Source organism: Actinomadura sp. GTD37 (assembly GCF_041951365.1).
Taxonomy (GTDB): domain Bacteria; phylum Actinomycetota; class Actinomycetes; order Streptosporangiales; family Streptosporangiaceae; genus Spirillospora.
This window is the reverse complement of sequence record NZ_JBGNUS010000004.1, coordinates 627,945-685,615: the sequence shown is the minus strand read 5'-3', so window position 1 is coordinate 685,615 and position 57,671 is coordinate 627,945. Positions and strand designations below refer to the sequence as shown.

At 75.6% G+C, this 57,671-nt stretch carries 38 protein-coding genes (2 of these 38 cut by a window edge); 16 read left to right on the top strand and 22 right to left on the bottom strand.

Going from position 1 to position 57,671, the window contains the following annotated elements; all coding sequences use genetic code 11:
- The 7 genes in view from ACA511_RS24545 to ACA511_RS24515 are tightly spaced (at most 57 nt apart) and all read right to left on the bottom strand, a layout consistent with a single transcriptional unit that may run on beyond the window.
- Positions 1-559 carry the beginning of an aromatic acid exporter family protein gene (locus ACA511_RS24545; protein WP_375026928.1) on the bottom strand. It extends 695 nt beyond the left edge of the window, so 559 of the gene's 1,254 nt are visible here — the first part of the coding sequence; it begins with the start codon at positions 557-559; its stop codon lies beyond the left edge, outside the window.
- Entirely contained in the window at positions 556-1,992 is a 1,437-nt protein-coding gene (locus ACA511_RS24540) for a sugar porter family MFS transporter (protein ID WP_375026927.1), read from the bottom strand. The genes ACA511_RS24545 and ACA511_RS24540 overlap by 4 nt, the downstream gene beginning before the upstream one ends.
- 57 nt (positions 1,993-2,049) lie before the next feature.
- Complete coding sequence (locus ACA511_RS24535) at positions 2,050-4,014, bottom strand: hypothetical protein (protein ID WP_375026926.1); 1,965 nt, start codon at positions 4,012-4,014, stop codon at positions 2,050-2,052.
- Positions 4,011-5,168: a VWA domain-containing protein gene (locus ACA511_RS24530; RefSeq protein ID WP_375026925.1), complete on the bottom strand. Its 1,158-nt coding sequence runs from the start codon at positions 5,166-5,168 to the stop codon at positions 4,011-4,013. The genes ACA511_RS24535 and ACA511_RS24530 overlap by 4 nt, the downstream gene beginning before the upstream one ends.
- Positions 5,165-7,492, bottom strand: a complete 2,328-nt coding sequence (locus tag ACA511_RS24525) for a DUF5682 family protein (protein ID WP_375026924.1) — start codon at positions 7,490-7,492, stop codon at positions 5,165-5,167. Before ACA511_RS24525 ends, ACA511_RS24530 begins: the two co-directional genes overlap by 4 nt.
- The gene (locus tag ACA511_RS24520; RefSeq protein ID WP_375026923.1) at positions 7,492-8,586 is read right to left on the bottom strand and encodes an AAA family ATPase; all 1,095 of its coding nucleotides are present in this window, start codon (positions 8,584-8,586) and stop codon (positions 7,492-7,494) included. Before ACA511_RS24520 ends, ACA511_RS24525 begins: the two co-directional genes overlap by 1 nt.
- The gene (locus tag ACA511_RS24515; protein WP_375026922.1) at positions 8,583-11,918 is read right to left on the bottom strand and encodes a DUF4132 domain-containing protein; all 3,336 of its coding nucleotides are present in this window, start codon (positions 11,916-11,918) and stop codon (positions 8,583-8,585) included. Before ACA511_RS24515 ends, ACA511_RS24520 begins: the two co-directional genes overlap by 4 nt.
- A gap of 176 nt (positions 11,919-12,094) precedes the next feature.
- Between ACA511_RS24515 and ACA511_RS24510 the strand changes: the two genes are divergently transcribed.
- Positions 12,095-13,198, top strand: coding sequence for a cystathionine gamma-lyase (locus ACA511_RS24510; protein WP_375026921.1), 1,104 nt, complete (start codon positions 12,095-12,097; stop codon positions 13,196-13,198).
- A 34-nt stretch (positions 13,199-13,232) separates the two neighbouring features.
- Positions 13,233-14,483 (top strand): tetratricopeptide repeat protein, encoded by a 1,251-nt coding sequence (locus tag ACA511_RS24505; protein WP_375026920.1) that lies wholly within the window; start codon positions 13,233-13,235, stop codon positions 14,481-14,483.
- Here ACA511_RS24505 and ACA511_RS24500 read toward each other — a convergent pair.
- The 4 genes from ACA511_RS24500 to ACA511_RS24485 form a co-directional block, all read right to left on the bottom strand.
- Complete coding sequence (locus tag ACA511_RS24500) at positions 14,480-16,684, bottom strand: DUF4132 domain-containing protein (protein ID WP_375026919.1); 2,205 nt, start codon at positions 16,682-16,684, stop codon at positions 14,480-14,482. The two genes, ACA511_RS24505 and ACA511_RS24500, sit on opposite strands and share 4 nt — an antisense overlap.
- A 64-nt stretch (positions 16,685-16,748) precedes the next feature.
- The gene (locus ACA511_RS24495; protein WP_375026918.1) at positions 16,749-20,123 is read right to left on the bottom strand and encodes a DUF4132 domain-containing protein; all 3,375 of its coding nucleotides are present in this window, start codon (positions 20,121-20,123) and stop codon (positions 16,749-16,751) included.
- Positions 20,124-20,159: 36 nt separating this feature from the next.
- The gene (locus ACA511_RS24490) at positions 20,160-21,548 is read right to left on the bottom strand and encodes an FAD-dependent oxidoreductase (protein ID WP_375026917.1); all 1,389 of its coding nucleotides are present in this window, start codon (positions 21,546-21,548) and stop codon (positions 20,160-20,162) included.
- Positions 21,549-21,577: 29 nt separating this feature from the next.
- Positions 21,578-22,690: an amidohydrolase family protein gene (locus ACA511_RS24485; protein ID WP_375026916.1), complete on the bottom strand. Its 1,113-nt coding sequence runs from the start codon at positions 22,688-22,690 to the stop codon at positions 21,578-21,580.
- 114 nt (positions 22,691-22,804) lie between these two features.
- On the opposite strand from ACA511_RS24485, the gene ACA511_RS24480 reads away from it, so the two are divergent.
- From ACA511_RS24480 to ACA511_RS24470, 3 genes are all read left to right on the top strand, one after another.
- Positions 22,805-24,250, top strand: a complete 1,446-nt coding sequence (locus tag ACA511_RS24480) for a glutamine synthetase (protein ID WP_375026915.1) — start codon at positions 22,805-22,807, stop codon at positions 24,248-24,250.
- Positions 24,251-24,344: 94 nt separating this feature from the next.
- The gene (locus ACA511_RS24475; RefSeq protein ID WP_375026914.1) at positions 24,345-24,875 is read left to right on the top strand and encodes a CGNR zinc finger domain-containing protein; all 531 of its coding nucleotides are present in this window, start codon (positions 24,345-24,347) and stop codon (positions 24,873-24,875) included.
- A 59-nt stretch (positions 24,876-24,934) separates the two neighbouring features.
- Entirely contained in the window at positions 24,935-26,290 is a 1,356-nt protein-coding gene (locus ACA511_RS24470) for an aromatic acid exporter family protein (RefSeq protein ID WP_375026913.1), read from the top strand.
- Positions 26,291-26,343: 53 nt separating this feature from the next.
- Here ACA511_RS24470 and ACA511_RS24465 read toward each other — a convergent pair whose 3' ends face one another.
- Positions 26,344-27,783, bottom strand: a complete 1,440-nt coding sequence (locus ACA511_RS24465) for an LVIVD repeat-containing protein (protein ID WP_375026912.1) — start codon at positions 27,781-27,783, stop codon at positions 26,344-26,346.
- Between the two features lie 169 nt (positions 27,784-27,952).
- Between ACA511_RS24465 and ACA511_RS24460 the strand changes: the two genes are divergently transcribed.
- The 4 genes from ACA511_RS24460 (at position 27,953) to ACA511_RS24445 (ending at position 32,248) form a co-directional block, all read left to right on the top strand.
- Positions 27,953-29,482, top strand: a complete 1,530-nt coding sequence (locus ACA511_RS24460; protein ID WP_375026911.1) for an ABC transporter substrate-binding protein — start codon at positions 27,953-27,955, stop codon at positions 29,480-29,482.
- Between the two features lie 175 nt (positions 29,483-29,657).
- The gene (locus ACA511_RS24455; RefSeq protein WP_375026910.1) at positions 29,658-30,638 is read left to right on the top strand and encodes a LacI family DNA-binding transcriptional regulator; all 981 of its coding nucleotides are present in this window, start codon (positions 29,658-29,660) and stop codon (positions 30,636-30,638) included.
- A 251-nt stretch (positions 30,639-30,889) separates the two neighbouring features.
- On the top strand, positions 30,890-31,453 hold the full coding sequence (locus tag ACA511_RS24450) for a TetR family transcriptional regulator (RefSeq protein WP_375026909.1): 564 nt from the start codon (positions 30,890-30,892) through the stop codon (positions 31,451-31,453).
- 9 nt (positions 31,454-31,462) lie between these two features.
- Positions 31,463-32,248, top strand: a complete 786-nt coding sequence (locus ACA511_RS24445; protein WP_375026908.1) for an MBL fold metallo-hydrolase — start codon at positions 31,463-31,465, stop codon at positions 32,246-32,248.
- Here ACA511_RS24445 and ACA511_RS24440 read toward each other — a convergent pair.
- Positions 32,239-34,470, bottom strand: coding sequence for an ATP-dependent RecD-like DNA helicase (locus ACA511_RS24440; protein ID WP_375026907.1), 2,232 nt, complete (start codon positions 34,468-34,470; stop codon positions 32,239-32,241). The two genes, ACA511_RS24445 and ACA511_RS24440, sit on opposite strands and share 10 nt — an antisense overlap.
- Positions 34,471-34,593: 123 nt before the next feature.
- On the opposite strand from ACA511_RS24440, the gene ACA511_RS24435 reads away from it, so the two are divergent.
- Positions 34,594-36,714: a M28 family peptidase gene (locus ACA511_RS24435; protein ID WP_375026906.1), complete on the top strand. Its 2,121-nt coding sequence runs from the start codon at positions 34,594-34,596 to the stop codon at positions 36,712-36,714.
- Here the strand turns inward: ACA511_RS24435 and mtnA are convergent.
- Positions 36,704-37,744 (bottom strand): S-methyl-5-thioribose-1-phosphate isomerase, encoded by a 1,041-nt coding sequence (mtnA, locus tag ACA511_RS24430; RefSeq protein WP_375026905.1) that lies wholly within the window; start codon positions 37,742-37,744, stop codon positions 36,704-36,706. The genes ACA511_RS24435 and mtnA overlap by 11 nt on opposite strands.
- A 117-nt stretch (positions 37,745-37,861) precedes the next feature.
- On the opposite strand from mtnA, the gene ACA511_RS24425 reads away from it, so the two are divergent.
- From ACA511_RS24425 to ACA511_RS24410, 4 genes are all read left to right on the top strand, one after another.
- A complete protein-coding gene (locus ACA511_RS24425; protein ID WP_375026904.1) occupies positions 37,862-38,671 on the top strand; it encodes a hypothetical protein in 810 nt (269 codons plus the stop codon).
- The gene (locus ACA511_RS24420) at positions 38,668-40,179 is read left to right on the top strand and encodes a DNA polymerase Y family protein (RefSeq protein WP_375026903.1); all 1,512 of its coding nucleotides are present in this window, start codon (positions 38,668-38,670) and stop codon (positions 40,177-40,179) included. The genes ACA511_RS24425 and ACA511_RS24420 overlap by 4 nt, the downstream gene beginning before the upstream one ends.
- A 27-nt stretch (positions 40,180-40,206) precedes the next feature.
- Positions 40,207-43,563: an error-prone DNA polymerase gene (locus ACA511_RS24415; protein ID WP_375026902.1), complete on the top strand. Its 3,357-nt coding sequence runs from the start codon at positions 40,207-40,209 to the stop codon at positions 43,561-43,563.
- Positions 43,564-43,676: 113 nt separating this feature from the next.
- Positions 43,677-45,794, top strand: a complete 2,118-nt coding sequence (locus ACA511_RS24410; RefSeq protein WP_375026901.1) for a protein kinase — start codon at positions 43,677-43,679, stop codon at positions 45,792-45,794.
- 12 nt (positions 45,795-45,806) lie between these two features.
- On the opposite strand, the gene ACA511_RS24405 is transcribed toward ACA511_RS24410, so the two are convergent.
- Positions 45,807-46,736, bottom strand: a complete 930-nt coding sequence (locus ACA511_RS24405; protein WP_375026900.1) for a Ppx/GppA family phosphatase — start codon at positions 46,734-46,736, stop codon at positions 45,807-45,809.
- Between the two features lie 74 nt (positions 46,737-46,810).
- Between ACA511_RS24405 and ACA511_RS24400 the strand changes: the two genes are divergently transcribed.
- Positions 46,811-47,239 (top strand): PH domain-containing protein, encoded by a 429-nt coding sequence (locus ACA511_RS24400; protein WP_375026899.1) that lies wholly within the window; start codon positions 46,811-46,813, stop codon positions 47,237-47,239.
- Here ACA511_RS24400 and ACA511_RS24395 read toward each other — a convergent pair.
- Together ACA511_RS24395 and ACA511_RS24390 are read right to left on the bottom strand one after the other, a co-directional pair.
- On the bottom strand, positions 47,236-48,144 hold the full coding sequence (locus tag ACA511_RS24395) for a ribokinase (RefSeq protein ID WP_375026898.1): 909 nt from the start codon (positions 48,142-48,144) through the stop codon (positions 47,236-47,238). The genes ACA511_RS24400 and ACA511_RS24395 overlap by 4 nt on opposite strands.
- A gap of 63 nt (positions 48,145-48,207) precedes the next feature.
- Positions 48,208-48,426, bottom strand: a complete 219-nt coding sequence (locus ACA511_RS24390) for a hypothetical protein (RefSeq protein WP_375026897.1) — start codon at positions 48,424-48,426, stop codon at positions 48,208-48,210.
- Positions 48,427-48,518: 92 nt separating this feature from the next.
- Here ACA511_RS24390 and ACA511_RS24385 point away from each other — a divergent pair, with 92 nt between their 5' ends.
- Entirely contained in the window at positions 48,519-49,325 is an 807-nt protein-coding gene (locus tag ACA511_RS24385) for an SAM-dependent methyltransferase (RefSeq protein WP_375026896.1), read from the top strand.
- A gap of 10 nt (positions 49,326-49,335) precedes the next feature.
- Here ACA511_RS24385 and ACA511_RS24380 read toward each other — a convergent pair whose 3' ends face one another.
- The 5 genes from ACA511_RS24380 to ACA511_RS24360 form a co-directional block, all read right to left on the bottom strand.
- Positions 49,336-49,851: a MarR family winged helix-turn-helix transcriptional regulator gene (locus ACA511_RS24380; protein WP_375026895.1), complete on the bottom strand. Its 516-nt coding sequence runs from the start codon at positions 49,849-49,851 to the stop codon at positions 49,336-49,338.
- A gap of 77 nt (positions 49,852-49,928) precedes the next feature.
- Positions 49,929-53,123 (bottom strand): family 78 glycoside hydrolase catalytic domain, encoded by a 3,195-nt coding sequence (locus tag ACA511_RS24375; RefSeq protein WP_375026894.1) that lies wholly within the window; start codon positions 53,121-53,123, stop codon positions 49,929-49,931.
- 80 nt (positions 53,124-53,203) lie between these two features.
- Positions 53,204-54,619, bottom strand: coding sequence for an arabinose isomerase (locus ACA511_RS24370; RefSeq protein WP_375026893.1), 1,416 nt, complete (start codon positions 54,617-54,619; stop codon positions 53,204-53,206).
- Positions 54,620-54,637: 18 nt separating this feature from the next.
- Positions 54,638-56,860: an alpha-L-rhamnosidase C-terminal domain-containing protein gene (locus ACA511_RS24365; RefSeq protein ID WP_375026892.1), complete on the bottom strand. Its 2,223-nt coding sequence runs from the start codon at positions 56,858-56,860 to the stop codon at positions 54,638-54,640.
- Positions 56,861-56,871: 11 nt separating this feature from the next.
- Positions 56,872-57,671, bottom strand: partial view of an alpha-L-rhamnosidase C-terminal domain-containing protein gene (locus tag ACA511_RS24360; RefSeq protein WP_375026891.1) — the 3' end only. It continues 1,732 nt past the right edge of the window; 800 of the gene's 2,532 nt are visible here — the last part of the coding sequence; its start codon lies beyond the right edge, outside the window — the gene reads right to left on this strand; its stop codon occupies positions 56,872-56,874.

The following is a 57,671-nucleotide window of genomic DNA, read 5'->3' as shown; positions in this document are numbered from 1 at the left end:
CGAGCCCGTCGGCCATGCCGTCCAGGGCGGCGCCCTCGGCCCGCCGCAGCAGCGCGAGCGGCTCGGGGGTGAACAGCAGCTGGCTGAACACGAGCGCGACGCCCGCGCCGATCAGCGCGTCCGCGATCCGGAACGGGCCCGCCTGCCCGCCCGCGGCGGTCGCGGTGAGGATCGCGGACGCGGCGGACTGCGCGATCACCAGCGCGGACTCGGTGACGGCGCGGACCAGCACCATCGAGCCGAACACGGCGAGGGCCAGGGTGCCGTAGCCGGTGCCGAGCGCGAGCAGGGCCAGCTCGCCGAAGCCGATGCCCGTCACCACGCCGGCCAGCATCTGCACGGCGTTCACCCCGCGCTGGCCGCGCACGGTGTTGAGCGCGATGACCGCGGCGATCGGCGCGAAGAACGGGTCGGTGTGCGGGCCGAACAGCCTCGCGATGAGCCAGGCGAGGGTCGCGGCGGCGGTCTGCTGCGCGATCGGCCACACCCCCGACCGCACCCGCCGCCAGGCGCGCCCGCCCGCCTCGCCCGCCCCCCGCCGCAGCCGGCCCGGTCTCATCCAGGGCCGGTGTCGGGGGCCCGGCGGCCGAAGCGGCGGAGCAGGTCGGCGTCCACCTCGGCGAACTCGCGGCCCCTGGTCTCCGGGACGAAGCGGGCCGTGAACAGCAGCCCGGCCAGCGAGATCGCGGCGAAGATCCAGAACGTCTCCCCCTCGCCGACGGCCTTCGCGACGGGCAGGAACGCCAGGCTCACCACGAAGTTCGAGGCCCAGTTCACCGCGGTGGACGCGCCGGAGCCGGTGGCGCGGGCCGGCCCCGGGAAGATCTCGCCGATGATCGCCCAGAAGACGGGCCCCATCCCGACGGCGAACCCGGCGATGTACAGGACCATGAACACCAGCGACGGCTCGGCCGCCCATCCGGCCACGAACGCCAGCCCGAGCAGCACCATCGTGACGGTCATCGCGCCGAGCGAGAACAGCAGCAGGGCGCGGCGGCCCGCCCGCTCGATGAGCCGGACCGCCACCAGCGTCATCAGCAGGTTGATGACGCCGATGGCGATGGAGTAGTAGATGGAGTCGGCGGTGCTCAGCCCGGTCCGCTCGATGATCGTCGGCGCGTAGTAGATGATCGTGTTGATCCCGCCGAACTGCTGCACGGCGGCCAGCACGACGCCGACGGTCAGCGCGGGCCGGATCCGCGGCGCCAGCAGGGCGTGCCAGCCCGGCCGGCCGCCGTCCTCGGCGGCCCGCTCCCGCGCCGCGGCGAGACGCAGTTCGACGAGCCGGTCGGCCGTCGCCTCGTTGGTGACCGAGGCGATCAGCCGGCGGGCCCGCTCCCGGCCGGCGCGGCCGCCGGCGGCGAGCAGCCACGCCGGGGACTCCGGCAGCCACCAGAGCGCGCCCGCGACCAGCACCACGGCGGGCACCGCGCCGCAGGCGATCATCGCGCGCCAGTCGCCGGGACCGGCGAACGCGACGTTGACCATGTAGGCGACGAGGATGCCGACCGTGATGAGCAGCTGGTTGAGGGTCAGCACGCTGCCCCGGATCTGCGGCGGGGAGATCTCGGACAGGTAGACCGGGACGGTCGCGGACGCCGCGCCCACGGCCAGCCCCAGGATCAGCCGGCCGCCCAGCAGCATCGGCAGGCCGGTCGACAGCGCGGCGACCGCCGTCCCGGCGAGGAAGACGAGCCCTTCGAGGCCGAGGGCCCCGCGCCGGCCGATCCGGTCGGCCAGGCGGCCGGACAGCAGCGCGCCCGCCATGGCGCCGAGCACGAGGACGCTGACGACGCTGCCCTGCTCGAAGGAGTTCAGCGAGAAGTCGGCCCGGATGAACAGCAGCGCCCCGGAGATCACGCCGGTGTCGAAGCCGAACAGGAAGCCGCCGACGGCGATCACGGCCGCCCATCCCCAGATCTTGCGCAGCCCTTCGGGCGGGACCTCGTCGAGCGGTCCCTCATGGATCGTGGCCCGGGAAAAACCCTGCATGTGCGCCCCCCATTGCGCATTACCCAGAGTTTTCGAGCGGATACCCGGAGTTCCGGCTCAGCGGAGTTCGGCGGTCGTCAGCAGGCGGATGTGGGCGGCGGCCCAGGCGCGGGCGGTGCGGTGCGGATCGTCGGCGGCGAGGGCGGCGGCGAGGGCCGCGACGGCCCCGGCGGCGGTGCGCAGCCCGGCGCGGTCCAGGTCGGCTCCGGCGCGGGCGATGCGCTCCCGCAGTCCGGGCGGGGTGTGCAGGAGCCCGCGGTGGGCCGCTTCGGCGCAGCCGGCGAGGGCCTCGGTGAGGACGTGGGCGAGCGGGTCGCCGACGGCCGGGGCCGGTGCGTCCAGCGCGGCGGTGCCTTCGCCCGGGGCCAGGTCCGGGACGACGACCCCGTCGCCGGTCAGGACGGCGAACGGGTCGATGACGAGGCCGCCGCGGTCCTTGCGGACGCCGCCGGTGAGCACGCGGGGGGCGGCGGCGAGCGCCTCGGCGAGGGCGTCGAGCGCGGCGGGACGGTGCGGGCTGTAGTCGGCGGAGACGGCGGCCGTGGTGCCCGCCGCGTCGGCGACCACGGCCTCCAGCCGCTGGGAGCCGGGGTGGTAGCCGATGTCGCGGACCTCGGCGATCTCGACGGCGCGGACGAGTTCCGCTTCGACGCGGGGGCGGACGAGGCGGGGCGGCAGGGCGTCCAGTGCGCGCGCCTCCGCCGCGAGGTCGCGGACGAGGAGCCCGCCGGGCAGCGTCTCCCAGGCGTTGCCGAGCGGCGTGACGGTGGTCTTCGCGACCCGTCCCGCGGCGACGCGGACGACCCGCCCGGCGCTGCGCGCGGCGCTCTCCGACACGATGTTCGCGGCGGCGAGCGATCGCAGCGGCGCGCCGAGGACCCTGCGTCCGGCCAGGTCGGCGCCGGTGAGGCGGGTCCCGTCCGGGACGTCCCAGCGGCGTCTCAGGACGAGCGCGATGCCGGCGTGCGCGAGGAAGACGTCGGCCGTGCGGTGCTCGGCGGTCCCGGCGACGCGGCAGCCGAGGGCGGTGAGGCGGACGCGGGCCAGCGGCGTCTCCGCCCGCTCGTCGGTGCCGAGCACCTGGGAGCGGTCCGGCCCGCGGGCGGCGCGGTGCCGGGCGTGGACCTCGGCGAGGAGTTCCGCGACGCGCGCGGGGTCGTGGCCGGCGCCGCGCTCGTGGTAGGCGGCGAGCTGGGCGGCCAGGTCGCCGAGCGCGGCGGCGGGCCAGTGCATGCCGCGTCCGGCCAGGTCGGCGGCGGTGCGCCCGAGAGCGGTGGCGAGGACGGGCCCCGCGTGGACGGCGCCCTCCAGGAGGACCTGGCCGGCGAGGTCGGCGGCGGCGTCGAGGGCGGCGTCCGGGGCGGCCGCGCGGGACTCCCCCGGCGCGCCGCCCACGTCGAGGCGGACCTCGCCGCCGGTGAGGCCGCGTTCGTCGGCGGCGCGGAACGCCCAGACGGCGAGCACGGTGACCTCGCCGCGCACCGCCGCGACGGCGTCGGTGTGGACGTAGCCGAGTTCGTCCGGCACCAGGAACCGGACGGTGCAGGTCGCCAGCTCGGCGTGGGCCACCGGGTCGTCCGCGGTGGGCCGGCGCAGCGCGGCGGAGTAGCCGGCGCGGAGCGTGCGGCGGGCGGCGGTGAGGGCGCGCTGCCCGAGGACGCGGGCGAGGGCGTCGTCGTCGAACGCCCCCGGCGACCAGGCCGCCGCGTCGGGCGCCGGCGCCTCCGGTCCGGTCGGGGCCGTCCGCTGGTAGGCGAGGACGAGGCAGACGCGGTGGCGGCACGTCCCGGTCGCGGCGCAGGAGCAGGCCGCGGCCTCCAGCCCGGCGCCGGCGGGCAGCGACGTCTCGGCGCCGTCCGGGAACGCGCCGCCGATGCCGCCGTCCGCGGCGACGGTGATCTCCGGGCCGCGGCCCGCGTCGAGGTCCTTCGCCGCGCGCTTGACGAGCCCGCGGTTGGCGAGGGCCGCGAGGGCGTCCGGGGTGAGGGAGAGCAGGTCCGCGCGGACCGGGGGGCCGGTCATCGGCCGATCCGTTCGGCGACGAACTCGGCGAGTCTCCCCGGCGTCATGGCGCCGACGTGGGCACCCTCCGCGGCGAGGCGGCCCGCCATCACGCGGTCGTAGTCGGGGTTCGCGTCCTCGTCGAGCGCGGCCAGCCCGAGCACGTGCGTCCCCTGCTGGACGAGCCGGCGCACCTCCCGGACGAGCCGGCCCGGGTCGCCGCCCTCGTAGAAGTCGGTGACGAGCGCGACGATCGTCCGGCGCGGGTTCTGCACGAGCCCGGCGCCGTAGGCGACGGCCCGCGCGATGTCGGTGCCGCCGCCGAGCTGGACCTTCATCAGCAGCTCGACCGGGTCGGTGACGTCCGCGGTGAGGTCGGCCACGGCGGTGTCGAACGCGACCAGGTGCGTCTTGAGGCCGGGCAGCCCCCACAGGCACGCCGCGGTGACCGCGGAGTGGATCACGGACCCGGCCATGGACCCGGACTGGTCCACGAGCAGGATCAGCTGCCACTGCTCGATGTGCCGCCTCGTCCGGGACACGAACCGGGGCCTCTCGATGTAGAGGCGGCGCTCGTCCGGCCGGTAGTGCGCGAGGTTCGCGCGGATCGTCCCGTGGAAGTCGAAGTTGCGGGAGTTCCGGACGCGGCTGGGCCGCCGCGACCGGGTGCCGTGGAACGCCTGCCGGACCTCGGTGGCGAGCCGCTCCACCAGCTCCCGGACGACGGCCTCCACGATCCGCCGGGCGAGCGCGAGGACCTCGGGGTTCATCAGGTGCTTGGTGCGCAGGACGGCGCGCAGCAGCGCCGCGTCGGGCTCGATGCGCTCCAGCACGGCCGGGTCGGTGACGATCTCGTGGATCTCGTACCGCTCGACGGCGTCGCGTTCGAGCCGCTCGATCGTCTCCTTGGGGAAGAGCCGGTGCACGGAGTCCAGCCAGTCGACGGTGGTGAGCTGGGAGGGCCCGTCGCCGCCGGTGCGGTCGCCGCCGGGCCGGGCCCGCCCGCTCCCGCCCGCGCCGCGCCGGACGCCGCGCCGGGCGAGGTCCGGGTCGCGGCCGTAGAGCCAGTCGAGGGCGGCGTCCCGCTCGGCGCCCTCGCCGCCGAGCGCCCCGGTGCACGGCTCCGCGGGGGCGCCGAGGACGAGCCGCCAGCGTTCCAGATCGGGCGGGATCACGATTCCCCCTCCTCTCCCGGCGGGGGGACGTCCCCCCGCGCGTCGCGGTTCGGCCCGCCCGGTTCCGCGAGGCCGGCCGCCGCCAGCGCCCGGTCGACGCGGGCCTCCAGAGCGCGGGCCTCGGCGACCAGCAGCGGGTCGTCGGGGGCGCGGAGCAGCGCGCGGGCCGGGCCGCGCAGGCCGCGGCGCTCCAGCAGGCCCTGCGCGATCGCCTCCCGCTCGCGCGGCGGGAAGAACTCGAACGCCTGCCGCAGCGCGGGCAGCGCCACGAGGAAGCCGCCGTCGTCGAGGCCGCCGATCAGCTCGTCGAGGACGCCGAGGACGGACGCGTCCGGGTCGAGCACCTCCTGCCGGGCCAGCGCGAACAGCCCGGCGAGCCAGTCCCCGAGCGTCGCCGGGCCGGCCGCCCCGCGCACGGCGCGGGCCGGGTCGGCGGTGTCGCCGAGCGCCCGGCCGAGCCCGAACGCGGCGCCGCGCAGGTCGGGCGGGACGTCGGGCCGGGCGGCGACGCGGCGGGCGACGCCGAGCGCCGCGTCCCGGTCCAGGCGGAGCCTCCCGGCGGCGTGCAGGAGCGCGTCGCGGGTGGCGGCCAGCGCGCGCAGCCGGTCGAGGTCGGCGGGGGCGGGTCCGCCGCGGATCCCCTCTGCCAGCCACAGGATCCGGGCGGCGCACTCCTCGATGACCGTCCCGAACAGCGCGCTCCGGGCCGTCCCGAGGACGCGGTCGTGCCGCCACAGGCCGAGGACGGCGCCGAGCGCGGCGCCGAGCGCCGCGATGTCGGACGACCCCGCGATGCCCGCGGCGATCGCCCCGGCGATGCGGTCGGACCGGTCCGCGGAGCCGCACAGGGCGGCGTCGAACAGCACGTCCGCGAGCCGCCGCATGTCGGCGCCCGCGCCGGTCACGCGCTCGTCGAGGACGGCCGCCGCCGCGTCGGCGAGCGTCGGCCCGTACGCGCCCGCCTCGATGAGCGCGGAGCGGCGGCGCCCGCCGGGGTCGGCGGGGCCGAGGAGCCAGCGCTCCTCCAGCACCGGGTCGGCGCCCGTCGCCGGGCCCGACTCGCGGTCGGCGCCGGGGATCCGCAGGACGCGCAGCCGGTGCAGGACGCGGCTGCGCTCCAGGCCGCGCGGCGTCGTCAGCTTGAGGACGACCGGCCCGTCCCCGTCGAGGCCGAGGCGTTCCAGCTCGGCGGACGCGTCGTGGACGAGCGGCGGCGCGGGCGTCGCGGCGTGCAGGCGGCCGACGCGGCTCCCGCTCAGCGCGGCGACCATCTCCGCGACGGCCGGGTGGGCGCCGGGGGCGAGGGGGCCCCGCGACGTCCACGGCAGCCGCTGGTCGAGGTCGTCCTTCACCAGCGCGGACACGAGGCCGTCCAGCAGGTCGGTGCGGGCGGGGGCGCGGTGGCCGCGCAGCCGGGTGAGGCCCTCGGTGAGGGTGCGGGCGGCGATCAGGTCGGCCGTCGAGACGCCCTGCCGCCGTTTCCGCAGCCGCGCCGCGACCGTCTCGATGAGCGCGCCCGCCGCCGCCTCGGGGCCGCTCTCCCAGAGCCGCTGGTAGTACTCGGGCGACGGCATGCCCGACTGGTAGCCGGTGAAGGCGTCCAGGCGCCGGAACGAGTAGGGGACGAGGAAGCCGCCGCCGGTCGCGCCCTCGGGCGGCCGCGGCACGTCCGGCCAGCCGGTGCCGCCGGACGCGGCGAGCGTTTCGAGGGCGGGCTTGTGGAAGCCGCCGGTGACCACGACGACGGGGCGGCCGCCCGCGTCGGCGTCGGCCGCCCGTATCCACTCCGCCATGTACGCCTCGCGGGCCGTGTCGTCCTCCCCGGCCTCCGCCTCGCCCCGCAGCAGCGCGAAGTACGCGTCGAGGCGCTCGGCGGCGCCGTCCGGGTCGATCTCGAAGAGGTGGTCCCAGAGGATGTCGGTGTTGTCGACCGCGAACTCGCGGCAGAGCCGCTCGGTGACCTCGGCGTAGCGGCGCTCGGCGTCGGCGTACCGGTTGCTGCGGCCCGCGAGCGCCGGATGCCAGGCGGGCAGGTCGATGAACCGCAGCTCGGCGCCCGCCGCGCGCCCCTCGTTGAGGGCGACCCATTCCGGCGAGTACCCGCAGAACGGCGACCAGGAGGCGTGCACGCGGCCGGCGTCCCGGTAGTAGCTGAAGATCGCGACGGGCGGTTCGTGGCCGAGGAGCAGCTCGTCCATCCGCGCGCCGAAGTCGGCGGGCCCCTCCACCAGGACGTACGCGGGCCGCAGCCGCCGGATCGCGTCCCGGACGAGCCGGGCGCACGCCGGGCTGTGGTGCCGGACCCCGAGGAACGCGACGGCCATCAGCCGGGCAGCAGGTGCCGGGCGGCGTGCAGCGCCCTCCACTGCTCGCCGTCGCGCCGGGCCGCCTGCTGCTCCAGGTAGCGGCGCAGCCGGGCCAGGTCGTCGGGGCTGTCCTTGGCGGCGGTGCCGGCGAGGCACTCGACGATGTCGGCGGCTCCGCCCGGCTCGCCGCGCAGGAACCAGCCCCGCACCCCGATCTGGTGCGCGACCGCCACGGCCTCGGCGGTGCTCATCACCGCCGACAGCCGGTCCATCGACCGGCCGTCCTCGGTGGTGGCGTCGCGCAGCTCCCGGAACGTGGTGACCAGCACTTCGAGGACGTCCCGGCGCGGCGGGGCCTGCACGCCGCTGTGCTCCAGCAGCCGCACCGCCTCCTGCTCGACCAGCTCCAGCTCGGTGCCGAAGTCGGCGATCGGGAACACGGTCTCGAAGTTGAACCGGCGCTTGAGCGCCGCGCTCATCTCGTTCACGCCCCGGTCGCGGGTGTTCGCGGTCGCGATGACGTTGAACCCGTCCCGCGCGAACACCATCGCGTCCGCCCCGGTCAGCTCTGGGACCGCGAGCACACGGTCGGAGAGCGGGGACAGCAGCGAGTCCTGCACCTCCAGCGGGCAGCGGGTGATCTCCTCGAACCGGACGGCCTTCCCCTCGGCCATCCCGGTGAGCAGCGGCGCCGGCACCAGCGACCGCGTGGACGGCCCCTCCGCGACCAGCAGCGCGTAGTTCCACGAGTACTTGATCTGGTCCTCGGTGGTGGCCGCGCCGCCCTGGATCGTCAGCGTGGACGTCCCGCTGACGGCCGCCGCGATCAGCTCCGACAGCAGCGACTTGGCGGTGCCGGGCTCGCCGACGAGCATCAGCCCCCGGCTCGTCGCGAGGGTGACGAGCGCCCGGTCGATGAGGGCGGTGTCGCCGACGAACTTGCGGCGGACGCCGAGCGCCTCGTCCCCGACGACGAACCGCCGCGCGGCCGTCAGGCTCAGCGCCCATCCGGGCGGGCGCGGCGCGGTGTCGTCCTCGCGGAGCCGGTCGAGCTCGGCCGCGAACCTGACCTCGGCCGGGGGCCGCTGGTACTCGGTGGTGTCGTCGCTCATGCCTGCGCGGCCTCCGCGAGAGTGGTCAGGTCGGCGAGGACCTCGGACGCGGTGACGTCGTCCAGCTCGCCGAACGTGAGAGGGGTCCCCTTGCTGGGCCAGAAGTCGCCGGGCTCCGTCGCGAGCCACACGTACTCGAGGACCTGGTGGTCGCCGGAGGCGTCCACGGCGCCGACCGAGATGCCGGGGGCGAGGTCGATCACGACGTACCGGTCGCCCGCGACGCGGCGGGAGATCCAGCGTTCGCCGCCCGCGTCCTGCGGCTCGCCGCGCTCCCAGCCGAGCCTGACCAGACCGAGGACCGTCCCGAACGGGACGCTCAGCCCCTCGAACCTGGTCAACCGGCCGCTCTCCCGCTCCGCCTCGGTGAGGACGTGGACGGGCCGGCCGAGCTGCGGGAACGGCTGGAGGATCGCGTAGTCGGCGAACACCTCCCCCCACGCCTCGGCGTCCGCGCGGTGGCGCGCCGGATGCATGACCCCCACCCGCGCCGACTCGGGGAGCTCGAACACGTCGTCGCGGACGTCGGCGAACGTGCCGTCCTCCGCGATCCGGAACCCGGTCGCCGCTCCGCCGCCCGCGCCCTCCACCCCGGCGCTGCCGTCCTCGGCGATCCAGAGCAGGCGGCGGGCGATGTGCCGGACGAGCGGATGCCGGACGATGTACGCGCCGAAGTCGGCCGAGGACCAGCGGCGCTGCGCCGCCATCGCCCGCTCCAGGCGGCGGATCTGGTCGGCGGCGGCGGTCCGCACGTCCTTCTTGAGCGTGGCGAACGCCTTGTAGGCGGCGGGCGCGAGGTCGGGGTCGTCGTTCGCTCCCGGCTTGGGGAGGGCCTTGCGGCGCTTGCCGTCCTCGTCGGTGACGAACGGCTTAAGCTGCTCGTCGAACCCGACCGTGAAGCGGCGCGGGCCGTAGTCGAGGACCATGCTCCCGTCGGCGTCCAGCCCGAATCCGGGGACGAGCCGGTCGCCGAGCTCGTCGGGGCTGAGGCCGAGCCCGGCGGCGACCTGCCGGATCCGCGCCTGCGCCTCCACCCGCAGGCCGGTGAACTTCACCTTCTGCGCGATGCCGTGCAGGTGCATCAGCGCCACGTCCGTACCGATCTCGGCGAGGACGCCGAGACCGGTGACGGCGTTCTTGTGCCCGCCCTCGCCCGGCCAGGCGCGGATGACCGGCGTCAGCCGCCGGACGGTGTCGTCGTCGCCGGTACGGCCGAGCTGCCGCAGCGCCCACCCGTCCTTGGACGGCGCGCCCGCGTCGAGCCACCGCCGGAACAGCGCCCACCCGAACTCGGCCACCGAGCCCGGTTCGCACGCCGCCGCGACGTCGTCCACCGCCTGCGGAGGGTCCAGGGTGAGCAGCTCGACGAGGGCGCGGACCGCGTCCAGCGGCAGGGCCCGGCCGCGCCCGCGCAGCAGGACCTGCGGGAGCGCCTCCGGCTCCAGCCATGTGCCGGCCTTCACCGGCTGGGCGAGGCCGGTCTCGGACGGAGTCAGGGACAGCAGCTCCTCGACCGCCTCCCCGGCCTCGTCGCCGTGGGCCGCGCGGGCGGCGTCCACGATGCCGGGAAGGCCGTGGGCGTCGCGCAGGTACCGCAGGGCGGTCTCGGCGCCGCGCCGGTCCCGGGCCTTCGTGCCGAGCGCCGCCGGGACGAGCAGCGGCACGGCGGCGGGCCCGTGCCGGTCGAACCAGCGGCGGGCGGGCCGGAGATGCTTGCCGCGCTTGACGAGGCCGTCCGCCATCAGCATGGCCACGCCCGCGTCCAGGTACGGCAGCAGCGGTTCGCCGCAGTCCTCCGGGTTCGGCCGGGCCGTGCGGATCGCGGCGGGCAGCGCGTCCAGTTCGTAGCGGGCCACGAGCGGCCGCATCCACACGTAGGCGAACGGGCGGAGCAGCCCCTCGTAGCCGGGCAGCAGCGGTCGGATCAGTTCCTCGGGGCCGTACACCATCAGCTGCAGCGGGGCGACCTTGTGGTCGCCCGCCGCGTAGCCCGCGGCGAGCGCCTCCCAATCGGCGCCGCCGGGCCTCGCGACGTGCTGCTCCAGGTCCGTCTCCAGCCATGCGCGCCGTTCGCCGTCGCGCCACGCGAGCCGCGTCGCGGGCGGGGTCAGCCCGGCCAGGACGGGCCGCCGCGGGTCGTGCCACGGCGGGGCGGCCAGCACGGCGGGCAGCGCGCCGGGCTCGGCGGCGGGAACGCGCGGCGAGGCGGGGGCGACGCGCTCGACGGTGGCGGCGACGTCGCCCGGCAGGCTCGGCAGCACCGCGGCGACCAGCCCGGCGTTGGCCTCGGCATGGGCCGCGAGCAGGTCGTCGGCGCCCGCGCGGGCCAGCAGGCGCAGCGCCCGCACCGGGAACCGCCGGGCGGCCTCGCCGAGCGCCGCCCGCACGTGCTTGCGGTCCAGGCGGTCGATCAGGGCCTGGAACGCCGCGTCGGTCGGCAGGACGGCGATCGCCTCGATGACGTTCTTGCGGCCGTCGGCGTCCAGGCGCCCGCCGTCGGCCGCGGCGAGCAGGTACGGGAGGACGTCCGGGCCGACCCCGTCCACCAGTGTGGCCAGCAGCGCCCGGGTCGTGTGCCACCAGGGCAGCCCGTGCGCCGGCAGCGGCGCGTCGAGCTGGTCGGCCGAGCCGAGGGCCGACAGCGCGAACAGGGTGATGTCGGGGTGCCGCCGCGGCGGAGGCGGCGCGGCGCAGCACTCGTCCACCCAGTCCCGCCGCGTCGGTACCAGGTACGACACGAGCCACCGCGCGCCCCACCCCGACCGGTGCGCGGCCAGCCGGTCGACCGCGCCGGCGTAGTCGGCCTTGGCGGCCGCGGCGAGCAGCCCCCGGACGCGCCGCGCCTCGTCCGGCGACACGGCGACGGTGGTCTCGTCCGGAATGCGGACGGCGCCGACCGAGGTGCCGCGCCACGGGCCGCCGGCCTTGCGGGTCGCCTCCGTGCGGCTCAGCTCGACCAGCGCGCAGGCGGCGAACGCGATGCCGTGCTCGGCGATCCACGCGTCGGCGTAGGCGCGGTGCACCTTTCCCCGCGCGTTCGGGCCGCCTGCGCCCAGCACGGTGACGGCCGCGACCGCCGCCGCCCCCGCCGGGTCGGCCGTCCCGTCCAGGTGCCGCCGCGCGGCCTCGGCGAGCGCCGGGTCGCCGGCCCCGCCCGCGAGCAGCGCCTCGACCGCACCCTGCGTCGCCTCGGCAAGGCCCCGGGCCGCGCTCGGCGCGCCCGGGTCGACCTTGACCTTCGGGCCGGGCGTGCCGCCGCGGCGCGCGTGCAGCGTCCGCCGCCACGCGTCGGGGATGGTCAGGGCGTCCTCGTCGGGGGGCTGATCTTCCATGGCGCCCAACGGTAGAGGAGCGGACCGACAGATCCGCAGGATTCCCCGCATGACCGACGCGACCTGCCCGGACGCCGCGGCCGCCGCGGCCGCCTGGAAGAATCGGAGGCGGTCGGGGACATGGCCGGAGCCCTCCGCGGCGCCCGAGGCGGCCGGCGGGGCGGGAGGAGGCGCGGGTGGAGATCGGGGACGGGACGCTGGCGGTCGGCGCCGGGCGGCCGGAGGCGGAGAACTTCGCGCCGGGGCTGCCGGGGCCGGTGTTCGCGGCGCATTACCACCTGGCCGGGGAGGCGGACGGGCCCTATCTGTACGGGCGCGACTCCAATCCGACGTGGACGCTGCTGGAGCGGGCGATCGGCGAACTCGAAGGCGGGGCCGAGGTCGTCTCCTTCTCGTCGGGAATGGCCGCCGTGGCCGCCGTGATCCTGTCGCAGACGCGGGCGGGCGATGTCGTCGTCCTGCCCGATGACTGCTACATGGCGACCCGCGAGTTGAAGGAGCGGCTGGAGTCGTACGGGGCGGTCGTGCGAATGGCGCCCACCGGCGGGGACGCGCAGATCGCCCTGCTGGACGGGGCGCGGCTGGTGTGGCTGGAGACGCCGTCCAATCCCCGGCTGGACGTGTGCGATATCGCGCGGATCGCCGAGGCGGCGCATGCGGCGGGGGCGCTCGTGGCGGTGGACAATACTTTGTCCACTCCCTTGGGCCAGCGGCCATTGGATCTGGGCGCCGATTTCTCCGTCGCCAGTGACACCAAGGCATTGAGCGGGCACGGGGATCTGCTGCTCGGGCATGTCGCGACGCGGAATCCCGAATTGGCCGCCGGGATCCGGTTGTGGCGGAAGACGGTGGGCGCCGTTCCCGGGCCGATGGAGGCGTGGCTCGCGCATCGGTCGCTCGCCACGCTGGAGTTGCGGCTGGAGCGGCAGGCCGCCAACGCGATGGCGCTGGCGGAGGCGCTGCGGGGCCGGGTCTCCGGGCTCCGGTATCCGGGGCTGCCGGACGATCCGTCGCACGCGGTCGCGGTCCGGCAGATGCGCCGGTTCGGGTGCGTGGTGTCGTTCACGCTGCCCGGCGAGGCCGCGGCCGAACGGTTCCTGGGGGCGTTGCGGCTGGTCATGCAGGCCACCAGTTTCGGCAGCGTGCACAGTTCGGCGGAACGGCGGGGGCGCTGGGGCGGTGACGCGGTGGAGCCGGGGTTCGTCCGTTTCTCGGTCGGCGTCGAGAACACCGGGGATCTCGTCGCGGACGTTCTCCAGGCGCTGGAGAAAACGGTGTGAACGATCGGGGCGGGCGGTTGTAGCGTGGCCCGCCATGAGCGACGCGCGGGCACTTCTGGAAAACGGCGACCTCGCCGGGCTGATCCGGCATCTGCGGTTCAACGCCGACGGCATGGAACTGCGCGAGATCGCGCGGCTGATGGAGGGCGCGGCCGAGCTGTCCGGGTTCGACGACATGCGGGACGCGGCGCGGGCGATGGCCCGCGAGCAGGAGCCGCAGCAGCTCTACGACTTCGGTTACGCGTGCGTCGAGCGCGGCATTGCGTTCCTGGCGATCCCCGCCCTGCGGCGCGCGGTGGAACTGATGCCCGACGAGCCCGTTCTGGTCATGGAACTCGTTTCCGCCCTGGAGCGGGAGAACCGGCACGCCGAGGCGGTCGCCGCACTGGAGCCGCGGATCGATTCGCTCGAACCGTGGCCCGCGCGGTACCTGCTCGCCTACAACGCGCTGTTCTCCGGCGACGTCGACCGGGCGGAGCGGGTGGCGGAGCGGCTGCCCGCGCCCGAGGACCGGCAGTGGCTGCCCGCCCGCGACCGGCTCGCCCGGATGATCGCGCGGGCGGGGGCGGTGCGGGCCGTCGCCCCGCTGGACGCGCGCGACCTGCGCGGCTGGCATTTCACGCTGGCCGGGAGCTTCCTCGCCACCGTCTCGCCGTACGGGTTCGAGGACGGCATGACGGGGCGGTTCGCCTACATGTCCGACGGTTTCGAGATGTGCCGGCGGAGCCTCGACCGGCTGCGGCTCGTCCTGGACGCGGCGGAACGGCGGCCCGCGTCGGTCGGGCTGCTCCCCGACCGGTCGAGCATGATCCTGGGGCTGGTGGCGGCGCGGCTGTTCGGGCTGCCCGCCGAGCCGTTCGCGCCCGGCCGCCCCGATGCGCTCGTCATCGCCTACGACCTGAACGAGACCGAGGTCGAGGGGCTGCGGGAGCGGGCCGAGGGGCAGGTGCTGTTCGAGCACGCGTCCTGCTGGACCGATCCCCCGGTGGTGAGCGCCGACGTCACCGGGTTCCTGCACCAGATCGTGAAGCCGCCGTGGGGTGAGCGGCTGCGGATGTCGCCCGGCGGCGAGGCCGAGACCCTGCCGCCGGACGAGCGCCCCCAGGAGGAGCTCGCCGCCGAGATCGTCCGGGCCGTCCCGGAGGCGGTCGAGGACGACGGCGCGCCGCCGGACCCCGACGAGGTGCTCGCGGCGATGGTCGGCGCGGTCCGCGGCCACTGGCTGACCGGGCCGAGGGACACGCCGTCCTCCCCCGGCCCGGTGCCGAGCAGCCGCTTCGCCTAGGCCGTCAGGGACGTCAGGTCGGCGAGGAGTTCCGAGACGAAGACCGGGTCGAGGTCCGCGAAACCGTTCTCGATGACGCGGGACGGCGCGTAGTCGCCCGCCGACGTCCCGATCCAGACGTGCTCGATCGTCTGCTCGGGGTAGAGATCGGTGTACCCGACGGTGATGCCGGGCTCCAGATCGAGCACGACGGCCACGTTCGGGGCGAGCGTCCAGGACATCCAGTGCTCGGTGCCGTTGTCCTGCGGCGCGCCCCGGCGCCACGCGGTCCGGGTGAGGCCGAGGAGCCTGCCGGTCGGGACGGTCAGGCCCTCGAACCGGGCCAGCCGCCCGTCCGCGCCCTCCCCCGCGGCGAGGGCGTGGACGGGCCGTCCGAGCTGCGGGAACGGCTGCAGGATCGCGTAGTCGCCGAACAGCTCCGACCACGCGTCCAGGGTGTCCCCCAGCTCCACCGGATGGGCGATCCGGACCGCCGACTCCGGCGGCTCGGCCGCGTCGTCGTTCGGGTCGGCGAACGTCAGGTCCTCGGCGACGCGGAACGACCGGTCGCCGCTCAGCCAGACCAGGCGCCGGGCGAGATGCCTCATCAGCGGATGGCCGACGACGTACTCGCCGAACTCGGCGGCCGTCCACTCCCGGCCCGTGACCATGGCCGACTCCAGCCGGGCGACCTGCACGGACGCCACGGCGCGCAGCTCCTTCTTCAGTTCCGCGAACCGCTTGTAGGCGGCGGGCGCCAGGTCGGGGTCGTCCTTGGCGCCCGGCTTGGGCAGCGTCTTGCGGGCCGTTCCGTTCCCGTCCGCGACGGTCGGCTTGAGCTGCTCGTCGAACCCGACGGTGAACCGGCGCGGCCCGTAGTCGAGGACGAGCGCGCCGCCGTCGTCCAGGCCGAAGCCCGGGACGAGGCGGTCGGAGAGCTGGTCGGACGTCAGGCCGCGGCGCTCGGCCGCGAACGCCAGCCTGCGCTGCGCCTCGGCCTTCAGCCCCTTGTACTTCACTTTCCGCGCGATGCCGTCGAGCTGCGTGAGGGCGGTGTCCCCACCGATCTCGACGAGGACGCCGAGCCCGTGCACGGCGCGGCCGTGCCCGCCGGGCAGGCCGGGCCACTTCTCGATGCGCGGGGTGAGACGGCGGGCGGTCTCGTCGTCGCCGAACCGTCCGAGCATGGACAGCACGAACCCGCTGCGGCCGGGAAGGCGGGCCGCCTCCCACGCCTCGAACAGCGCCCATGAGAACGCGGTGAGCGACCCCGGTTCGCACACCTCGGCGGCCCCGTCCACGACCGGGGCGACATCGATGCCGCGGCCGTTCGGCACCGTCATGGCGAGCAGGAGCGTCCGGATCGCTTCGGGCGGCAGTTCCCCGCCGCCCTTCAGCGCGGGGGCGGGGAGCGCGCCCAGGTCCAGCCAGGCGGGGAGGGGCGGCGGCTTGTACGGGGGCTGGGCGGGCGCGGCGGCGGGCGGCGCGGCGGCCAGGAGCGCGGCGACCGCGGCGGCGGCCTCGTCCCCGTGGACGCGGGCGGCCTCGGCGACGTCGCCCTTGATGGTCCGCAGCGCGTTGACCGCGTTGCGGCGGGGGCCGACGCGCTTGCCGAGCGCGTCCGGCACCAGGTGGGGGACGGCGTCCAGGCCGTGGCGGCCGAACCAGTCGGCGGCGAGGCGCTGCGCCGACTTGAGCCGGTACAGCCAGTCCGCCACCAGGCGGGCCACGTCGGCGGACAGGAACGGCATCAGCACCGGGCCCGTCCCGTACGGGTTCTGCTTGGCGAGGCGGAACGACACGTCCCAGGCGTCGGTCTCGAAGCGCGCGACGATCGGCCGGAGCGAATGGGCGAAGTCCCAGGTCACCTTCGGCTGCCATTCGGCCAGCAGCGGGCGGGCCAGGTGCTCGGGGGCCCCGGCGAGGAACCCGGCCCGGCCGGGCTCGTAGGCGCCCCGGCCGTCCCGGAACGTCTCGGCGGCCTCCTCCCACTCGTCGTCCTGCCAGGGCCCGTAGGGCGGTGTCGCCGCCCACTCCTCGCGCTCGCCCGGCGCCCAGCGGATCGCGCGGCCGCCCGGCGGTTCGAGGCCCGCGACGAGCACCGGTTCGTCGCCGGACGGGGTCCCGGCGGGCCCGCGCGCCGCCCACGGCGGTTCCAGCAGCGCGTGCGGCAGTTCCAGCGGCGCCTGCGGCGGTTCCCGCAGGGCCTGCGGCAGTTCCATGGCGTTCTCCCTCGGGTCGGGAAGTCGGCAGGTCGGGAGGTCGGGGTCGGCGGGTGGCGGCAGGTCAGGGGGTCAGGGTCGCGAGGTCGGCGAGGATCTCCGACGCGGTCGCCGGGTCGAGGTCGGCGAACGTCCCGGTCGGGTTCACGGTGCTGCTCCAGAACTGGTCGGGGCGGACGGCCAGGCCGACCGTGGTCAGCGTCTGGTCGGGGAACTCGTCCGGGATCCCGACGGCGATGCCCGGGTCGAGCGCGACCGCGAGGTACCGGCCGCCGGGGAGCCGCCGCGAGATCCAGCACTCGACGCCGGCGTCCTGCGGCTCGCCGCGCTGCCAGCCGCGCGACGTCAGCCCGAGGAGCTTGCCGAACGGGACCGTCCGGCCCTCGAACTCCGCCAGCCTGCCGGACGCGCGCTGCTCGTCCGTCAGCCGGTGGACCTGCCGTCCGAGCTGCGGGAACGGCTGCAGGATCGCATAGTCGGCGAACACCTCGGCCCAGGGCTCGACGTCGAGGTCGACGGGGTGCGCGATGCCCACGGACGCCGAGCCGGCGATGGTGAGGACGTCGTCGTCCACGTCGGCGAACGTGCCGTCCTCCGCGACGCGGAAGGCGGTCGCCTTGCCGCTCTCCCCTTCACCGGCCCCTTCACCGGCCCCATCGCCGTCGAAGGCGAGCCAGACCAGGCGCCGGACGATGTGCCGCACGAGCGGGTGACCGGCCAGCAGCTCCGTGAACTCGCCCACCGGCCAGCGGCGGCGCGTCACCATGCACGCCTCGAGGCGGCGGATCTGGTCGGCGGCGGCCGTCCGCACGTCCTTCTTGAGCGTGCCGAACGCCTTGTAGGCGGCGGGCGCCAGCTCGGGGTCGTCCTTGGCGCCCGGCTTGGGGAGGGCCTTGCGGCGCTTGCCGTCCTCGTCGGCGACGAACGGCTTGAGCTGCTCGTCGAACCCGACCGTGAAGCGGCGCGGACCGTAGTCGAGGACCATGCCGCCGTCGGCGTCGAGCCCGAAGTCGGGGACGAGCCGGTCGGCGAGCTGCTCGGCGGTCAGGCCGAGCCCGGCGGCGACCTCCTCGATCTTCTCCTGCGCCTTGCCCTTCAGCCCCTTGAACTTCACGCGCTGCGCGATGCCGTGCAGGTGCATGAGGGCGACGTCGGTGCCGATCGCGGCGAGCACGTCGAGGCCGGTGACGGCCTTGGCGTGGCCGCCGTCGCCCGGCCAGGCCCGGATCAGCGGGGTCAGGCCGCGGACCGTGCCGTCGTCGCCGGTCAGGCCGAGCTGCGTCAGCGCCCACCCGTCCTTGGACGGCGCGCCCTGCGCCTCCCACGCGCGGAACAGCGCCCAGCCGAACCCGGCGAGCGACTCGGGGTCGCACAGCTCCCGGACGGCGCCCACCCCCGCGTACTCCGCGCCGGGCCTGGACATCGCGAGCATCGTGACAACGTGCTGCGCCGCGGCGGCCGGGAGGGCGTGCGCGCGGTCGCGGAGGAGGAGCTGCGGGAGCAGGCGTGCGTCGGCCCACCCCCCGACGGCCGGCGTCTTCGCGGGCAGGACGTCGAGCGGGTCGGCGGACAGCAGCGCCTCGACCGCCCCGGCGGCCCTGTCGCCGTGGACGCGGGCAGCCGCCACGACGCCCTCGGCCCCGTGCCGTTCGGCGATGACGCGCAGCGCGCCCTCGGCGGCGCGGCGGGCCGCGCCGGCCTTGCCGAGCGCGTCCGGCAGCAGTGCGGGGACGGCCGCGGGGCCGTGCCGGTCGAACCAGGCGCGCGCCGTCTTCCCTGCCTGCTTGAGCCGGGCGAGCCAGTCGGCCGCCAGCCGCGCGACGTCGTCGCTCAGGTAGGGCAGGAGGACGTGGCCGCAGTGCGTGGGGTCCAGCCGCGCCAGGCGGACGGCGCCGTCCAGTGCGTCCAGTTCGAACCGGGCCACGATGACGGAGCCCACCTCGTCCATCCCCCACGTGACGGTCGGACGCCAGTCGGCGAGCACCGGCCGCACCAGCTCCTCGGGCGCCTCCACGAGGAGCGTGATCTCCTGGTGGGCGGACAGCTCCCCTTTCTGGAACTTGGCGGCCTGGACCTCCCAGTCCATGCGCTTCGCCCAGCGCCAGCGGTGGTGCAGGTCGACGTCCCAGGCGTCGCGCTCCCCCGGCTCCCAGGCGATCGAGCGCGTGCCGGGCGACGGCAGGTCCTTGATGACGACGGGCTTGGCCTTCGTCCGGGGACGGGTCCACGGCGGGGCGGTGAGCAGCGGCGGCAGCGCCCCGGGCGCCGCCTCCGGAACCCGGGCGCCGGTGTCGCGGAGCTCCTCGATCGCCGCCCGGGACTCCTCCGGCAGCTCCGGCAGCATCTCCTCCAGCAGCTCCGGGTGGGTGAGGACGTGCCGCCGCAGGACCGGCTCCACTCCCGGCTTCCCGGCCGACGCCGCCAGCAACCGCATCGCCCGTGCGGGGAAGGACCCGGCGGCGGCGAGCATCGCGGGCGGGACGTGGCGGTCGCCGAGCCGGTCGGCCAGGGCCTGGAGCGCGCCGTCGACGGGCAGCGCGGCGAGGACGTCCAGGATGGTCCGCTTGGCGTCGGTCCCGAGGTACTCGCCGTCCAGCGCGCCCGTCAGCAGCGGCAGGGCGCCGGCGGGCCCGGCGCCGTCGACGAGGGTCGCGAGGACGCTGAGGGTGCGGTCGCGGTAGCCGAGCGGGAGGCGGTCGGCGTCGACCTGGCGCGGGTCTCCGAGCGAGCAGAACAGCATCCAGCGCAGGTCGTTGTGGACGGGCATCGCCTCGATCGCGGGGTCCGCGCACACCTCGTCCACCCAGTCGCGCCGGGTCGGCGCCAGGTAGGAGACGATGAGCCGCTGAATGGACGTCCGCCGGCGGGCGGCCAGAGACTCGACCGCCTCGGCGTAGACGCCGTCGCCGGCGGCGGCCAGCAGCGCCCGCAGGTGCCGGGCCTCCCCCTCTTTCGCCCACCAGCCCCCGACGTAGTCGGAGGGCGTCGAGTCGCGGACGCCCGCCCACGTCCGCACCATCCCGGCCTGGACGTAGTCGACCGTGATCGCGGGCTGTTCCGCGTAGGCGCAGGCGGCGAACGGCAGGCCGTGCTCGGCGGTCCACGCGTCCAGGAACGGGGCCGCGCCGCCGAGTCCGGCCAGGCCGCCCTCGGAGACCGCGACGTGGACGGCCACCGCCGCGCCGAGCGGGTCGGGCGCGCCGCCGAGGTAGGCGCGGGCGTGCCCGGCCAGCGCGGGCGTCGTGCCGGGCAGGGCCAGGATCTCCTCGACGCGGCCGCGCGTCGCGTCCAGCAGTGCCCGCGCCCTGCCGAGCGCGGCGTCGTCGGTCCGCACCGGCGGGCGCAGGGGCCGGTCGCGGCGCGGATGGATCAGCCCCCGCCACGCGGCCGGCGTCTCCCAGGTGCTCTCGTCGGCCGTCCCCGGCCCCGTCGTCCTCATGCCGCCACACGTTATGGGAGATCACCGACATAGCGATCAAGAGTGGGCGCGCATGTCCTCCTCGACGGCCTCGGCGGCCTTGCGGGCGGCGACCAGCACCGGGTCCCAGACGGGCGCGAACGGCGGCGCGTAGCCGAGGTCGAGGCCGGTCATCTCCTCGACCGTCATCCGGTTCCACAGCGCGATGGCGAGGCCGTCGATGCGCTTGGCGGCGTTCTCCCGCCCGACGATCTGCGCGCCGAGCAGCCGCCCCGACCGGCGCTCGGCGATCAGCTTCGTCCGCATCGCGGTGGCGCCCGGGTGGTAGCCGGCGCGGGTGGTGGACTCGACGGTCGCGGTCACCGCCGCGAACCCGGCGGCGGCCGCCTCCCGCTCGTTCAGGCCGGTCCGCGCCACCTCCCAGTCGCAGATCTTGGACACGGCGGTGCCGAGGACGCCGGGGAAGGTGGCGTAGCCGCCGCCGAGGTTGATGCCGGCGACCCGTCCCTGCTTGTTGGCGTGCGTGCCGAGCGGGATCGCGGCCGGCGCGCCGGACACCAGGTGGCGGCTCTCGGCGCAGTCGCCCGCCGCCCACACCCGCTCGGTGCGGGTCCGCATCCGCCGGTCGGTGACGACGCCGCCGGTCGGTCCGGTCTCGATCCCCGCCGCGCGGGCGAGCCGCGTCTCGGGCTTCACGCCGAGGCCGAGGACGACCAGGTCCGCCGGGAGCGCGCGGCTCCCGGTGCGGACGGCGGTGACGTGCCCGTCCGGCCCGGTGTCGAAGCCCTCGACCGGCTCGCCGAGGAAAAGCCGCACGCCGAGGCCGCGCATCGCGTCCGCGATGGTCGCGCCCATGTCCGGGTCGAGCGTCCCCATCGGCTGCTCGGCGGCGTCCACCAGGGACACCTCCAGGCCGCGCGTCACCATCGCCTCGGCCATCTCCAGGCCGACGTAGCCGCCGCCGACCACGACGGCGCGGCGGGCCGCGCGCTCTTCGAGGGCGCGGACGATCGCCACCCCGTCGTCCAGGATCTGGACGCCGTGGACGCCCTTCGCGTCCACGCCCGGCAGCGGCGGCCGGACGGGCGCGGCGCCCGTCGCGATCACCAGGTCGTCGTAGGGCTCCCAGCGCTCCCCGCCGCCGTCGGCCTCGCGGAGCCGCACCCGGCCGCCGGCCGGGTCGATCTCCACCGCCTCGGTGCGCATCCGCAGGTCGATGCCGCGGTCGGCGAACTCGGCGGGGGTGCGGGCGATGAGCTCGTCCAGGTCCTCGACGAGGCCGCCGACGAAGTACGGGATGCCGCACGCCGAGTAGGACGCGTAGTGCCCGCGCTCGACGGCGACGATCTCCAGCTCGTCCGGGCCGCGCCGCCTGCGGGCCTGGGACGCGGCGCTCATTCCGGCGGCGTCGCCTCCGATGACGAGCAGGCGTGCACGTGCGGCCATACCGGTTCCTCCCCAGATGTTCCTCTTGCTCACCGACCATAGACGCGGCGCGCGTTGCCGGACGCGATCATCCGCGCGACGCGCTCGGCGTCCCCGGGCGTCCACGCGCCGTCCTCCACCCCGCCTGCGAGGAACCCGGCGAGGCCGTGCCGGAACAGCAGCGCGCCCAGGTGGTACAGCTCGGCGAGCCCGAACGCGTCCGAGGAGTACAGCACCTTCCCGAACGGCGCCAGCTCCAGCAGCTCGGCGATCAGCGCGGGCGAGCGGTGCCCGAGGTTGTGGGTGGCGAGCCCGGCGTCGACGTACACGTTCGGGAGCACCTGCGCGAGGTAGCCGGCGTGCCGGTGGAACGGGTAGTTGTGCAGCAGCATCGCCGGGGCCGGGTCCATCGCGCGCAGCAGCTCGATCAGCAGGAGCGGGTCGCCGCGGCGCAGGTCGGCGTCCACGTCCCCGTACCCGACGTGGAACTGGACGGGCAGCCCGGCGTCCACCGCGCACCAGACGAGGAACCGGTGCAGGACCTCGTCGCAGACGCGCGGCGGCGTCCCGGCCGCCTCCGCCGCGCGCATCAGCCGCCCGGCCGCGCCCGCCACCTGCGCGTCCGACGGCCGCCGCCCGGACAGCTCCAGCCCGGCCCGGTAGGCGGCGATCGACTTGGCGCCCGCCGCGCCGTGCCCGGCGACGCGGGCGCGCACCTCGTCCGCGAACCGCGCCGCGTCGACGCCGCCGGCCGCCGCCCGCTCGGCGACGGTCTCCAGCCGGACGATCTCGCGGGCCTCCGCACCGGCGAGCCGCCCGAGGTCGGCCGGGCCGAGGATCGCCTGCGGGCCGTAGCCGGTGTCCACGTACAGCGCGTCCAGCCCGGCCGCGGCGAGGAAGCGGCGGTTGACCTCGGCCGCGCCCAGCTCGGCGCGCCGCGCGAGGTAGTCGTCCGGCTCCGCGTGGGCGTCCAGGCCGAGGACGGGCGGGCACCAGCGCCGCAGCGCGAACCCCACCTGCGTGTCGAACATGCTCACCCCCGGCGGGCCCGCCGTCTCCGCCTCGGTGAGCATCTCGGCGAACTCCGCCCGGCCGGGGTCGCGGCCGAGGACGCCGTGGCAGTGGTGGTCGACCAGCGGCAGCGACTCCAGGTACTCCAGCACGGCGCACGCCTCTCTGAGCTCCTCTTACCTGAAAACAGGCCGGTGTTCTCCCTACGATGCCCTTAGGGCCCGTGCCCGCGTCCTCCGCCGCCACTCCGACCGGGAGCAAGCACCGTGGAACAGACCCCTGAGACCGCGCTCGGCGGCCCCGGCCTGGACGCGTACGCGCTGGGCGGGCGCGAACGCGCGCGGCTCGGCGGGCGGGCCGCCGAGGCGGCCCGCAGGCTGGCCGGGGAGGGCATCGCCGCCGTCGCGCTCACCTGGGTCGACGTCAGCGGCATCACCCGCACCAAGACCGTCCCCGTGGAGCGGCTGGAGCACGCCGCCGCGTGGGGCGTCGGGATGTCCCCGGTGTTCGACGTGTTCCTGCTGGACGACTCGATCGTGTCCGGGCGCCACGCCGGCGGCCCGATCGGCGACCTGCGGCTCCACCCCGTCCTGGAGCGGCTGGCGCCGATGGCGGCGCTGCCGGGCTGGGCGCACGCGCCCGCGCTCCGGTACGCGCAGGACGGCGCCCCTCACCCGCTGGACGCGCGGGCCCTGCTGCGTCGCGAGAACGACCGGCTCGCCGCGCTGGGCCGGTCGGTGCGGGCGGCGTTCGAGATCGAGTGGGCGGTGTCGAAGGGCGGCGGAGACGGGTTCACGCCCGCCTGCGGGGGCCCCGCGTACGGGATGACGCGGGTCACCGAGCTGGCCGGCTACCTCCGGGACGTCCTCGGGGCGCTGCGGCAGTCGGGCGTCACGGTGGTGCAGCTGCACCCCGAGTACGCGGCGGGGCAGTACGAGGTGTCGGTGGCCGCCGAGGACCCGCTCGGCGCGGCCGACACCGCGGTCCTCGTCCGGGAGACGATCCGGGCGGTGTCGCTGGAGCACGGCCTGGCCGCGTCGTTCTCCCCCAAGGTCGAGGCCGACTCGGTCGGCAACGGCGCGCACGTCCACCTCAGCCTGTGGCGGGAGGACACGGGGGACGGCCCCGCGAACGCGATGGCGGGCGGCTCCGGCCCGTACGGGATGACGGCCGCCGGGGAGGCGTTCGCCGCCGGGATCCTGCGCCGGCTGCCGGCGCTGCTGGCGGTCGGCGCGCCGACGGTCGCGAGCTACCTGCGGCTCGTCCCGTCGCACTGGGCGGGCTCGTTCGCGTGCTGGGGGCTGGAGAACCGGGAGGCGGCGCTCCGCTTCGTCACCGGCGCGGAGGGCGAGCAGGCGACCGCGGCGAACCTGGAGGTCAAGTGCGTGGACGCCGCGGCGAACCCGTACCTGCTGCTCGCCGCGCTGCTCGCGGCGGGACGGGACGGGCTCGGCGCCGAGCTGCGGCTGCCCGAGCCCGTCGACGCCGACCCGGCGGGCCTGCCGGAGGCGGAGCGCGCCGCGCGCGGCATCGCGGCGCTGCCGGCCTCGCTGGCCGAGTCGGTCGCGGCGTTCGAGGCCGACGCCGTCCTGCGGGACGCGCTCGGCGAGGCGGTGACCGACACGGTCGCGACCGTGCGGCGCGGCGAGATCGCGCTGTTCGACGGCGCGACGCCGGAGCGGATCGCGGCCGCCACCCGGTGGCGGCACTGAGGCCCCTCCGCCGCGCCGCGTCTGGGACGATCCCTGTAAGGGGTATGAGCGAGACGACATTTACGGCACGCGAGCGGGACCGGAGGCACGGGCGATGCGCGGCACGGGGTACGGGAGCCACGGCGTGTCGGCGGCGGTGGCGCTGGTCAACGCCGTGACCGGCGGCGGGGACGACTCGGCCGCGGCGCTGCGCGCCCTGCTGCGCGAGCACGCGTTCTTCTGGCGGGAGTTCGAGGACGCCGACGCCGACGACTTCCGCCGCTGGGGCCGGGCCCTGCGCCCCTTCTTCGAGGCCGCCCGCCTCCAGGACGCGACGGCGCTGCTGAACCGGCTCATGCTGGAGGTCCCCATGCACCCGCACCTGTCCGACCACGAGCCGCACGGCCTGCACATGCACTACGCGCCGCCGTCGTCCCGGCTCCCGGACCGGTTCCGCGCGACCACCCTGATGAACCTCGCCGAGCTGGTCGTCGAGCACGGGCTCGGCCGGACGGGCGTGTGCGCCGCCGAGGGCTGCGACCGGGTGTACGCCGACACGTCCCGGGCGGGACGGCGCCGGTTCTGCTCGGAGGCGTGCGCGAACCGGACGAACGTGGCCGCGTTCCGCGCCCGCCGCAGGGCGTGACCTGCCCCGCATTCGCGGCTTTGCCGCAATATTGCCGGAGTCCGGGAAGGACACACGGCATGTCGCTCCCGCTCTTCCGCCGCCGCTCCGGCCGGGGTGACCGTGCCGGCCGAGGTGATCGCGCCGGCCGGGGTGACCGCGCCGGCCGCTCGCCGCTCCGCGTGGCGACGGAGGTGCAGTCCGCGGCCTACCGCATCACCCGGCTGACGGTCACGGCCGTGCTCGCGTTCGTGCTGGCGGTCGCCGTCCTGCCCGCGGGCGGGCCGCAGCCGCTGCTGTCGCCGCTGACCGCGCTGCTCGTCGTGCAGTTCTCCGTCGTCCAGACGATCAAGGCGGGCATCCTGCGGGTCGCGGCGGTCACCTCGGGGGTGCTGGTCGCGGTGATGGCGTCGAGCACCATCGGGTTCTCGTGGTGGACGCTCGGCCTCACCATCCTCGCCGCGCTCGTCATCGGGCACGTCCTGCGGCTCGGCGAGCACGTGCTGGAGGTGCCGATCTCCGCGATGCTGATCTTCGCGCTGGGCGCGGCCAGCGGGGCCGGCGCGACCGAGCGCGTGCTGGAGACGCTGATCGGCGCCGCCACCGGGCTGGCGGCGACGCTGCTCGTCCCGTCGGTGCGGGTCCGGCCGGCGGAGCAGGCCGTGCAGGACATCGCCGAGAAGCTCCGCGAGCTGATCGACAGCATCGCGGACGGGCTGCGCGGCGACCGCGCCGAGGGCGAGGCCGCCCGCTGGCAGGACGCGGCCGAGCGCCTCGCCCGGGAGCTCGGACAGACCGACCGCGAACTCGGCGCCGCCGAGGAGAGCGTCAAGCTCAACCCGCGGGCGCGGCGGCTGATCGACGCGGGCGTCGCGCTGCGCAACGCCATGGAGACGATGGAGCACTTCATGCTCTCGCTGCGCGGGCTGACCCGGTCCCTCGCCGACGACGAGGGGTTCGGCGAGCGGGGCCGGCTGCTGACCGACCCCGCGCTGCGCCGCGAGCTCGGCGACGCGCTCGCCGGGATCGCCGCGAGCATCGCGGCCTACGGGCGGCTGGCCCGCTCCGACCTGGCCCGCGACGCCCGGCCGTTCCTCGCCGAGCACGACCTGGAGATGCGCGTCGACGTGGCCCGCGAGCGCCGCGCCCGGCTCACCCGCGACCTGCACGCCCGCGCCGCCGCCGGGGACCTGTGGCCGCTGTACGGCGAGGTGTCCATGGACATCGACCGCCTCATCGAGAACCTGCGCGTCGAGCACCGGGCCCGCGCCCGCGAGCACTGGCGGCGGCACCGCGGCGCGTCCCGGCACCTGCCCGCGAAGCCGGTCCGGGCCGTCCAGCAGGCCGGGCACCAGCTCCGCAGGGCCGCCGAGTCCGCCGCGCAGGCGGCCGACCGCAGCGCCCGCGACCCGGGCGATCCGGACGACCCGCGCTGACGGGGCGGAAGCCCGCCCCGGGGGATGGGGGCGGGCCTCCGCGCGAGTGAGGGTCAGCGGAAGGTCGGTTCCAGGACGTCGATGCCGCGCGTGTTGTCGGCGACGTACACGTACTTGCCGTGCCAGTACGGCTGCCAGGACGCGGCGTCCGCGGGCCGGTAGTAGGCGAGCTGCTTCGGATCGGTCGGGTCGCGGACGTCGAGGAACCGCGTGCCCTGCGAGTAGAACGACTGGACGACGACGCCGTCGCGGACGTCGAAGTAGTGGGCGGAGCAGTCCGTGCTGGCGGGGTCGCTGCCCTCCTTGCCAGCCACGCCCCACGTCCCGACGGTGTGCAGGCGGAACTTGTGCTCCGGCGTGGACCGCCAGCCCTCGCCCTTGTACGAGCCCTCCAGCGACGCGATGACGAGCAGTCCGTCGTTGGCGCAGCCGTCGTTGAAGGTCTCCTCGGTGACGTACAGCAGCCTGCCGTCGCCCCACCCGCGCGGGTCGGCGGCCTGGTTCCGCGTCCGCCCGACCGCGCGGTAGCTGTTGTGCATGAAGGTGGAGTTGGTCGTGGCCTCGTCCAGGCCGCCGCCCGCGTACGGGACGGGGTCGACCGCGGTGGCCCGGCGCGACTTCTTCGCCACCGGGTCGTAGTGGCGGCCCGCCGTGTAGTAGCCGCGCACGCCGCCCCGTCCGGACGCCCACGCCACGCCGTCGGAGTCGACCTGGATGTCGTGCGTGTAGTCGGTCTTGCCGTCGTTGCGGCCCGTGTCGATGGGGTCCTTGTGCACCTTCGGCTTCGCCGGGTCGCGGACGTCGGTCACCCAGACGGGGCGGCCGCCCCAGTCCTCGGGCATCCAGTCGGCCTTGGCGGGGCCGCCCGTCCACAGGTACCGGCAGTCGTTCACGCACGTCGTGGTGTGCCCGGCCGGGACCTTCACGTAGGTGATCTGGCGCAGGCTCTCCGGCTTGGACGCGTCCACGACGTAGATGCCGGACTCGCCGGTCCGGGTGTCGCCGCCGAACGCGCGCGGGTCCCGGGACAGGTAGATGATCTTGCGTTCGGGGTCGAAGTCGGTGTCCTCGGTCTCCCACATGCCCGGCATGTTCAGCTGCCCGACCAGCTTGGGGACCTTGGGGTCGGCGGTGACGTCGTAGGCCTTCAGGCCGAACTCGCCGGTCGCGTACATGATCGTCCGCTTGTGCCGGCCGTGGCCGTAGTCCAGGAACATCAGCGAGATGGCGCCCTTGGCGTCGGTCACGCCGCCGACGCGCCGCACGCCCTTGATCGCCTCGGACGCCTCGGTCGTCGCGGCGTCCGCGCGGTGGCGGTGCCCGCCGTGGCCGCCGGCGCCCTCGCCCTCGGCCGCGGCGGCCTGCTCGGTCCGGCCGTTCTCGGGCTCGGGCGGGCAGGCCCAGGCGGTGCCGGCCAGCAGCGTCACCGACGCCGCGACCGCCATGCCGCCCTGGATCAGGCGCCCGGATGGGATGGATGTGCGGGGGAGCATCGCGCCTCCACGGAAGAAGATCTTCGCAAGCGCCAGTGTGACCGCGCCCCCCGGCTTGATCAACAGGCGGCTTGGTCACGAAATGGACTCAGCACCGTATGGGCTGGTGGGACCTGTCTTCGTGATCTACGCTCACCGGCGTCGGCCCCGCTCGGCTCCCCGGAGAGGCATGAAGAGCTCCACACGCACCGCCGCCCTGGTCACCGGGGCCGTGGTGGTCCTGCTGGCGCCCGTCGCGGCCCTGCGGGCGTGGAGCGGGCCGGCCGACCCGCGGATCTCGGTGGGCGCGCCGGCCCCGGCGTCGCTGCTGCCCGGCGACGTCCGCGACCCGGCCGGACGGATGATCGCGAACGCGGTCTGGACGGGGCTCGTCTCCTACGCCCCGGAGACCGGGGCGCCCGGCAACGCCGCCGCCGCGTCGATCACCAGCCCGGACCGGCGGGTCTGGACGGTCCGGCTGCGTCCCGGCGCGACGTTCCAGGACGGCTCGCCGGTCACGTCCCGGTCGTTCACCGGCGCCTGGACGGCCGCGCTGCGCGAGGGCTGGGCGGGGGCGCGGCTGTTCACCGACGTCGCGCACGTCGCGGGCGCACGGCGGGGCGCGGACACGGTGCCGGGGCTCAGGGTCGAGGACGAGCTGGCCTTCGAGGTGACGCTCGACCGTCCGCTGAGCGGGTTCCCCGCCCTGCTCGGCGACCCGGCGTTCTTCCCGCTGCCCGAGAGCGTCCTGGAGTCGCGGGACTGGGCCGCCTACGCGCGCCTTCCGGTGGGCAACGGCCCCTTCCGGATGACGTCGCGGAGCGCGCGGGAGATCGTCCTGCGGCCCCGGTCGGGCAAGGGGCGGTCCGTGGTCGTCAAGGCGATGCCGGACGCGAAGGAGCAGTACGGCGCCGCGGCCGCCGGCGACCTGGACGTCGCCACGCGGGTGCCGCCGGACCGGCACGAGTCGATGGCGGCCGACTTCGGCGACCGGCGCCGCACCGTCCCCGGACGGGACGTGACCTACCTGGCGTTCCCCGCCTGGGCGGAGCGGCTGGCGTCCCCGACGATCCGGTCGGCGCTGTCGATGGCGATCGACCGGTCCGCGGTGGCCGAGGGCGCCCTCGGCCACCAGTACTCCCCCGCCGACTCGCTCGTCGCGCCCGGCATCCGCCCCGGCCACCGCGACGGGCAGTGCCGGCTGTGCGTGCACGACTCCAAGGCCGCCGCCGCGGCGCTGGCCGACGCGGGCGGCCTGACCGGGCCGCTGAACATCTGGTACGAGAGCGGCCGGGGCGACGACGCCTGGGTGGCGGCGGTCGCCGGCCGGCTCCGCGCTGAACTCGAACTGGACGCCCGGCCGCATCCGGTCGCCGGCCTGCGCGAGGCCGTGGACGACCACCGGGTGGACGGCCCGTTCGTCGTCCGCACGACCGCCGCCTACCCCGCCCCGGTCGCGTCCCTCACCCCGCTGCTGGACGCCGGCACCGGTTTCGCGGACGCGTACACGACCGGCCTGGTCGCCGACGCGGAACGCGCCGCCGCGCCCGGCGACGGGGTGATCCCCGCGCGCCTCGCCGAGAGCGCCATGCTCCGCGACCTGCCCGCGGCGCCGCTGTGGTCCGCCCACGACCACCTGGTCTGGTCGGAGCGCGTGCGCGGCGTCACCGCAGGGGCCTTCACCGGCCTGCGCCTCGACCGCCTGACCGTCAGGGAGTGAAGGGCCGGGAGCGCGCCGACCGGCGCCGGGGCAGGGGCGGCAAGGAGCATCGGGCGCCGCGCGCCCACGTGATCCCGGTCTCTGCCGGGCCGCCAGCTTTCGGAGTCGCCGCCGAGATCCTTATGCTTCGAGGATGCAGCAGGAGGACGCGTCAAGCCGGGTGACCCTGGCTCAAGTGGCGGATCAGGCCGGTGTCTCCATTTCGACGGTTTCGAAAGTCCTCAACGGACGCGAGGACGTCGCCCGCAAGACGCGCCTCCGGGTCGAGCGCCTGCTGGAGCACCACGGCTACCGGCGCGGCTCCCGCTCGGGGCCCGACGCGCCGCTGATCGAGATCGTCCTCCACGAGATCGAGAGCCTCTGGACCATGGAACTGATCCGGGGCGTGGAGGCCGTCGCCAAGGCCAACAACGCGAGCCTGGTGCTGACCGAGAGCGGCACCCGGCACTCCCCCGGCCCCGAATGGATCAGCGGGGTGCTCCGCCGCCGCCCGCTCGGCGTCGTGCTGCTGTTCTCCAGCCTGCCGCCGGAGTACAAGAAGCGGCTCCGGTCCCGGTCGATCCCGTTCGTCATCATCGACCCGGCCGGGGACCCCGAGCCCGACGTCCCGTCGGTCGGCTCGGCCAACTGGTCCGGCGGGCTCGCGGCGACCCGGCACCTCATCGACCAGGGGCACCGGCGCATCGCGATCATCACCGGCCCGGCGGACATGCTGTGCTCGGTCGCGCGGCTTGACGGGTTCCGCTCCGCGATGAGCATGGCCGGGCTGGACGTCGAGCCGTCCTATGTCGCCTACGGCGACTTCCACGTGGACGGCGGCTTCGAGCGGGCGATGGAGCTGCTCGGACGCCCCGACCGGCCGACCGCGATCTTCGCCGGCAGCGACCTGCAGGCGCTCGGCGTGCTGGAGGCGGCGCGGGTGCACGGGCTGCGGGTCCCGGACGACCTGTCGGTCGTCGGGTACGACGACGTGGCGGTCGCCCCGTGGGCCAGCCCGGCGCTGACGACCGTCCACCAGCCGCTGCGGCAGATGGCGGAGTCCGCCACCCAGATCATCCTCGGCATCCGCAACGGGGAGCCCGTCGCGACGCGGCTGGAGCTGTCCACCAGCCTGGTCGTCCGCAAGAGCACCGCTCCGCCGCCCGCCGAGGACTGACCCGCGGGAGCGCCTCCCCGCGGCCGGGGCGGGGCCGCGGGGAGGCGCTGGGCGGTGTCCGTCAGCCGACGGCGCAGGAGACGTCCGGCCACGCCCAGTCGCCGTTGTGCTGGATCGTGAAAGCGACTTTCGGCTGCATGATTCGCCAACTCCCCAAAGCAAGGCCAGTGAACTGCTTGTTTGGCTTCGAAATATTTCGCAGCCGGTGGAAGCAGGTGGAATTTGTAGACCAGTCTGTCTAGTCTGCTGCCATGGCAGCGCGGGGAGAGACGAGAGAACGGGTCCTGCGGACGGCCGCGGAGCTGTTCCAGCGGCAGGGCTACCACGGCACCGGGCTGAACCAGGTGCTCGCCGAGAGCGGGGCGCCGAAGGGCTCGCTGTACTTCCACTTCCCGGACGGGAAGGAGCAGCTCGCGGCCGAGTCGGTGACGCTGTCCGGCCGCACGGTGGCCGAGGCGCTCGCCGCGGCCGTCCTCGCCGCGCCGGACGGGCGGGCCGGTCTCGCCGCCCTCGGCGACCACTTCGCGCGGAGCCTGCGGGAGTCGGACTTCCGCAAGGGCTGCCCCGTCGCGACCGTGGCTCTGGAGACGGCCGCCGAGAGCGAGACCATCCGGGGCGCCTGCGACACCGCCTACGGGGACTGGCTGGCCGGCCTCCGGGCCGCGCTCCTCGGATGGGGCGTGCCCGAGGACCGCGCCGGCCCCCTGGCGACGCTCGTCCTGTCCTCGTTGCAGGGCGCCGTCATGCTCGCCCGCGTCCAGCGGGACGTGTCCGCCATCCACCAGGCCACCGATCAGCTCGCCGGCCTTCTCTGAGGAGTCTCCATGCGCGTCCACCATCTCGACTGCGCCCCCATGCGGGAGATCGAGCCCGCCGACGGGCCGGAGAGCCCGCTGCGGCCCGCCGGGGCCGCCGGGCACGTGCTGCTGGTCGAGACCGACTCCTGCGGGCTCGTCCTCGTGGACGCCGGGATCGGCCTCGGCGACATCGAACGCCCGTCCGAACGGCTGCTCGACGACTGGGTGGAGATGGCGGGGCCGACGCTGGACCCCGCCGCGACCGCCGTCCGGCAGGTGGAGGCGCTCGGGTACTCCCCCGCCGACGTCCGGCACGTCGTCCCGACGCACCTGCACCGCGACCACGCCGGCGGGCTGAGCGACTTCCCGGACGCGGCGGTGCACGTGTTCGAGGCGGAGCGGGCGGACGGCGGCAAGACCCCGGCGCAGCTCGCACACGGCCCGGAATGGGTCGTCTACGAGGACGGGGAGGGCGACACCTGGCACGGGTTCGGCGGCGTCCGGGAACTGGACGGCGCGGCAGGGGACATCCTGCTCGTCCCGCTCGGCGGGCACACGCCGGGGCACGCGGGCGTCGCCGTGCGGGACGGCGACCGCTGGCTGCTGCACGCCGGCGACGCGTACATGTACCACGGGGAGGTCGACCGTCCCGAGCCCGTCACGCATCCGCTGATGGAGCTCGTCCAGGCGGGCGGCGAGGTGGACCGCGAATTGCGCCTCGCGAACGTCGCGCGGCTGCGCGGCCTCGCGGCGACCGGCGAGGTCGAGGTGTTCTGCGCCCACGACCCGTGGGAGCTGGCCCGCTACCGCTGAGCGAGGCGGTGGGCGAGGGCGGTGTGGCGGCGGCCCGCGCCGGCGGTGCGGACGGCGGCGGCGAGGGCGCGGCGTGAGCCGACGAGGACGACGAGCCGCTTCGCGCGGGTGATGCCCGTGTAGAGGAGGTTGCGGCGCAGCATCATCCACGCGCCGGTGGTGAGGGGGACGACGACGGCCGGGTACTCGCTGCCCTGCGACCGGTGGATCGTGATCGCGTAGGCGTGGGCGAGCTCGTCCAGCTCGTCGAAGGCGTAGTCGATGCTCTCGTCCTCGTCGGTCACGACGGTGAGCGACTGCTCCTCCAGGCCGACCCTGGTGACGACGCCGACCGTGCCGTTGAAGACGCCCGCCTCGCCCTTGTCGTAGTTGTTGCGCAGCTGGGTGACCTTGTCGCCGACGCGGAAGACGCGCCCGCCGTAGCGGCGTTCGGGGCGGGCGTCGTCGTGCGGGGTCAGGGCCTCCTGGAGCAGCGTGTTCAGGGAGCCCGCCCCGGCCGGGCCCCGGTGCATGGGCGCGAGGACCTGGACGTCGCGGCGCGGGTCGAGGCCGAACTTGCGGGGGATGCGGTTGGCGACGACGTCCACGGTCAGCTCGGCGGCCTCGTCCTGCTCCTCGCATGGGAAGAGGAAGAAGTCGTCGTAGCCGTGCGTGCGGGGGTGGTCGCCGGCGTTGACGCGGTGCGCGTTGACGACGATGCCGGACTCCCGCGCCTGCCGGAAGATCTTCGTGAGCCGGACGCGCGGGATCGCCTCGGCGGCGAGCAGGTCGGCGAGGACCTCTCCCGCGCCGACGGACGGGAGTTGGTCGACGTCCCCGACGAGCAGCAGGTGCGCGCCGCGCGGGATCGCCTTCACCAGCTTGTTCGCGAGGACCAGGTCGACCATGGAGCTCTCGTCGACGACGACCAGGTCGGCGTCGAGGGGGTTGTCCTGGTCGTACTTGGGGTCGCCGCCGGGCTGGAGCTGGAGCAGCCGGTGGACGGTCGCGGCCTCGTGCCCGGTCAGCTCGGCGAGGCGCTTGGCGGCGCGCCCGGTCGGCGCCACCAGGACGATCTTCGCCTTCTTCGCGGCGGCCAGCTCCACCACGGAGCGGACGGTGAAGCTCTTGCCGCAGCCGGGGCCGCCGGTCAGCACCGCGACCTTGGACGTCAGCGCGAGCTTGACGGCCTCCTCCTGCTCGGCCGCGAGGTCCTGGCCGGTGCGCCTCCTCAGCCACGGCAGGGCCCTGCCCCAGTCGGCGTCGGCGAACGCCTTGAGCCGGTCGGTCGGCGCGTCCAGCAGTTCGCGGAGGCCGCGGGCGAGGGAGCGCTCGGCCCGGTGGAAGGGGACCAGGTAGACGGCGGGGATCGTCGCGGCGTCCTCCCCCTCGCCCGGGATCGGCTCGCGGACGACGCCCTCGTCGCGGGCCAGCTCGTCCAGCGCGGGGACGATCAGCTCCCGCGGCACGCCGAGGATCTTCTCCGCCGCCGTGACCAGGTTCGGCTCGGGCAGGAAGCAGTGCCCGCCGTCGGCGGCCTCCGACAGCGTGTACTGGAGGCCGGCCTTGATCCGCTCCGGGCTGTCGTGCGGGATTCCGACGGCCTGCGCGATCGTGTCGGCGGTCTTGAACCCGATGCCCCACACGTCCGACGCCAGCCGGTAGGGCCGCGTGCGGACGGTGTCGACCGACTGGTCGCCGTACTGCTTGTAGATGCGGACGGCGAGGGACGTGGACACGCCGACGCCCTGCAGGAAGACCATCACCTCCTTGATGGCCTTCTGCTCCTCCCAGGCGTCCGCGATCCGCTTGGTGCGCTTCGGGCCGAGCCCCGGGACCTCGATGAGCCGCTCCGGCTCCTCCTCGATGACGCGCAGGACGTCGGCGCCGAAGTGCCCGACCATCCGGTCGGCCGTCACCGGCCCGACGCCCTTGATCATGCCGGAGCCGAGGTAGCGGCGGATGCCCTGGATCGTCGCCGGCAGGACGGTCGTGTACGACTCGACCTCGAACTGCCTGCCGTACTTCGGATGCGAGCGCCACCGCCCGGTCAGCCACAGGCTCTCCCCCACCTGCGCGCCGAGCAGCGCGCCGACGACGGTCAGCAGGTCGCTCCCGCTCTTGGCGGTCGCCACCCGCGCGACCGTGTAGCCGGTGTCCTCGTTGGCGTAGGTGATCCGTTCCAAGACCGCGTCAAGCTCCGCCGGACGCGGCGTGGCGTGGGGGTTCGGGGAGGTCGGCACGATCACCATGATGGACGATCCCGCCGGCGGGATGGCCGGATCCGGCAGGCGGCCTGGATCGGCGGCCGACCGGGACGTACGTTCCGGGCGCACCCGCACCGAGAGCATTGAGAGGTAACGCTGGTGTTCCGCTCCCGAACCCGGGCGTCGGCGCTCACGGCCTCGGCCGTGGCCCTCGTCCTCTGCACGGCCGCGGCCCCCGCCGCGGCGTCGCCCCCCGCCGGAGCCGGGGACGGTCCGATCGCGGGCTTCACCGGCGCGCACGCGACGTGGCAGCGGCAGTACGAGAGGCTGCTCGGCGCCGTCCCGTCCGCGGAGGCCGCCCGCGCCCTGGACGCCGAACTGTCGGGCGAGCCGGGGCTGGCCACGACGACCGGCGACCGGAACCGCGTCCGGCGCATCGTCCGGCACTTCCGGTCGTACGGGCTTAAGCCCGAGGTCCGGACGTACTACGCCTACCTGTCCATGCCGAGGCGCGTGAAGGTCGAGATGACCGCGCCCGCGCACCGGACGCTGCCGGTCAAGGAGAAGAAGAGGCCCTGGCAGAAGCACTACGACGAGGTCATTCCGGGGCACAACGGCATGTCGCCGTCCGGGGACGTCCGGGGCGAGGTCGTCTACGCCAACTACGGGCGACCGGAGGACTTCGCGCTGCTCGCGAAGAACGGCGTCTCGGTCGAGGGCAAGATCGTCCTCGTCCGGTACGGGGCGGTGTTCCGCGGGATCAAGCCGCGCGAGGCCGCCGAGCACGGCGCGAAGGGCGTGCTCGTCTACTCCGATCCCGCCGACGACGGGTCCGCGAAGGGCGCGGTGTACCCGGACGGGCCGTGGCGGGCTCCGGACGGCATCCAGCGCGGCAGCATCGCGCAGATCCAGCTCGCGGCCGGCGACCCGCAGACGCCCGGCTGGCCGTCGGTGGCGGGCGCGCACCGCGTCCCGCCGTCGCGGGCCCCGATGCTGAAGGGCCTCATCCCGACGACGCCGATCTCCTACGGGGCGGCCGAGCCGCTGCTGCGCGCGCTCAAGGGCGGGCGGGTGCCGAAGGAATGGCAGGGCGGCCTGCCGTTCGCGTACCGGTTCGGGCCGGGCGGGACGAAGGTGCACCTCGACCTGGAGAACGAGTTCCAGGTGCGTCCGCTGTGGGACGTCACCGTGCGCATCCCCGGCAGCGAGCATCCCGAGCAGGAGGTCATCCTCGGCGCGCACCACGACGCGTGGGCGTACGGCAGCAGCGACAACCTGTCCGGCACGGAGAACGTCCTCCAGATAGGGCGCGCTCTGGGGACGCTCCTCAAGAAGGGGTGGCGGCCCAAGCGCTCCGTCGTCCTGGCCACCTGGGACGGCGAGGAGTACGGGCTGTTCGGCTCGACCGAGTACGCCGAGCAGCGCGCGGGCCGGCTCCGCAACGCCGTCGCCTACGTGAACATGGACGGCGCCGGAGGCTCGCATTTCGGCGCCTCGGCGACGCCCGCGCTGGACCGGTCCGTCGTCGACGCGTCCAAGGAGGTGCGCTGGCCCGGCACCGGCGGGACGCTGTACGAGGCGTGGAAGGCGCAGAACGGCGGGCGGACGCCGATCGACCGGATCGGCGGCGGCTCGGACTTCCAGGCGTTCTTCCAGCGGTACGGGGTGCCCGCGATGGACCTGGGCTCGTCCTCGCCGGGCAGCGCGGGGAACTACCACTGCGCGTGCGACGACTTCTACTGGATGTCCCGTTTCGGCGACCCCACCTGGGAGTACCACGCGGCCATGTCCCGGCTCGTCGGCATCGCGACGCTGCGGCTCGCGAACGCCGACGTCGTCGCGCTGGGCTACCGCCCCTACGCGGCGGAGACGGCCCGGTACCTCACCGCCTTCACCGCCGAGCAGCGCGAACGGCTGGGGTCGGTGCTCGTGGACGTCTCGCGCGACATCGGGCAGGCGAAGGCGTGGCAGCGTGCCGCCGAGGCGTTGCAGGCGCGCGCGGACGAGGCGCTCCGCGAGGGCGACACGGCCGCGTTCCGACGCCTCAACGACAAGATCATGCAGACCGAGCGGGACCTGCTGACTCAGGCCGGGCTGCCGGGCCGCCCCTGGTACCGGCACCAGATCTACGCGCCGGGCATCGACACCGGGTACGCCACGCAGCGGCTTCCCGCGCTGAACGACGCCCTGTTCGTCGACCGCGACGTCCGGACGGCGAAGGCGTACGAGGCCCGGCTGTACGCGAGCCTGCGCGCCGCGACCCGCACGCTCACCCCCTGAGGCGTCCCCCGGCGGCGGCGGGCGTCGCGCCCGCCGACACCTCCAGCACGCCCGTCTCGGTGACCAGCGCGGTCACGAGGCGGGCGGGCGTGACGTCGAACGCCGGGTTGAACGCGGTCACGCGCTCGGGCGCGGTCCGCGTGCCGCCCCAGGTCAGCACCTCGCCGGCGGGGCGCTCCTCGATGGGGATGGCGTCCCCGCCGGCGATCGCGAGGTCGACGGTGCTCCACGGCGCGGCGACCACCAGCGGTATCCCGGCGGACTGGCAGGCCAGCGCCACGCCCAGCGATCCGATCTTGTTGGCGGTGTCGCCGTTCGCGGCGATCCGGTCGGCGCCGATGACGGCGACGTCGGCGAGGCCGCGCAGGATCGTGCTCGGCGCGGCGGCGTCCGCCTGGACGACGCACGGGATGCCGGCCCGGTCGAGTTCCCAGGCGGTGAGCCGCGCGCCCTGCAGCAGCGGGCGGGTCTCGTCGGCGTAGACGAGTTCGACGCGGCCGCGCCCGTGGAGTTCGCGGACGACGCCGAGCGCGGTCCCCCAGCCGGCGGTGGCGAGCGCGCCGGCGTTGCAGTGCGTGAGGACGCGCAGGGGCCGGTCGCCCACCCGGTTCAGGATCCAGTCCGCGCCGAGGGCGCCGATCGCCCGGTTGCCGCGCACGTCCTCGTCCAGGAGCGCCTGCGCCTCCGCCGCGACCGCGTCGGCGCCCTTCCCGGCGAACGGGAGGACGCGGTCGACGCCGGCCGCCAGGTTCACGGCCGTCGGGCGGGCCCCGCGGACCCGCGCGATCGCGGCGTCCAGGGCCGCGCCGTCCCATCCCTCGCGCTCGGCCTGCCGGACGGCGACGGCGACGCCGAACGCGCCCGCGACGCCCAGGGCGGGCGCCCCGCGCACGACCAGGCGGCGGATCGCGTCCACGAGCGTGCCGACGTCGCGGGCCACGACGTACTCGACGCGGCCGGGCAGGACGGTCTGGTCCAGCAGGCGCAGCCCGTCGCCGGTCCACTCCAGCGTGCGCACGTCGTTCGTCATATCGCCCAAAATAGCGCGAAGCCCCACGCCATCGGGCCTTCCACCCCCGCGACTCCGCTGCGTGACCTGCGACAACTTGACAGAGGTCGAACCTGTGTTCGAAATTATGCAGGGGGCGTGGAGAGGAGGACGACGGTGCCGGAGGCCGCGCTGCGAGACCTGTCGGCGGTGCCGGCGACGCCGCTGGGCCGTGCCGCGCGCGACGCCGGGACGGTGCCCGTGCTGCCCGTGCTGCCCGCGCTGCGTCCCGTCCTGCCCGGCGGCGGGCTGCGGCCGGGCTCGGTCGTCGGCCTCGGCGGGCCGGGCGCGGCGTCCCTCGGCCTCGCACTCGTCGCGGGCGTCTCCCGGCACGGCGGCGAGGACGGGGCCGGCGGCTGGTGCGGCGTCGTCGGCGTCCCGGACTTCGGCGTCGCCGCCGCCGCCGGGATGGGCGCGGCCCCCGAGCGGCTGCTGCTCGTCGACGACCCGGGCGACCGATGGCCCGACGTGGTGGCGGCGCTGGCGGAGGCCGTCGGCCTGGTCCTGCTGCGCCCGCCGGAACGTCCGGGCTCCGCCGCCGTCCGCCGGCTGTCGGCGCTGGCCCGCAAGCACGGCTGCGTCCTGGCGCTGGCCGGCCCCTTCGCCGGGGACTGGCCGGGCACCCGGCTCCGCCTCCGCCTGGACGACGTGGCCTGGGACGGGCTCGGCGACGGCCACGGGCGGCTGAACGGCCGCCGCGCCCAGGTCACCGCCGAGGGCCGCGACGCGCCCGGCGCCGGCCGCCGCGCCCGCCTCTGGCTCCCCGCCGCCGACGGCACGGTCAGGCCCGACGAGACCGCGCGGCCGCCGCTCGAACTCGTGCCGGGCGCCGTCTCCGCCGGGGCCCCCGTCCATCCGCGGCCGCCCGGCGCACTGCCGCCGGCGCGGGCGGCGGAGGTGATCGCGTGACGCGGGTGCTGGTCGTGTGGTGCCCCGACTGGCCCGTCACCGCGGCCGGGATCGACGCGGCGACGGCCGGGGCCGTGGTGGAGCGCGGCCGGATCGCGGCGTGCTCGGCGGCGGCGCGCGCCGAGGGGGTGCGGCGCGGGCAGCGGCTCCGGGACGCGCAGCGGCGCTGCCCCGGCCTGGCCGTCCGGGAACGCGACACGGGCGCGGAGGGGCGCCGGTTCGAGGAGGTCGTGGCGGCGGTCGCGGAGCTGACACCGCGCGTGGAGGCGGTGCGGCCGGGGCTGTGCGCGATCCCGGCGCGGGGGCCGGCCCGCTTCTACGGCGGCGAGGAGGCGCTGCGCGTCCTGGTGCAGGACACGGTCGTGGAGGCGGGGCACGACTGCGGGACGGGCGTCGCGGACGGGCTGTTCGCCGCCGAGCTGGCGGCGCGGTCCGGGCAGGGCGGCGCCGTGGTGCCGGAGGGCGGCGCGGCGGCGTTCCTCGCGCCCTACCCGCTGTCGGTCCTGGACCGGCCGGAGCTGGCCGACCTGCTGCGGCGGCTCGGGATCAGGACGCTCGGCGACTTCGCGGCGCTGCCGTCCGGGCACGTGGCCGGGCGGTTCGGGACGGACGGGGCGCTCGCGCACCGGCTCGCGCGCGGCGAGCAGCCGCGCCCGCTCGCACCGGTCCCGGGCGCGGCCGACCTGTCGGTGCGCGGCGACTTCGACCCGCCCGCCGAGCAGGCCGAGCGGGTGGTGTTCGCGGCGAAGCGGCTCGCGGGCGAGCTGCACGACGGGCTCGCGGCGGACGGGCTGGCGTGCGTCCGGCTGGAGGCCGCGGTCGGGTTCGCGGACGGGCGCGTGCTGCGGCGGCTGTGGCGGCACGAGGGGCTGTCGGCGCTGGCCGTCGCCGAGCGGGTGCGGTGGCAGCTCGCGGCGTGGCAGGGCGGCGAGGCCGACGACGTCTGGGGCGGCGTCACGTGGGTGGAGCTGGCGCCCGACCAGATCGTCCCGGACGAGGGTCGCCAGGAGGCGCTCTGGGGCCGGACCGCCGTCACCGACCGGATCGACCGGGCGGCCGACCGCATCCAGGCGCTGCTCGGGCACCGGGGCGTCACCCGGCCTGTGCTCGTGGGCGGGCGCGGTCCGGGCGAGCGGGTCGTCCGGGTGCCGGTCGGGGACCTCGCCCCGTCCGGCCTGCCCGAGGGCCCGTGGCCGGGGCGCGTGACGGGCCCCGCGCCGGCGGTCGTCCCCGCGCTGCCGCCCGCGGCCGAGCTGGTCGACGCGTCCGGCGAGGCGGTGGCGGTGTCGGCGCGGTGCGAGGTGTCCGCGCCGCCCGCGACGCTCGTGGTCCGCGGGCGTCCCGCCGCCGTGACCGGCTGGACGGGCCCGTGGCCGGCGGACGAGCGCTGGTGGGATCCGGGCGCGTCCCGCCGCCGGGCGCGGTTCCAGGTCGCCACGGACGACGGCGCCGCGTACCTGCTGGCCGTCGAGGGCGGCCGGTGGCGCGTCGAGGCCGTCTATGACTAGGCGGCCTTCCCCGCACGGGCGCGGCGCATGACCGGGTGGCACAACCCGCCGATCCCGTGGCGGGAGTTCGAGGAGCGGCTGTCGTGGCGCGGGCCCGGACGGGAGGCCGGGCGGGAGGCCGGGCGGGAGGCCGGGCGGGAGGCCGGGCGGGAGGCCGGGCGGGAGGCCGGGCGGGAGGCCGGGCGGGCGCCGCAGGAGCCGCCGCGGCCACCGGAGCCCCCGCGCCGCGCGGACGCGCGGGTGCCGTGGGCGGAGCTGCACGTCCACTCGTCGTTCAGCTTCCTGGACGGCGCCAGCGACCCCGCCTCGCTCGTCGCGGAGGCGGCGCGGCTCGGCGTGGAGGCGATGGCGGTCACCGACCACGACGGCATGTACGGGGCGGTGCAGTTCGCGCAGGCCGCGCACGGCGCCGGGATCGGGACGGTGTTCGGCGCGGAGCTGAGCCTCGGCCTGCCGGGCCCGCAGACCGGGGAGCCCGACCCGGCGGGCCGGCACCTGCTGGTCCTCGCGCGCGGCGCCCCCGGATACGCGCGGCTGTGCTCGGCGATCACGTCGGCGCAGCTCGCGGGCGGGCGCAAGGGCCGCCCCGTCTACGACCTGGACGCGCTGTCCGGCGCGCACGGCGGCCGCTGGGCGGTGCTGACCGGATGCCGGAAGGGCCCCGTCCCGGCGGCGCTGGAGGCGGGCGGCCCGGACGCGGCGGAGCGTGCGCTGCGCGACCTGATCGCCAGGTTCGGCCGCGAGAACGTGTTCGTCGAGCTGGTCGACCACGACCAGCCCGACGACGACCCGCGCAACGACGCCCTGTTCGAGCTGGCGGCGCGCGCCGGCGTGGACGCCGTGGCGTCCAACAACGTGCATTTCGCGGCGCCCGGCGCGGACGCGCGGCTGGCGCAGGCGCTGGCCGCCGTCCGGGCCCGCCGCAGCCTGGACGACATGGCGGGCTGGCTCCCCGCGAGCGGCACCGCGCACATCCGGAGCGGCGCCGAGATGGCGAAGCGGCTGGCGCGGTTCCCCGGCGTCCTGGAGCGGACGGTCGCCCTGGCCCGCGAGTGCCTGTTCGGCTTCGACGTGGTGGCGCCCAGGCTGCCCGACTGGCCCGTCCCGGACGGCCACACCGAGGCGACGTGGCTGCGGCGGCTGGTGGCGGAGGGCGCGCTCAGGCGGTACGGGCCGCCGGAGCGCGAGCGGGTGGCGGGCGCGTACGCGCAGATCGCCAAGGAGCTGGACGTCATCGAGCAGCTCCGCTTCCCCGGCTACTTCCTGATCGTCCACGACATCGTGGAGTTCTGCCGCGGGAGGGGCATCCTGTGCCAGGGCCGCGGGTCGGCGGCGAACTCGGCGGTCTGCTACGCGCTCGGCATCACGGGCGTCGACGCCGTCCGGCACGGGCTGCTGTTCGAGCGGTTCCTGTCGCCCGGACGCGACGGCCCGCCCGACATCGACCTCGACATCGAGCACAAGCGCCGCGAGGAGGCCATCCAGTACGTCTACGGCAAGTACGGGCGGGAGTGCACGGCGCAGGTCGCGAACGTCATCAGCTACCGGCCGCGTATGGCCGTCCGGGACGCCGCCCGCGCGCTCGGCTTCTCCCCCGGCCAGCAGGACGCCTGGTCCAAGGGCATCGACCCGCGCGACCCGGTGGGGTCGGAGTCCGACGTCCCCGCGCCGGTGCTGGAACTGGCGGGCCGGATGCTGGCGCTGCCCCGCCACCTCGGCATCCACTCCGGCGGCATGGTGATCGCGGACCGGCCGGTCGGCGAGATCTGCCCGGTCGAGTGGGCGGCGATGCCCGGCCGCAGCGTCCTGCAGTGGGACAAGGACGACTGCGCGGCGGCCGGCCTGGTGAAGTTCGACCTGCTCGGCCTCGGCATGCTCGCCGCGCTGCACGACTGCTTCGACCTGGTGGCCGAGCACCACGGGCGGCGCTACGACCTGCAGTCCGTCCCGCCGGAGGACGAGCCCGTCTACGACATGCTGTGCGACGCCGACACGGTCGGGGTGTTCCAGGTCGAGTCGCGCGCGCAGATGGCGACGCTGCCGCGCCTGCGGCCCCGGAGGTTCTACGACCTGGTGGTGGAGGTGGCGCTGATCCGGCCGGGGCCGATCCAGGGCGGGTCCGTCCACCCGTACCTGCGGCGGCGGAAGGGGCTGGAGCCCGCCGTCTGCCCGCATCCGCTGATGGAGCCCGCGCTCGGCCGGACGCTCGGCGTGCCGCTGTTCCAGGAGCAGATGATGCAGCTCGCCGTCGACTGCGCCGGGTTCACCCCCGCGGAGTCGGACCGGCTCCGGCAGGCGATGGGCGCCAAGCGCGCCCCCGAGCGGGTCGAGCGGCTGCGGCGCCGGCTGCTGGACGGGATGGCCGAGCGCGGCATCCCGTCCGGCGTCGCGGAGAGCGTCTACGAGAAGATCCTCGGCTTCACCGGGTTCGGGTTCCCCGAGTCGCACGCGCAGAGCTTCGCCCACCTGGTGTACGCGAGCGCCTATCTGAAGCGCCATTATCCGGCCGCTTTCACCGCCGCTCTGGTGCGCAACCAGCCGATGGGGTTCTACAGCCCGCAGAGCCTTCTGGCGGACGCCAAGCACCACGGCGTCGTGGTCAGGGGCGTGGACATCAACGCCAGCGACGTCCATCCGACGCTGGAGGAGCCGATCGAGGTCGACTCCGGCCATCCGCACGCGCCGGCCGAGCCGCAGCCGGCGATCCGGCTCGGCCTGTCCGGCATCCGCAACCTGGGCGACGGGACGGCGGAGGCGATCGCGGCGGGACGCCCCTACACGAGCATGGAGGACCTCGCCCGCCGCGTGCCGGTGCCGGCCGGCGCGCTGGAGGCGCTCGCGACCGCGGGCGCGTTCGACGGGCTCGGGACGACCCGGCGGGAGGCGCTGTGGGCCGCGGGCGCGCTGGCCGGATCCGGACCCGGGCGGCTGGAGGGCGTGACGCCGGGCGCGGCGGCGCCCCCGCTGCCCGCCATGACGCCGGTCGAGGAGACGCTCGCCGACCTGTGGGCCACCGGCGTGTCCAGCGTCCACCCGGTCGCGCACGTCCGGGAGGCCCTCGACGAGCTGGGCGCCCTGTCGTCGGCGCGGCTCGCCGGGACGCCGGGCGAGACCAACGTCGTCGTCGCCGGGCTGGTCACCCACCGGCAGCGCCCGCCGACCGCCGGCGGCATCGTGTTCATGACGCTGGAGGACGAGACCGGCATCGTCAACGTGGTGTGCCCGCCGCAGGTGTTCCAGCGGCACCGGGCCCTCGCCGTCGACTCGCAGGCGCTGCTGGTCAGCGGCCGGCTGGAGCGCGCGGACGGGGTCGCGAACGTCCGCGCGACCCGGCTGCGCCGGCTGCCCGTCCCCGGGCGGGTGCGGGCCCGCGACTTCCATTGATCCGGCGCGGCTAGAACCTTGGGCCGCCCTCTGACATCGTAAGGAGGCGTTGGGGCCGCGTGCCGCCGTGGCGGCGGCCGCCAAGGCGTGGCCGCGGGGAAAAGGTGATCTCCATGGACGGGCCGCGAGCGTCCTCCCTGCGCGAGCTGCGCCCGGACGACCCCACGCGCATCGGCCGGTACCGGATCGAGGCCAAGGTCGGCGAGGGCGGGATGGGCGCCGTCTACCTGGGCCGCGACGACGCGGGACGTCCCGTCGCCGTCAAGGTCGTCCGCGCCGAGCTGGCCGGCGACCGGACGTTCCTCGCCCGGTTCCACGACGAGGCCGCCAACGCGCAGCGGGTCGCGTCGTTCTGCACCGCGCAGGTCCTCGAACACGGCGAGGACCTCGGCCTCGCCTACATCGTGACCGAGTACATCGACGGGCCGTCGCTGCTGGAGCACGTCAGCGAGCAGGGCGCGCTGTCGCCCGGCATGCTGCACGGCGTCGCGGTCGGCGTCGCCGCCGCGCTGGTCGCCATCCACAGCGCGGGGCTGGTGCACCGCGACCTGAAGCCGAGCAACGTGCTGCTGTCCATCTCCGGCCCCCGGGTGATCGACTTCGGGATCGCCCGCGCGCTCGACGTGGCCTCGTCGCACACCCGGACGGGCCAGGTCGTGGGCACGCCCGGCTGGATCGCGCCGGAGCAGATCACTACGCAGCAGGTCACCCCGGCCGTCGACGTGTTCGCGTGGGGCTGCCTGGTCGCGTACGCGGCGAGCGGCCGCAACCCGTTCGGGCAGGGCTCGTTCCAGCTCCTCGCGGCGCGCGCCGTGCACGCCGACCCGGAGATCGGCGACCTGCCGCCGTCGCTGTCCGGGATCGTCCAGGGGGCGCTGCGCAAGGACCCCGGCGCCCGGCCGAGCGCCCGCGATCTGCTGCTCGCCCTCGTCGGCGGCGCCGGCGAGGCCGCGGTGACGACCGAGCTCGGCGAGTCGTGGACCTCGCCGCCGGCCGGGGGCAACCCCAACGCCACCTCGCGGGACGCCCCCTCCTCCGGGCCCGCGCCGGCGCCGCCGATGCCGGCGCCGCCCGTCCCGCAGCAGCCCGTCCCGCAGCAGCCCGTCCCGCAGTGGCAGGTCCCACGGCAGCCGGTTCCGCAGCAGCAGGCCCCGCAGCGGCCCGTCCCCGCGCCGCCCGTGCCGGAGCCGCCCACGCGGCCGGTGCACGAGCTCCACACCGAACCGCCCACCGAACGCGAGTACGCGGTGCCCCCGCCCGTCCTCCCGCCGGCGCCGGGACGGGGCGGACGGCCGTCCAGGCGCACCACGCTCATCGCCTCCGCCGCGGCGGGCGTGCTGGTGGCGGGCCTCGTGGCGGGCGCCGTCTACTACCTGGCCCAGCCGTCCGGCGAGGCCGGGAACACGGGGCGGAAACCGGCGGCGTTCCCGGCGGGGCCGCTGCTGGTGCGGGTCGACACCAAACCCGGCTGGCCCAAGTCGTGCCACGCCGACATCGGGCTCTTCACGCCCGCCGGCAACGCCGTGCGCACGCTCGCCCCCGGGCCGGAGTGCGACGTCCTCCCGGAGTGGTCACCGGACCGCAGGCTCATCGCCTTCACCCGGACGGGCGGGGGCTCCAGCGCGGCGTGGGTGATGAACGCCGACGGCTCCGGCGCGCAGAAGGTCACCGACATCGCGGGCGGACGGGTGACCTGGTCGCCCGACGGCAGGCGCCTCGCGTACATGGGCCTGCGGGGCTCCACCAGGCAGATCTTCGCCATCGCCCTCCAGGACCGCAAGGTCACCCAGCTCACCACCGACGACTCCGCCAAGGACGACCCGATGTGGTCGTCCACCGGCAGGCTCGTCTTCTGGAGCAAGCGCGACGGCGCCGAGCAGATCTACAGCCTCGCCCCGGACGACCCCGGCGGGCGGTGGACGAAACTGACCAGTGACGGCGTCCGGTCGGTGGATCCCGAATGGTCGCCGGACGGGTCGAAGATCGCCTTCACCCGGGGCACGTCCGACGACAGCGCCATCTGGACGATGAACGCCGACGGCTCCGCCCCGGAGGCCCTCACGTCCGGCGGCGAGCACGACATGGACCCGGCGTGGTCCCGCGACGGCCGCTGGATCTGCTACGCGCGGGGCGCGACCAGCGACCCGGTGCTGCACGCGATCCGCGCGGACGGCACCGACGACCGCGAACTCACCCCGGCCGGCCGCCGCCTCGGCCACCCGAGCTGGTAGCCGGCGGCCGGCTCAGCCGGTGATCATGTCGAGGCGGCGCAGGATGACGCCCTCGCGCAACGCCCACGGGCAGATCTCCAGCGCGGTCAGCTCGAACAGGTCCATCGCGGCGTCCGCGACGATCGCGCCCGCGAGCAGCTGCTCGGCGCGGCTCTCCGACACGCCGGGCAGCTCGGCGCGCTCGGCGGCCGGCATCGGCGCGAGCTTCTCCGCCCAGTCCGTCACGTCGGAGTCGGACAGGGCGCGGCGCTGGAACGGTCCTTCGGCGGACGGCGCGGCCCCGGCGATCCGGGCGAGCTGGCGGAACGTCTTGGACGTGGCGACCGCGTGGTCGGCGGGCCCGTACCGGGCGACGTCCCCGACCTGCCGGGCGATCTCCGCCCGGACGTGCCGGCGCAGGTCGCGGATCTCCTCGGGCGGCGGCGGGTCGGCGGTGAACCGGTCGCGGGTGAGCCGGCCCGCGCCGAGCGGCAGCGAGACCGCCACGTCCGGCTCCTCGTCGATGCCGGACGCGATCTCCAGCGAGCCGCCGCCGATGTCCACCACGAGCAGCCGCCCCGACGACCAGCCGAACCAGCGCCGGACGGCGAGGAACGTCAGCCGCGCCTCCTCCTCGCCGGGCAGCGAGCGGATGTCGATCGACCTGCCGGCGCGGATGCGGCCGAGGACCTCCTCGCCGTTGGCGGCGTCGCGGACGGCGGAGGTCGCGAACGCGACCAGGTCCTCGACGCCCTTGTCCTCGGCGATCCGCAGCGCCTCGTCGACGAAGTCGCCCAGCAGCGTCTCGCCCTCCGCGGACAGGCGGTCGGCGTCGTCCAGGTGGGCGGCGAGCCGCAGCTCGGCCTTGTGGGAGTACGCGGGGAGGGGGCGCGCCCCCCGATGCGCGTCGACCACCAGCAGATGCACGGTGTTCGAGCCAACGTCCAGCACGCCGAGTCGCATGCCTGCGACGCTACCGGACGCGCCGGGAGCCGCCGGGGGCCGGGCGGGCGCCGGTTGCGGCTACGGTGGCGGGCATGAACGCGGGAGCACAGCGGCGGTGGCGGGTCCCCCCAGGTCATGTGGCGGTGAAGTGCGCCGCCGCGGCGGCCGTCACGGCGCTCATCGTCCTCTACAGCCACGACCCGCAGTTCCTGTTCCTCGCGGCCGCGGCGGCGATCGGGCTGAACGCCCTCGCGCTGCGCGACCTGGTCGCGCCGGTCCGGCTCGCCGCCGACGGGGACGGGCTCACGGTCGTGACCGGCTACGCGGGGCACCGCCGCATCCGGTGGGACGAGATCAGCACGATCCGGGTCGACGAGCGGCGCCGGCTCCTGCTGCACACGCGGATCCTGGAGATCGAGACCGCCGACGACCTGTACCTGCTCAGCGCCTACGACCTCGGCTCCGACGTCCACGACGTCGCCGACGAGCTGTACCGGCTGCGGGCCCGCACGAGCCGCTAGGGCTCGGGCAGCTCGTCCGGCCCGGGGTAGGAGCTCTGCGCGCCCCGCCTGGTCACCGCCGCGGCGCCCACGCGGGTGGCGTAGCGGGCGGCGTCGCGCAGCGCGTCGCCGCGGGCGAGGCGCAGGCACAGCGCGGCGGTGAAGGCGTCGCCCGCGCCGGTCGTGTCGACGGCGTCCGCCTTCGGGGACGGGATCGCGGTGACGCCGTCGCCGTCGGCGACCACGACGCCGTCGGCGCCGAGCGTGACGACGACCGAGCGGGGCCCCGAGCGGGCGAGCGCGGCCGCCAGCGCGCCGGCGTCGTCGTCGACGGCGCCGTCCAGGAGGAACGCGGCCTCGTGCTCGTTGACGACGAGGGGGTCGCAGAGGGCGAGCAGCCCGTCCGGGACGGGCGCGGGCGGCGACAGGTTGAGGACGACCCGCCCGCCGGCCTCGGCCGCGGCGCGGGCGGCGGCCTCCACGGCGGGCAGCGGCACCTCCAGCTGGAACGACACGACGGACGCGCCGGCGATCATCGCGCGGGCGGCGGCGACGTCCGCCGCGCCGAGCCGGGCGTTGGCGCCGGGCGAGACGATGATGCTGTTGTCGCCGTCCGGCCCGACGGTGATCAGCGCGACGCCGGTCGGCACCCCGGGCGTGGTCGCCAGGTGCGCGAGGTCCACGCCGTCCGCGGCGAGCGCGCCGCGCAGCAGCTCGCCGTACCCGTCGTCGCCGACGCGCCCGACGATCCCGGCCCGTCCGCCGAGCCGCGCCGCCGCGACCGCCTGGTTGGCCCCCTTGCCGCCCGGATGGACGACGAGGTCGGAGCCCAGCACCGTCTCCCCCGGCGCGGGGCGCCGGTCGACCCCGACGACGAGATCCGCGTTGACCGACCCCACCACGACGACTTCCCACTGTTCGATCACGGGGTAACCACTACAGGGGCGGCCGCGGTTCGCGCAAGCGCCGGCCGCACCGGCACGCGCTGGTCACACGGGGTGCAGCTCGGCCAGGTCGACGATCTCGGCGAGGTCCTCGACCGACGGGTAGTAGCCGCGGCCGACCAGTTCCCCGCGCCGCGTCACCAGGAACGCGCTCTCGCCGCGCACGCCCGCGTACTCCGCCAGGACGCGGTGCGCGCCCGCCAGCCGCACCGCCGTCACGCGCAGGCCGCCGGGCCCCGCCCAGCTCCCCCGATCACCCTCCATACACGGAACGCTACGCTGCGTGACATATCGTGACGGGACCGGGTTCCGCGTTCGTGTTGCCGCCCGGTCGGCGATGGGACGATCATGTCCCGGTGACCGACTTCTCGGACGGGACCGCCTCCGGCCTGGACACCGGCTCCCCCAACGTGGCGCGGATGTACGACTACTGGCTCGGCGGCAAGGACAACTTCGCCGCCGACCGGGAGGCCGCCGAGCGGGTCGTGGAGATCTCCGAGGGCCGCGTCGTGCGCGGCGTCCGCCTCAACCGGGCCTTCCTGCGCGCCGCGGTGCGCGCCGCCGCCGACGCCGGCGTCCGCCAGTTCCTCGACCTCGGGTCCGGGCTGCCGACGCGGGAGAACGTGCACGAGGCGGCGGCGGGCGCCGCCCCGGGCACGCGGACCGTCTACGTCGACCACGACCCGGTCGTCTGCGCGCACGGCCGCGCGCTCCTCGCCGGCGCCGGGGGCGTCGGCCTCGCCGAGGCGGACCTGCGCCGCCCGGACGAGGTCCTCGGCCACCCCGCCGTCCGCGACATGATCGACTTCTCCGAGCCGGTGGCGCTGCTGCTGGTGTCGGTGCTGCACTTCGTGGCCGACGCCGACGACCCGCACGCGCTGGTCGCCCGCTACCGGGACGCGCTGGCGCCCGGCAGCCGGCTCATCCTCTCCCACCTCGCCTCGGACGCCTTCCCCGAGCACATGGCGCGGGCCGAACAGGTCTACGAGGGCGCTAGCGCGCGGCTCGGCGCCCGCCCGAGCGAACAGATCGGCCGCTTCTTCGACGGTTTCGACCTGATCCCCCCAGGGCTGACCGGCCCCCGCGAATGGCTGGGCGACGCCGACCAGGACGGCGAGCGCTTCGCCGGCCTGGTCGGCATGGGCGGACTGCCCCGCAGGTGAGCCGGGCGCACTACCGCGCCCGCCGATCCCCGCCGTCCGCGGCATCGGCGGCATCGGCGTCGGCGGCGTTCGCGGCGCGCCAGGCGCTCTGGTCGCGGGCGACGCGCTGGAAGGCGTCCTTGAACGCGGTGAAGGCCCCGTCGCCGAGGGCGCGCCGGTGCCGGTCCTCGATGCCGGCGAGGATCGCGCGGGCCTTCGCGATCTCGTCGAGGCCGTGCTCGGTGGGGACGATCCGCTTGGCGCGCCGGTCGTCCGGATCGGGTTCGCGGCGGACGTAGCCGAGCGCGACCAGCTCGTCCACGATCGTGCCGACGATCTGCTTGTGCTGGCCGGACCGGGCCGACAGCTCGGTGGCGCGCAGCCCCTCCGGGTCGAGGAAGGCGAGGACGGTGCCGTGCCGGGGCCGGACGTCCGGATGGCCCTCCTCGGCCAGGCGCTCGAACAGCTCCTCCTGCAACGCCCGCATCAGCCGGCCCGCCAGCATCCCCAGATCGGGCCCCCGCCCTTCGCTCTCCGTGTTAGTCACGATTGTTGACTATAACCGCACAGGGCCGCGCCGGGCCACGCCGGCGGGCCCCGGCGGCGAACCGGGACCCGTCCGGCTCAGGAGACGCTCCCCTCGAACTTCCAGTCGCCGGAACCGATCTCGAAGACGGCGCGGCCGTTCCGCACGCCGATCCAGCGGGCGTCTCGGGGCGCGGTGGGCCTGGCGGCCCCGTCGGAGACCGGGAACTCCACCCGCGCACCGGCGCCGGGCGGGACGGTGACGTCCAGGCGGAGCTTCCTGCCGGTGCGGCGCCAGGACGCCGCGGCGCGCCCGCGCGGCGTCTCGTAGGTGGCGGCGGCGCGCGTGACGTCGCCGACGACGGCCGGCCGGACGAGGAGCGTCTCGAAGGCGATCGAGTCGTCCGTCTGGCCGAGGCCGGCGAGCCCCGCGTGGAACCACTCGTCGATGGCGCCGAGCATGAAGTGGTTCTGCGAGTTCCCGGAGGTGGGCCCGTCCCAGTTCTCGGTCAGCGAGGTCGCGCCGTGCACGACCTGGTAGCCGTAGCTCGGGTTGCCGGTCTGCGTGGCGAACGCGTGGATGACGTCGTCGCGTCCGGCCGCAGACAGGACGTGGAACACCGACGGCAGCGCGATCTCGCCGACGGTGAGGTGGTAGCCCTTCGCCTCGATGCCGTTCACCAGGTGGGCGAGGACGGCGTCCTTCTTGCCGTCGGGGACGACGCCCATGTCGAGCGCGAGCGCGTCGCAGGCCTGGCTGCCGGAGCCGTAGGTGTCGCCGGTCGCGTACTTGGCGTTGAACGCCGACCCGATCCGCCCCGCCAGGGCCTCGTACTCGGCCGCGTCCGCGTCCTTGCCGATGACCTTCGCGATGCGGGCGAGGGCGGACACGGCGCGGTGGTAGCCGAACGTGGCGGTCACGCCCTTGGGCGTGCTGTTGTCGAACGTGATCCAGTCGCCCAGGCCGTAGTCGAGGAGATGCCCGTCCGCCTTGCCGGACAGGTAGTCGACGTAGCGCACCATGTTCGGGTAGTAGGTGCGGAGCGTGGCCACGTCCCCATAGGCGCGGTACATCTGCCAGGGCGCGAAGACGATGACGTTGCCCCAGTTGGGGTCGTCCCTGAACCCGCCGGAGAACACCGTGAACTCGGGCGCGATGTCGGGGACGAGACCGTCCGCCGTCTGGGCCTCGGCGATGTCGCGGACGATCGCGCCGTAGTAGGCGGCGACGTCGTAGTTGCGGGCGACGGCGGGGAACACCAGGTTGGCCTGCTCCAGCCAGCCGAGCTTCTCCCGGTGCGGGCAGTCGGTGAGGACGGAGTACATGTTGCTCTGCACGGCCCGGTCGATGATCCGGTGGATGTCGTTGAGGAGGCCGTGCGAACTGGTGAACGAGCCCGCGCCGGCATTGCCCGCGCGCAGCACGATCCCGGTGACCGTGCGCTCGTCCGGCGCGGACGGCAGCCCTTCGAGCTGCAGGTAGCGGAAGCCGTGGTAGACGAACCGCGGATGCCACGTCTCGGTGCCCTCGCCGGACAGGGTGTAGGTGTCCCAGATGGGCGAGCCGGTGGTGTGCTGGCTGACGGTCCCGTCGTCGTCGAGCAGCTCGCCGGGGCGCATGGTGACCTTCGTCCCGGCCGGTCCGCTGACGCGCAGCTCCGGCCAGCCCGCGAAGTTGGTGCCGAGGTCGACGACGTAGACGCCGTCCTTCGGCTGCGTGATCTTCTTGGTGCGGAAGGCGCCGACCGGGACGATCGGCGGCGCGGTGCGGGCGGCGAGCCGGGCCGTGGGCGCGGCGACCCGCACCGCGTCCGCCCAGTCCCGCGGGGTGCGGCGCGCGTCGTGGTCCTCGCCGCCGTACCAGTTGGTGAAGGTGGTCGCGCCGAGGGCGGTGCGCCAGGACGTGTCGGACGCGACGACCTCCCGCGACCCGTCGGTGTAGGTGATCTCTAGCTGGCCGAGGAACGCGGGCTTGCCGTCCGACCGGGTGAGCTTCTCGTAGCGGCCGGGCGTGGGCGGGACGTGCGCCATGCCGGTGCCCAGTTCGACCTGCACGCGGTTGCCGCCGCGATGGAGCAGCCCGGTCACGTCGTAGGTGGAGTAGACGAGCCGCTCCTTGTACGCGCTGTAGGGCGGTTCGAGGACGGCGTCGCTGACGGGGCGTCCGTTCACCGTGATGTCCAGGACGCCGAGGGCCGTCGCGTAGAGGCGCGCCGTGCGGACCCGCTTGCCCACCGTGAACTCGCGCCTGAAGACGGGGAGCGCCTCGGGCTGCCGGTGCAGCGGCGGCGGCGCCTCCTGCCCCTCGACCGTGGCGGCGGTGTCGAACGTCTTGCCGTCGCCGGACGTCCGGACGGTGAAGTCCTCCGGGAAGTTGGCCGTCCTCCCGTCGTCGGTCGTCACGTCCGTGCGCGGGTAGAGCAGGACGCGGTCGAACCGCTTCTCCTCGCCGAGGTCGATCTGGATCCAGACGGGGTCGGCGAGGTCCTGGTCCCGCCGCTCCATGCTGGTGTAGCCGAAGGGGGCGGTGTCGCTGGTGAGCGAGCCGTCCGTGAGCGCCTTCGGTTCCCACTGGCCGCCGACCGTGTAGCTCTCGGACGCGGTCACGGCCGCCTTGGCCGCCGCGTTCGCGCCGGACTCCCCGTCCAGCACCTGGATCTCGGCGAGCTGGAGCCGCGACACCTTGTACGGCCAGCCCTCCTTGATCGGAAGGCCGAGCCGCGTCACGTCCAGCCGGACGTAGCGGGCGGACCGGGCCGGGAACGTGATCGTCGCGGCCGCCGGGCTCGGCTCCCCGGACCACGCCTCGTTGCCGATCCACCGGGCCGCCCAGTCCGCGGCGGCGAGCAGGCCCATCTCGAAGTGGGACGGCTCGCTCCACGCGGACGCGCGGCCGTCCCCGTCCCATACCCTGACCTGCCAGGACGCCCGCTCACGGGACTTCAGCGCCCGTCCGGCGTAGACGGCCGACACGGCGGCGCCGCCGACCTTGCCGGAGTCCCACAGGTCGGGACGGGCGAGGCGCGCCTCCGACGTGGCGACCCGCACCTGGTAGGCGGACGGGACGGCGTTGCGCGGCCCCGCCGCGAACCGCCAGCTCAGCGTCGGTTTCGTGGCGTCGATCCCGAGCGGGGCCGGCATGTGGTCGACCTGCGGATCGGCGGGCCGCAGCGTCGGGGCCCTCCCCGGGCCGGGCGCCGCCGACGCGGGCGCGACGACCGCGCCGCCCGCCGTGACCGCCGCCGCGGCGACGCCGCCGGCCTGCACGAACCTTCTTCTGGACAACTCGTTCATCACGCAGGCTCCTCGGCCATGGTTCGCGAACGGCAGGTGAGGGGACCGGATCCCCTGATCACGCCGTCAGAGTCGTTCGGTCAGGGGTTCACTTGGATGAGGTCGACCTCCAGGAGGTCGGCGACGGCCTTCAGGTCGGCGGCCATGTGGCCGGTGCCGAGGGCCCAGTGGTGGGAGATGCCGGTGGCGGACCACGCGTCGGTCCACTCGCCGGGGTCGCAGCCGAAGTCGACGCGGGACGTGGTGTTGCCGATCCGCAGCAGCGGCCCGTCCACGGTCTCGCCCTCGGACGCGACGAACGCGAACCGGCCGTCGCGGCGCTGGACGATCCCGAACGCGGTGACCGGGCCGTGCCTGACGTCGAACTCCACGGACACGCCGTAGCCGCGCTTGCCGTGGTAGACGCCGAGGCCGCGCAGCAGCGGCCGGCGGGCGCTGATCGCCAGGTGGGCGGGCCCGTCGTGGCCCATCTCGACGTGGCCGCGCCGGAAGTCCAGCGCCTGCAGCTCGGTGAACGAGCCGCCCGCCCCCAGCCGGTCGGCGATCAGCATGGCGAGGGACGTGCGCAGCTCGTACTCGCCCGCCGCCGGGATCCCGCGCGCGGTGAGCAGCGAGGCGCCGAGGATCATCCCGGCGCCGAGCCGCTCGTGGATCTCGCCGTCCAGGCCCCGGTGGTAGTAGGCGAGGCTGTCCAGCCCGAAGTCGGCGGTGAGCCGGTCGAGCCCGACGGCGACGCGGGCCGCCCAGGCGAGGTCGTCGCCGTCGACGGACTCGTCCAGCTCGAAGATCTCCTCCGCCTCGGCCTTCTTCGCGGCGGCCTCGGCGCCGGTGACCTTCTCCACCCGCACCCGCAGGTCGTCGAACTCCAGCACCTCGACGTGCCCGCCGAAGTTGGCGCTGACGAGCGTGAGGTCGGTGGAGACGTCCAGCATGCCGGGGTACAGGTGGCCCATGAGGCCGTGCCGGCCGCGCCGCAGCGCCGCGCGGACCCCGGCGGCCCGGACCCAGCGGCCGATCCTCGCCCAGGCGCGCTCGTCCTCCAGGTACCCGGAGACGGAGCGGAACGGGACACCGCAGCGCTCGAACGCGTTGGCCATCTCCGGCAGCGGGCAGGCTCCGCAGTAGGCGAGCCACTGCCCGGTGTCGAACGTCGCGTGGTCCATCGACTCGGTCGGCTGCAGGTTGATCAGCAGTACCGGCGCGTCCGCCCGCTGCGCGACCGGGACGAGCATCGACGCGGTCATGTAGGTCGTGAGGAAGCCGACGATGACGTCGCAGCCGGCCGCGCGGAGCCGCTCCGCGGCCGCCGTGCCCTCCTGCGCGTCGGAGATGAAGCCGGCGTCCACGACCTCGGCGCCGAGCCCCCGCATCCGCTCCGAGACGCGCTCGGCGGACCGCTTCAGCTGCGGCAGCAGGTCGGGGAACTGCGGCCAGTAGGCGCCGAGGCCCCCGGCGACGAGGCCGACCTTCACGGGCGGCGCTGCGGTGTCTGCCATTCCGCTCCTTCTCTCGGGCTAGTGGGCCGTGAGCGTGTGGCGCCCGGCGGACGCGCCGTCGACGTAGACGTACACGCCGTCGCTGGACACCCCCGGCCGGGTGGCCTCGCCGCCGGCCCAGACCGTCCGGCCGTCCAGGGCGACGCGGCGGGTGGACGCCGAGACCGGGACGGCGAGGCGGCCGCTCGTGCCGCGCGGCGCCGTGACCTTCAGCTGGAAGCCGTGGCCGGTCCTGCGCCAGGACGCGGCGATGTCGCCGTGCGGGGTCGGGACGGTCCCCTCGGCCCACTTCAGGTCCCCGGTGAACGGCACCACGGCCCAGGACGCGTATCCGGGGCCGGTGGGCCGCACCCCGAGGACCTTCGTGCTGAGGGTGGTGGTCGGCTGCGCGGCCCAGCCGTGCGCGAGGCTGGAGAACTGCTTCAGGTTGGGCGAGCCGTCCGGCTGCATGTGCTCCCAGAACGTGGAGCCGGGGTCCTGCGCGAGCTGGTGGCCCCAGAACTTGCGGATCAGCTCCAGGCCGGACGCGTCACCGGTCTCCAGGCGCGCGTCGACCTCGAACCCGCTCGGCAGCGGCGCGTAGAACGGCGGGATGCTCGCGTTCGGCGTGGACTGGGAGACCGTCAGCGACCCGATCCCGGTCCAGTTGTTGGCGCGCAGGTAGGCGAGGGCGCGCCCGGCGCGGTCCCCGCCGGCGATGCCGCTGAGGACGGCGGCGACGTTGCCGTCCTGCGGGTAGGCGCCCGGGATCTCGCGGGACAGCCGGTAGGCGCCGGCCTTCTCGTCCCAGAGCTGCTCGTTGACGGCCTTCTTCACCACGGCGGCCCGGTCGGCGTACGTCGCGGCGGACGCGTCGCCGCGCGCCTTCGCCATCGCGGCCATCTGGTCGAGGTTGCGGGCGTACAGCGCGTTGACGTAGGTCTCGTGGCCGCAGTTGGAGTACCCGTAGTGGCCACACGACCCGGACTCGGCGAACCCGATGAGGCCCGCGCCGTCCTCCGCGCGGACCGACTCCAGCCAGGCGGTCGCCTTCGTCAGCTGCGGCCACCACCGGTCGAGGTAGGCGCGGTCGCCGCTGTACATCCAGTGGTCGTACATGTTGGACACGAACCAGGTGACGTACTCGCCGTAGGTGCGCAGCTCGTTCTGGTTGTGCTGGCCGACGAGGCTGGCGGCGGGCATGTAGCCGTCGGGGAGCTGCTGGGCGGCGAGCGACGACAGCGAGTTGTCGATGGCGCCCCGGTCGTAGGTGCTGAGGTAGGCGACGGGCACCTGGACGGCGAGGTCGCCCTGCCAGACGATCCGGTCGCGCTTGCCGCCGTCGAAGATGACCGACGTCTTCGGGTCGGCGTGCGGTACGGGGTCGTCGGCGTGGTCGCCCTCGCCCGGCTCGTACGGCCACTTCTTCGCCGTGCCGGACGCGCCGGTGTTGACCTGGACGGTGTAGGCGCCCGCGTACCAGACCTTGTTGAGCAGGTTGTCGCTGGACAGGAAGTTGCCGCGGTAGCCGTCCAGGTCGCGCTGGTCGGGCGCGGCGGTGAAGTCGAGCGACACCGCGTCGATGTCGACGGTCCCGGGGCCGTCCAGGAACAGCGTCGCGTAGCGGAACCCGCCGCGCAGCTCCTTGTCGCGGACGGTGCCGGGCAGGCTCGCGCCGTCCAGCGGGAGGGCGTGGCTGTCGGTGTCCGCGGTGTAGGGCTGGCCGGGGAAGCCGTTCCAGATGTTCGCGGTGTCGCAGCCGGGCGCGATCTTGCCCTGGCCGTCGTTGGCGTCCGGGGTCAGCGCCATGTACCGGACCGACTCGGAGAAGCAGGCGCGCAGCTTCGGATCTCCGGACGCGCCCTTGACGCGGACCTTCAGGTGCCCGGCGACCTCCTTGCCGAAGTCGACGATCAGCAGCGGGGAGCCCGCGCGGTCGGCGGCGCCGGTCAGCCGGACGGCTCCGCCGCCCTTGGCCAGCGCGGCGGCCGGGGAGCCGTCGATCTCCCCCTGCCGCGGGTCGGCCTTGAACACCTTGACCGGCTTGACGTCCCGGCTCTGCGGTGCGAGCACGTAGGGGCGCCACTGGCCGGGGCGCGGCGTGTAGGAGTCGTTCTGCCAGGGGCCGCCGGCCGGGTGGGGCGCGGCGGCGGCGGGCAGCGCGAGCGCGGCGGTGCTGGTGATGGCGAGCGCGGCGGTGCCGGTCGCCTTGAGGGCGGTGCGGACGAGGGAGCGGCGGGCGGCCGTGGTGGGGGGAACCATGATCACTCCGTTCAGCGGGCGGTGGTGAGGATGGACGTGCCGGTCAGGCCGGGGACTTGCACGAGGCCGTCCTTGACGGTGACGCCGGGCCTGACGGCGGTGCCGTCGCGCCAGACGACCTTTCCGTTGACGCGGACCTCGGCGGCGCCCCGCGCCGGGACGCCCGCGGTGGCGGTGGTCCCGCCGGGCGCCGCGACCCGCAGCGTGAACGCGGCGCCGCGCAGCCGCCACGCGGCGGTGATGTCGCCGTGCGGGGTCGGCACGCGTCCCTCGGCCCAGCGCAGCCCGCCGGTCGGGTGCGGCAGGACGGTGAACGTCCCGAACCCGCCGGACGTCGGGGTGACGCCGAGGACCTGGTTGGTGAGGAACGAGGTCGGGGCGGCGGCCCACCCGTGCGACAGGCTCGTGTAGGAGCCGAGCTGCGGCGCGCCGGCGGGGCTGACGTTCTCCCAGAGGGTGCCGGGCTGCGCCTTGCCCAGCATCGGGTACCAGGTGCGGCGCAGCAGCGACGCCGCCCCGGCGGCGTCGCCCTGGGAGGAGTGCGCGAGCAGCGACTGCGCGGACACGAACGTGCTGATGTACTGCGGGACGGCGCCGCCCGCCCTGTCCACGGTGAGGTCGCCGTGCGGGTTCGCGAGCCGGTCGCCGAAGAACGCGAGCACCGACCGGGCGCGGTCGCCGGTGGCGACGCCCGCGACGACCGCCATGGCGTTGCCGTCCTGCGGGTGGTTCGCGTCGGACGGGCCGACCTTGTAGGCGCCGGCGGCCGGGTCCCACAGGTGGTCGTTGACGGCCTTGGCGGTGCGCGCGG

What these genes read in the sequence shown, in the direction of transcription:
- ACA511_RS24540 (WP_375026927.1), bottom strand. Translation starts at nt 1,992, where the DNA reads ATGCAGGGTTTTTCCCGGGCCACGATCCATGAGGGACCGCTCGACGAG.
- ACA511_RS24535 (WP_375026926.1), bottom strand. Translation starts at nt 4,014, where the DNA reads ATGACCGGCCCCCCGGTCCGCGCGGACCTGCTCTCCCTCACCCCGGAC.
- ACA511_RS24525 (WP_375026924.1), bottom strand. Translation starts at nt 7,492, where the DNA reads ATGGCCGTCGCGTTCCTCGGGGTCCGGCACCACAGCCCGGCGTGCGCC.
- ACA511_RS24520 (WP_375026923.1), bottom strand. Translation starts at nt 8,586, where the DNA reads ATGAGCGACGACACCACCGAGTACCAGCGGCCCCCGGCCGAGGTCAGG.
- ACA511_RS24515 (WP_375026922.1), bottom strand. Translation starts at nt 11,918, where the DNA reads ATGGAAGATCAGCCCCCCGACGAGGACGCCCTGACCATCCCCGACGCG.
- ACA511_RS24505 (WP_375026920.1), top strand. Translation starts at nt 13,233, where the DNA reads ATGAGCGACGCGCGGGCACTTCTGGAAAACGGCGACCTCGCCGGGCTG.
- ACA511_RS24500 (WP_375026919.1), bottom strand. Translation starts at nt 16,684, where the DNA reads ATGGAACTGCCGCAGGCCCTGCGGGAACCGCCGCAGGCGCCGCTGGAA.
- ACA511_RS24495 (WP_375026918.1), bottom strand. Translation starts at nt 20,123, where the DNA reads ATGAGGACGACGGGGCCGGGGACGGCCGACGAGAGCACCTGGGAGACG.
- ACA511_RS24490 (WP_375026917.1), bottom strand. Translation starts at nt 21,548, where the DNA reads ATGGCCGCACGTGCACGCCTGCTCGTCATCGGAGGCGACGCCGCCGGA.
- ACA511_RS24475 (WP_375026914.1), top strand. Translation starts at nt 24,345, where the DNA reads ATGCGCGGCACGGGGTACGGGAGCCACGGCGTGTCGGCGGCGGTGGCG.
- ACA511_RS24470 (WP_375026913.1), top strand. Translation starts at nt 24,935, where the DNA reads ATGTCGCTCCCGCTCTTCCGCCGCCGCTCCGGCCGGGGTGACCGTGCC.
- ACA511_RS24465 (WP_375026912.1), bottom strand. Translation starts at nt 27,783, where the DNA reads ATGCTCCCCCGCACATCCATCCCATCCGGGCGCCTGATCCAGGGCGGC.
- ACA511_RS24460 (WP_375026911.1), top strand. Translation starts at nt 27,953, where the DNA reads ATGAAGAGCTCCACACGCACCGCCGCCCTGGTCACCGGGGCCGTGGTG.
- ACA511_RS24450 (WP_375026909.1), top strand. Translation starts at nt 30,890, where the DNA reads ATGGCAGCGCGGGGAGAGACGAGAGAACGGGTCCTGCGGACGGCCGCG.
- ACA511_RS24445 (WP_375026908.1), top strand. Translation starts at nt 31,463, where the DNA reads ATGCGCGTCCACCATCTCGACTGCGCCCCCATGCGGGAGATCGAGCCC.
- mtnA (WP_375026905.1), bottom strand. Translation starts at nt 37,744, where the DNA reads ATGACGAACGACGTGCGCACGCTGGAGTGGACCGGCGACGGGCTGCGC.
- ACA511_RS24415 (WP_375026902.1), top strand. Translation starts at nt 40,207, where the DNA reads ATGACCGGGTGGCACAACCCGCCGATCCCGTGGCGGGAGTTCGAGGAG.
- ACA511_RS24410 (WP_375026901.1), top strand. Translation starts at nt 43,677, where the DNA reads ATGGACGGGCCGCGAGCGTCCTCCCTGCGCGAGCTGCGCCCGGACGAC.
- ACA511_RS24405 (WP_375026900.1), bottom strand. Translation starts at nt 46,736, where the DNA reads ATGCGACTCGGCGTGCTGGACGTTGGCTCGAACACCGTGCATCTGCTG.
- ACA511_RS24400 (WP_375026899.1), top strand. Translation starts at nt 46,811, where the DNA reads ATGAACGCGGGAGCACAGCGGCGGTGGCGGGTCCCCCCAGGTCATGTG.
- ACA511_RS24390 (WP_375026897.1), bottom strand. Translation starts at nt 48,426, where the DNA reads ATGGAGGGTGATCGGGGGAGCTGGGCGGGGCCCGGCGGCCTGCGCGTG.
- ACA511_RS24375 (WP_375026894.1), bottom strand. Translation starts at nt 53,123, where the DNA reads ATGAACGAGTTGTCCAGAAGAAGGTTCGTGCAGGCCGGCGGCGTCGCC.
- ACA511_RS24370 (WP_375026893.1), bottom strand. Translation starts at nt 54,619, where the DNA reads ATGGCAGACACCGCAGCGCCGCCCGTGAAGGTCGGCCTCGTCGCCGGG.
- ACA511_RS24365 (WP_375026892.1), bottom strand. Translation starts at nt 56,860, where the DNA reads ATGGTTCCCCCCACCACGGCCGCCCGCCGCTCCCTCGTCCGCACCGCC.